At 36.4% G+C, this 57671-nt stretch carries 57 protein-coding genes (2 of these 57 cut by a window edge); 47 read left to right on the plus strand and 10 right to left on the minus strand.

Translation table 11 applies throughout. The annotated features are described in order from the left end of the window. Window positions 1-725: the 3' portion of a class I SAM-dependent methyltransferase gene (locus tag ACFO3O_RS07535; protein ID WP_379977979.1), read on the plus strand. 109 nt of this gene lie to the left of the window's left edge; the window shows 725 of its 834 coding nt (coding positions 110-834); the start codon falls outside the window, past its left edge; its stop codon occupies window positions 723-725. Between the two features lie 47 nt (window positions 726-772). Here ACFO3O_RS07535 and ACFO3O_RS07540 read toward each other — a convergent pair whose 3' ends face one another. Beyond that, window positions 773-1336: a lipocalin family protein gene (locus ACFO3O_RS07540; protein WP_379977980.1), complete on the minus strand. Its 564-nt coding sequence runs from the start codon at window positions 1334-1336 to the stop codon at window positions 773-775. A gap of 326 nt (window positions 1337-1662) precedes the next feature. On the opposite strand from ACFO3O_RS07540, the gene ACFO3O_RS07545 reads away from it, so the two are divergent. Continuing rightward, window positions 1663-2181: an OmpH/Skp family outer membrane protein gene (locus ACFO3O_RS07545; protein ID WP_379977981.1), complete on the plus strand. Its 519-nt coding sequence runs from the start codon at window positions 1663-1665 to the stop codon at window positions 2179-2181. Window positions 2182-2287: 106 nt separating this feature from the next. Here ACFO3O_RS07545 and ACFO3O_RS07550 read toward each other — a convergent pair whose 3' ends face one another. Next, on the minus strand, window positions 2288-2689 hold the full coding sequence (locus tag ACFO3O_RS07550) for a DoxX family protein (RefSeq protein WP_379977982.1): 402 nt from the start codon (window positions 2687-2689) through the stop codon (window positions 2288-2290). Window positions 2690-2757: 68 nt separating this feature from the next. Beyond that, window positions 2758-3906: a DNA polymerase III subunit gene (locus tag ACFO3O_RS07555; RefSeq protein WP_379977983.1), complete on the minus strand. Its 1149-nt coding sequence runs from the start codon at window positions 3904-3906 to the stop codon at window positions 2758-2760. A gap of 169 nt (window positions 3907-4075) precedes the next feature. On the opposite strand from ACFO3O_RS07555, the gene ACFO3O_RS07560 reads away from it, so the two are divergent. From ACFO3O_RS07560 to ACFO3O_RS07575, 4 genes are all read left to right on the plus strand, one after another. After that, a complete protein-coding gene (locus ACFO3O_RS07560; protein ID WP_379977984.1) occupies window positions 4076-5263 on the plus strand; it encodes a phosphoglycerate kinase in 1188 nt (395 codons plus the stop codon). Window positions 5264-5463: 200 nt separating this feature from the next. After that, window positions 5464-6576 carry an FG-GAP repeat domain-containing protein gene (locus ACFO3O_RS07565; protein ID WP_379977985.1) on the plus strand — a complete coding sequence of 371 codons (1113 nt, stop codon included), beginning with the start codon at window positions 5464-5466 and terminating at the stop codon, window positions 6574-6576. A 154-nt stretch (window positions 6577-6730) separates the two neighbouring features. Next, complete coding sequence (locus ACFO3O_RS07570; protein ID WP_379977986.1) at window positions 6731-8329, plus strand: lytic transglycosylase domain-containing protein; 1599 nt, start codon at window positions 6731-6733, stop codon at window positions 8327-8329. 24 nt (window positions 8330-8353) lie between these two features. Further along, window positions 8354-9331 carry a DUF4837 family protein gene (locus ACFO3O_RS07575; protein ID WP_379977987.1) on the plus strand — a complete coding sequence of 326 codons (978 nt, stop codon included), beginning with the start codon at window positions 8354-8356 and terminating at the stop codon, window positions 9329-9331. 79 nt (window positions 9332-9410) lie between these two features. Here the strand turns inward: ACFO3O_RS07575 and ACFO3O_RS07580 are convergent, their stop codons facing one another. After that, on the minus strand, window positions 9411-9608 hold the full coding sequence (locus tag ACFO3O_RS07580; protein ID WP_379977988.1) for a Sec-independent protein translocase subunit TatA/TatB: 198 nt from the start codon (window positions 9606-9608) through the stop codon (window positions 9411-9413). Window positions 9609-9704: 96 nt separating this feature from the next. Here ACFO3O_RS07580 and ACFO3O_RS07585 point away from each other — a divergent pair, with 96 nt between their 5' ends. The 18 genes from ACFO3O_RS07585 to ACFO3O_RS07670 all read left to right on the plus strand — a co-directional run bounded on the left by ACFO3O_RS07585 (window position 9705) and on the right by ACFO3O_RS07670 (window position 30802). Next, on the plus strand, window positions 9705-10571 hold the full coding sequence (locus ACFO3O_RS07585) for a M23 family metallopeptidase (protein ID WP_379977989.1): 867 nt from the start codon (window positions 9705-9707) through the stop codon (window positions 10569-10571). A gap of 1 nt (window position 10572) precedes the next feature. Further along, window positions 10573-12060: a GH3 auxin-responsive promoter family protein gene (locus ACFO3O_RS07590; protein ID WP_379977990.1), complete on the plus strand. Its 1488-nt coding sequence runs from the start codon at window positions 10573-10575 to the stop codon at window positions 12058-12060. A gap of 18 nt (window positions 12061-12078) precedes the next feature. Continuing rightward, the gene (locus ACFO3O_RS07595; protein ID WP_379977991.1) at window positions 12079-13767 is read left to right on the plus strand and encodes a DUF6909 family protein; all 1689 of its coding nucleotides are present in this window, start codon (window positions 12079-12081) and stop codon (window positions 13765-13767) included. Between the two features lie 20 nt (window positions 13768-13787). Further along, on the plus strand, window positions 13788-14798 hold the full coding sequence (locus ACFO3O_RS07600) for a YveK family protein (RefSeq protein ID WP_379977992.1): 1011 nt from the start codon (window positions 13788-13790) through the stop codon (window positions 14796-14798). Window positions 14799-14828: 30 nt separating this feature from the next. Further along, window positions 14829-15944, plus strand: a complete 1116-nt coding sequence (gene gmd, locus ACFO3O_RS07605; RefSeq protein ID WP_379977993.1) for a GDP-mannose 4,6-dehydratase — start codon at window positions 14829-14831, stop codon at window positions 15942-15944. A 3-nt stretch (window positions 15945-15947) separates the two neighbouring features. Beyond that, entirely contained in the window at window positions 15948-16991 is a 1044-nt protein-coding gene (locus tag ACFO3O_RS07610; RefSeq protein WP_379977994.1) for a GDP-L-fucose synthase family protein, read from the plus strand. Continuing rightward, the gene (locus ACFO3O_RS07615; protein WP_379977995.1) at window positions 16992-18314 is read left to right on the plus strand and encodes a flippase; all 1323 of its coding nucleotides are present in this window, start codon (window positions 16992-16994) and stop codon (window positions 18312-18314) included. Next, complete coding sequence (locus ACFO3O_RS07620; protein ID WP_379977996.1) at window positions 18296-19720, plus strand: hypothetical protein; 1425 nt, start codon at window positions 18296-18298, stop codon at window positions 19718-19720. The genes ACFO3O_RS07615 and ACFO3O_RS07620 overlap by 19 nt, the downstream gene beginning before the upstream one ends. A 74-nt stretch (window positions 19721-19794) precedes the next feature. Further along, on the plus strand, window positions 19795-21240 hold the full coding sequence (locus tag ACFO3O_RS07625) for an O-antigen polysaccharide polymerase Wzy (RefSeq protein WP_379977997.1): 1446 nt from the start codon (window positions 19795-19797) through the stop codon (window positions 21238-21240). Next, window positions 21210-22433 (plus strand): O-antigen ligase family protein, encoded by a 1224-nt coding sequence (locus ACFO3O_RS07630; protein WP_379977998.1) that lies wholly within the window; start codon window positions 21210-21212, stop codon window positions 22431-22433. The genes ACFO3O_RS07625 and ACFO3O_RS07630 overlap by 31 nt, the downstream gene beginning before the upstream one ends. After that, the gene (locus ACFO3O_RS07635; RefSeq protein ID WP_379977999.1) at window positions 22420-23499 is read left to right on the plus strand and encodes a glycosyltransferase family 4 protein; all 1080 of its coding nucleotides are present in this window, start codon (window positions 22420-22422) and stop codon (window positions 23497-23499) included. Before ACFO3O_RS07630 ends, ACFO3O_RS07635 begins: the two co-directional genes overlap by 14 nt. 7 nt (window positions 23500-23506) lie before the next feature. Next, entirely contained in the window at window positions 23507-24439 is a 933-nt protein-coding gene (locus tag ACFO3O_RS07640) for an SGNH/GDSL hydrolase family protein (RefSeq protein ID WP_379978000.1), read from the plus strand. Then, window positions 24436-24981 carry a putative colanic acid biosynthesis acetyltransferase gene (locus ACFO3O_RS07645; protein WP_379978001.1) on the plus strand — a complete coding sequence of 182 codons (546 nt, stop codon included), beginning with the start codon at window positions 24436-24438 and terminating at the stop codon, window positions 24979-24981. Before ACFO3O_RS07640 ends, ACFO3O_RS07645 begins: the two co-directional genes overlap by 4 nt. A gap of 41 nt (window positions 24982-25022) precedes the next feature. After that, a complete protein-coding gene (locus ACFO3O_RS07650) occupies window positions 25023-26246 on the plus strand; it encodes a WcaI family glycosyltransferase (RefSeq protein ID WP_379978002.1) in 1224 nt (407 codons plus the stop codon). Between the two features lie 125 nt (window positions 26247-26371). Continuing rightward, window positions 26372-27682 (plus strand): UDP-glucose dehydrogenase family protein, encoded by a 1311-nt coding sequence (locus ACFO3O_RS07655; protein ID WP_379978003.1) that lies wholly within the window; start codon window positions 26372-26374, stop codon window positions 27680-27682. Beyond that, complete coding sequence (locus ACFO3O_RS07660) at window positions 27682-28671, plus strand: UDP-glucuronic acid decarboxylase family protein (protein WP_379978080.1); 990 nt, start codon at window positions 27682-27684, stop codon at window positions 28669-28671. Before ACFO3O_RS07655 ends, ACFO3O_RS07660 begins: the two co-directional genes overlap by 1 nt. A 3-nt stretch (window positions 28672-28674) precedes the next feature. Then, the gene (locus tag ACFO3O_RS07665) at window positions 28675-30030 is read left to right on the plus strand and encodes an exopolysaccharide biosynthesis polyprenyl glycosylphosphotransferase (protein WP_379978004.1); all 1356 of its coding nucleotides are present in this window, start codon (window positions 28675-28677) and stop codon (window positions 30028-30030) included. Then, window positions 30014-30802, plus strand: coding sequence for a glycosyltransferase family 2 protein (locus tag ACFO3O_RS07670; RefSeq protein ID WP_379978005.1), 789 nt, complete (start codon window positions 30014-30016; stop codon window positions 30800-30802). The genes ACFO3O_RS07665 and ACFO3O_RS07670 overlap by 17 nt, the downstream gene beginning before the upstream one ends. Before the next feature lie 11 nt (window positions 30803-30813). Here ACFO3O_RS07670 and ACFO3O_RS07675 read toward each other — a convergent pair whose 3' ends face one another. Both ACFO3O_RS07675 and ACFO3O_RS07680 read right to left on the minus strand, forming a co-directional pair. Continuing rightward, window positions 30814-31485, minus strand: coding sequence for a DUF6090 family protein (locus ACFO3O_RS07675; RefSeq protein WP_379978006.1), 672 nt, complete (start codon window positions 31483-31485; stop codon window positions 30814-30816). Then, entirely contained in the window at window positions 31482-32789 is a 1308-nt protein-coding gene (locus ACFO3O_RS07680; RefSeq protein WP_379978007.1) for a phenylacetate--CoA ligase family protein, read from the minus strand. The genes ACFO3O_RS07675 and ACFO3O_RS07680 overlap by 4 nt, the downstream gene beginning before the upstream one ends. 153 nt (window positions 32790-32942) lie before the next feature. On the opposite strand from ACFO3O_RS07680, the gene purD reads away from it, so the two are divergent. Continuing rightward, on the plus strand, window positions 32943-34211 hold the full coding sequence (purD, locus tag ACFO3O_RS07685; protein ID WP_379978008.1) for a phosphoribosylamine--glycine ligase: 1269 nt from the start codon (window positions 32943-32945) through the stop codon (window positions 34209-34211). Here the strand turns inward: purD and ACFO3O_RS07690 are convergent. Further along, window positions 34206-34469 carry a DUF6341 family protein gene (locus ACFO3O_RS07690; protein ID WP_379978009.1) on the minus strand — a complete coding sequence of 88 codons (264 nt, stop codon included), beginning with the start codon at window positions 34467-34469 and terminating at the stop codon, window positions 34206-34208. The genes purD and ACFO3O_RS07690 overlap by 6 nt on opposite strands. Before the next feature lie 86 nt (window positions 34470-34555). Between ACFO3O_RS07690 and ACFO3O_RS07695 the strand changes: the two genes are divergently transcribed. From ACFO3O_RS07695 to ACFO3O_RS07715, 5 genes are all read left to right on the plus strand, one after another. Then, complete coding sequence (locus tag ACFO3O_RS07695; RefSeq protein ID WP_379978010.1) at window positions 34556-35482, plus strand: DUF6427 family protein; 927 nt, start codon at window positions 34556-34558, stop codon at window positions 35480-35482. A 255-nt stretch (window positions 35483-35737) separates the two neighbouring features. Continuing rightward, on the plus strand, window positions 35738-36349 hold the full coding sequence (locus ACFO3O_RS07700; protein WP_379978011.1) for a DUF4254 domain-containing protein: 612 nt from the start codon (window positions 35738-35740) through the stop codon (window positions 36347-36349). A gap of 13 nt (window positions 36350-36362) precedes the next feature. Then, the gene (locus tag ACFO3O_RS07705; protein ID WP_379978012.1) at window positions 36363-36887 is read left to right on the plus strand and encodes a PH domain-containing protein; all 525 of its coding nucleotides are present in this window, start codon (window positions 36363-36365) and stop codon (window positions 36885-36887) included. Window positions 36888-36900: 13 nt separating this feature from the next. Then, window positions 36901-37914, plus strand: a complete 1014-nt coding sequence (locus tag ACFO3O_RS07710; RefSeq protein ID WP_379978013.1) for a glycosyltransferase family 9 protein — start codon at window positions 36901-36903, stop codon at window positions 37912-37914. A 129-nt stretch (window positions 37915-38043) separates the two neighbouring features. Beyond that, window positions 38044-39009 (plus strand): NAD(P)H-dependent flavin oxidoreductase, encoded by a 966-nt coding sequence (locus tag ACFO3O_RS07715; protein ID WP_379978014.1) that lies wholly within the window; start codon window positions 38044-38046, stop codon window positions 39007-39009. A 244-nt stretch (window positions 39010-39253) separates the two neighbouring features. On the opposite strand, the gene ACFO3O_RS07720 is transcribed toward ACFO3O_RS07715, so the two are convergent. From ACFO3O_RS07720 to ACFO3O_RS07730, 3 genes are all read right to left on the minus strand, one after another. Further along, the gene (locus tag ACFO3O_RS07720) at window positions 39254-39916 is read right to left on the minus strand and encodes an ATP-binding cassette domain-containing protein (protein WP_379978015.1); all 663 of its coding nucleotides are present in this window, start codon (window positions 39914-39916) and stop codon (window positions 39254-39256) included. After that, window positions 39913-40206: a hypothetical protein gene (locus ACFO3O_RS07725; protein WP_379978016.1), complete on the minus strand. Its 294-nt coding sequence runs from the start codon at window positions 40204-40206 to the stop codon at window positions 39913-39915. The genes ACFO3O_RS07720 and ACFO3O_RS07725 overlap by 4 nt, the downstream gene beginning before the upstream one ends. Window positions 40207-40496: 290 nt before the next feature. Continuing rightward, complete coding sequence (locus tag ACFO3O_RS07730) at window positions 40497-41552, minus strand: 2Fe-2S iron-sulfur cluster-binding protein (RefSeq protein ID WP_379978081.1); 1056 nt, start codon at window positions 41550-41552, stop codon at window positions 40497-40499. 95 nt (window positions 41553-41647) lie between these two features. On the opposite strand from ACFO3O_RS07730, the gene ACFO3O_RS07735 reads away from it, so the two are divergent. From ACFO3O_RS07735 to ACFO3O_RS07815, 17 genes are all read left to right on the plus strand, one after another. Next, the gene (locus ACFO3O_RS07735) at window positions 41648-43117 is read left to right on the plus strand and encodes a DUF5687 family protein (protein WP_379978017.1); all 1470 of its coding nucleotides are present in this window, start codon (window positions 41648-41650) and stop codon (window positions 43115-43117) included. Window positions 43118-43121: 4 nt separating this feature from the next. Further along, complete coding sequence (locus ACFO3O_RS07740) at window positions 43122-43829, plus strand: ABC transporter ATP-binding protein (protein ID WP_379978018.1); 708 nt, start codon at window positions 43122-43124, stop codon at window positions 43827-43829. Window positions 43830-44054: 225 nt separating this feature from the next. Then, complete coding sequence (porW, locus tag ACFO3O_RS07745; protein WP_379978019.1) at window positions 44055-46661, plus strand: type IX secretion system periplasmic lipoprotein PorW/SprE; 2607 nt, start codon at window positions 44055-44057, stop codon at window positions 46659-46661. Window positions 46662-46681: 20 nt separating this feature from the next. Beyond that, window positions 46682-47089: a bactofilin family protein gene (locus ACFO3O_RS07750; RefSeq protein ID WP_379978020.1), complete on the plus strand. Its 408-nt coding sequence runs from the start codon at window positions 46682-46684 to the stop codon at window positions 47087-47089. Then, the gene (locus ACFO3O_RS07755) at window positions 47058-47276 is read left to right on the plus strand and encodes an AtpZ/AtpI family protein (RefSeq protein ID WP_379978021.1); all 219 of its coding nucleotides are present in this window, start codon (window positions 47058-47060) and stop codon (window positions 47274-47276) included. Before ACFO3O_RS07750 ends, ACFO3O_RS07755 begins: the two co-directional genes overlap by 32 nt. Next, a complete protein-coding gene (locus ACFO3O_RS07760; protein ID WP_379978022.1) occupies window positions 47273-47680 on the plus strand; it encodes a DUF6168 family protein in 408 nt (135 codons plus the stop codon). The genes ACFO3O_RS07755 and ACFO3O_RS07760 overlap by 4 nt, the downstream gene beginning before the upstream one ends. An 83-nt stretch (window positions 47681-47763) precedes the next feature. After that, window positions 47764-48885, plus strand: coding sequence for a F0F1 ATP synthase subunit A (gene atpB, locus ACFO3O_RS07765; protein WP_379978023.1), 1122 nt, complete (start codon window positions 47764-47766; stop codon window positions 48883-48885). 37 nt (window positions 48886-48922) lie between these two features. Continuing rightward, window positions 48923-49144: an ATP synthase F0 subunit C gene (gene atpE, locus ACFO3O_RS07770; protein ID WP_379978024.1), complete on the plus strand. Its 222-nt coding sequence runs from the start codon at window positions 48923-48925 to the stop codon at window positions 49142-49144. 82 nt (window positions 49145-49226) lie between these two features. Continuing rightward, a complete protein-coding gene (locus ACFO3O_RS07775) occupies window positions 49227-49727 on the plus strand; it encodes a F0F1 ATP synthase subunit B (RefSeq protein WP_379978025.1) in 501 nt (166 codons plus the stop codon). Between the two features lie 6 nt (window positions 49728-49733). Further along, entirely contained in the window at window positions 49734-50276 is a 543-nt protein-coding gene (atpH, locus tag ACFO3O_RS07780) for an ATP synthase F1 subunit delta (protein WP_379978026.1), read from the plus strand. Window positions 50277-50343: 67 nt separating this feature from the next. Next, window positions 50344-51921, plus strand: coding sequence for a F0F1 ATP synthase subunit alpha (gene atpA, locus ACFO3O_RS07785; RefSeq protein ID WP_379978027.1), 1578 nt, complete (start codon window positions 50344-50346; stop codon window positions 51919-51921). A gap of 145 nt (window positions 51922-52066) precedes the next feature. Next, window positions 52067-52402, plus strand: a complete 336-nt coding sequence (locus ACFO3O_RS07790; protein ID WP_379978028.1) for a four helix bundle protein — start codon at window positions 52067-52069, stop codon at window positions 52400-52402. Window positions 52403-52431: 29 nt separating this feature from the next. After that, the gene (gene atpG, locus ACFO3O_RS07795) at window positions 52432-53292 is read left to right on the plus strand and encodes an ATP synthase F1 subunit gamma (RefSeq protein ID WP_379978029.1); all 861 of its coding nucleotides are present in this window, start codon (window positions 52432-52434) and stop codon (window positions 53290-53292) included. Window positions 53293-54510: 1218 nt separating this feature from the next. After that, window positions 54511-55053: an outer membrane beta-barrel protein gene (locus ACFO3O_RS07800; RefSeq protein ID WP_379978030.1), complete on the plus strand. Its 543-nt coding sequence runs from the start codon at window positions 54511-54513 to the stop codon at window positions 55051-55053. A gap of 93 nt (window positions 55054-55146) precedes the next feature. Then, window positions 55147-56622: an oligosaccharide flippase family protein gene (locus ACFO3O_RS07805; RefSeq protein ID WP_379978031.1), complete on the plus strand. Its 1476-nt coding sequence runs from the start codon at window positions 55147-55149 to the stop codon at window positions 56620-56622. Further along, a complete protein-coding gene (dut, locus tag ACFO3O_RS07810; protein ID WP_379978032.1) occupies window positions 56622-57056 on the plus strand; it encodes a dUTP diphosphatase in 435 nt (144 codons plus the stop codon). The genes ACFO3O_RS07805 and dut overlap by 1 nt, the downstream gene beginning before the upstream one ends. A 13-nt stretch (window positions 57057-57069) precedes the next feature. Next, on the plus strand, window positions 57070-57671 hold the 5' portion of the coding sequence (locus tag ACFO3O_RS07815) for a tetratricopeptide repeat protein (protein WP_379978033.1). Its footprint extends 355 nt past the window's final position; 602 of the gene's 957 nt are visible here — the first part of the coding sequence; its start codon is at window positions 57070-57072; its stop codon lies off the right edge, out of view.

Here is a 57671-nt window from a genome sequence, read left to right on the forward strand (position 1 = left end):
AAGCATTACCTTCTTATTATGCTAGCGAAGATTACATTTCTCATACAGATGGCAAACGATCTCTTTTTGAAAAAATATATCAGGTGGTGAAGGGAATTACGCTTTCGCGAAAGCATAAACTACTTACCTCATATCTGCCTGCTAAAGGATCATTATTAGATATTGGTGCAGGTACCGGTGATTTTTTAGAATATGTGTCCAAAAAAGGATGGGACGTTTCTGGAGTAGAACCTAGTGAAAAAGCAAGAAATCTAGCTACACAAAAAAACATACAGCTTACTGAAGCATTGCCAGAAGAAAAAACGACGTATGATGCCATTACTATGTGGCACGTTCTGGAACACGTATATGATTTAAACGAACAATTAATTTGGCTAAAAAATAATCTAAGTAGGGAAGGAGTGCTTTTTATTGCAGTCCCTAATTTTGAATCTTACGATGCCTCTTTGTACAAAACAGATTGGGCCGCCTATGATGTGCCAAGACATTTATATCATTTTTCTAGAAAAGCGATTCAATTGCTTTTTGAAGAACAAGACATGAAAGTGATTGATGTGCATCCTATGAAGTTTGATGCTTTTTATGTGAGTTTGCTTTCAGAAAAATATAGATCAGGAAAGATGAATTTTCTCAAAGCCTTTTTATCAGGATGGCGCTCTAATCAAAAAGCAACCAAAACAGGAGCCTATTCTTCATTGATTTATGTGATCAAGCATAAAGCATAAAAAAAGCGACTTTGAGAAAAGTCGCTTTTTTTTATAGATAAAACTGTTTATTGTCTAGAGAAGACAATTTCACTATTAATTGTAATACTTACTGTGATACCTTCTTCCGTTACTTCTTCCGTTACATCTTGACCTAATCTCAATGTAGTCTCAGTCAATTCAAGAATGGTAAGTTCACTCATACCTGTAGTATCTCCCACAGGAATATCAAGGTCAATATCAATAATCTCTCCGTCAATAGAAAGAATATTTCCATTACGTTCCCAAGTACCTACTTGTTGAAGATTATCAACTGAAGTTGTTTCTGTTTCAGACATTCCGTTTACAGTAAAATCTAGAACAATATCATAAGAACCTTCAGCGGTATACTCATTAGGGTTTTCAGTAAATGTAAAATCGAGATCTAAATTTTGACCTACTCCTTCAAAAGAGGTATTTATCGTTTCTCCTAAAAAGTCAAAACTAGTTGTTCCTTCATAATCTAATGAAGTGACACTCCAAGTTCCCACAAGACTAGCAGAAGTATCGCTTCCACCATCATCATCAGTGCTACAACTTACAAAAGAAGTAACTACAAACAATACCATACATAATTTTACTAATTTACTCATATTCAGATTTTTATAATTAATTTTGCAAATTAAGTGATTTTTTGTTTAAAATAAAAGGAGGTTATTTATTTTTTACTAAAAATATCAAAAAGAATGACTAAACATTAAAAATAAGCTCTTTTAAGCCTCTTTTAGCTTTAAAAGCATACATAACCACTAATAATTTCTATTTCTCTCTTAAAAACAGCTTGACGAATTCATTTTTAATAAGTGTAATCTATTGAATGTATTTTTTAGTATAAGATTTTCCTATTTTGTAAGATTTTCAGTTTTTTATGCGTAAAGCAAGTCAAACTTTCTATTTTTGCCGCAAAACACAAACACCCATGAAAAAAATTGGAATCTTACTAGTAATAGCTTTTTTAGTTATCGGATGTCAAACTGAGAAAACTGCATTTGTGAATACCGAAGAGTTATTTAAAGAGTATGCAGAGATGAATGACGTAAGAGAACGCTTTACAAAAGAAAATGATGAAATTCTTAAGGACCTAGAACTTAAGTTTCAACCCCTTCAAATTAAGCAACAACAGTTTCTTAGTAATAGCGCTACTATGAGTCCTAAAAAACAACAAGAGCGGTATCAAGAATTAGCAGCAGAAGATCAAAAATTTCAGCAAGAACGTCAGGCTAGAATAGGAAAACTTCAGGCAGATAGTCAGGCAGCGATAGATAGTGTCATCACTAAAGTAAAAGACAAAGTAAAAGAATACGGAAAAACCAATGGGTATTCTTACATCTACGGAAGCAATGATGCTGGAAGTGTTATGTATGGTAAAGAGGAGCTAGATATTACCAGTAACGTGTTAGAATACTTAAACACAGCCTATAAAAGCGCTAAAGAATAATATACACATGTAAGTATGTAAAAAGGCGATGATAACTTCATCGCCTTTTTTTATGCTTAAAAGAATGTTGATTTTTTACAAGTAAAAAACCATATAAGGCACTGTTTTAATGGTTAGACAACAACCAAACCCCCCAAATCACTACAATAAAATACCCTACAATCGTAAAAGCTCCTGCATAATCTTTAGCAATACGCTGGCCAAATAAAAGCATCAATAAAGTGATGGCAGCAGTAATAGATCCATATAATGCCATGGTAGGAATATCATGTACCGCAAGTTGATAAATTCCCACCCCAGCAAGTACCGAAGCAAGGATATCAAAAACAATTAAAATGCCCACTAAAAGGGGTACCATACTTCCTAAGAAAGTATCCTTAAAATGACCGTTTAACCAGCTTATTTGACCCTTCCAATCGAACACTTTGTCTAGTCCAGATTGTAAAAAAGTAATGATGATGAATACTAGAATTAAAATTTCGGTGATATTGGATACTAAATAGTCCATAAAGATGATTTTAAGTTTCTAAATTTATTTTTAGTAATGTCTAAAAATAGTATAAGTGATTGATTAGATCATTGTTTACGATGGAGTAATCGTGTTAATTTAATGGAAAGATCCGATAAAATAATTCTGGCATTTCCGTTACGTTCTATGTGATAAGAGGCGTCTTGAAGCTCAGAAATGATATCCATAATGTTATTTCCATGCACAAATGGAGCAAATTTACTAAGGTCAAAACCAGTTTTTGGTTCTAGGTACACTAAGGCGTCTGTTTTGTAATTTAAAAGCATGGCTTGACGGAAAAATTGTACACAATACGACAGAAAGCTTTTCTGAGTTTCACGTCCTGTTTTTGCAATAGTTTCACTCCAATCTAATAAAGATATAACCGACTCTTTTCTGCCTTTAGCCATAAAAGCCGTACGTACCCAAGTAACAAACCATTCCTCAAATTGTACATCATCTCCATCTTTATGTAAGATATGTAAAGCTACATTATAATCTCCTTGTGCTTGATGCGCTATCTTTTGGGCTTCATTTGGATCACATTCTTGCCTTGAGACGAGTGCATTTGCCAAATGTGCCTCACTTATGGCAGGAAAATGAAGTACTTGACATCTTGATTTGATGGTGTCTATGATCTGATCTTCATTTTCTGTGATGAGGATAAACAAGGTTTTTGCAGGCGGTTCTTCTATCAGTTTTAGGAGTTTATTTGCAGCAGCAGTATTCATTTTTTCTGCCATCCAAATAATCATCACTTTATAGCCACCTTCATAGGCTTTTAGCGCTAAGGCTTTATTAATATCTATGGCCTCGTCAACGCCGATTTGACCTTGTTTTTTTTCAATATCAATATGTTTATGCCATTCAAAGAGGTCTCCATAGGGATTTTCCTTTACAAATGAGCGCCACTCTGTAGCAAAGTGACTTGATGTAGGATGGCTTTTAATAGCGGTATTGGTCGCCACAGGATATGCAAAATGCAAATCAGGATGTGCTAATTGCTCAAATTTAAGATTACAAGAAGCGTTTCCTTGGGTGTTTTCTCCCTGTGTATTGCCACACAATATATATTGTGCGTAAGCAATAGCCATAGGCAAAGTGCCTGAACCTGTTTTTCCTACAAAGAGTTGGGCGTGTGCAATACGACCTGCATCCACACTTGTGGTAAGGTGATTTTTAATAAAATCTTGACCGATAACGTTTTCGAAAAGCATAGTACGCCAAATATAAAAGAATTGTTACGTAAATAAACGCTCTAACTACTATATTTGCTAGGAAACTACCTTGAACCAAGCGCACGAGATAGTTTATTAAAAAATAATTTGATTTCGAGCCAAGCTTTGGAGCATTTATAGCTCGATGATCGAGTAAAATTAAAAAATAATGAAGACAGTAGATCACTTCAATTTTGAAAATAAGAAAGCATTAATCCGTGTAGATTTTAATGTACCATTAGATGACCAACTTCAAGTAACCGATCCGACAAGGATTGAAGCGGCAAAACCAACTATTTTAAAAATTCTGGAAGATGGGGGAGCTGCTATTTTGATGTCCCACTTAGGACGTCCCAAAGCACAGGAAGATGAATTTTCTATGAAACATATTTGTAGTAAAGTTTCAGAAATTATAGGTGTCGAAGTCATATTTGTACCCAATTGTGTAGGAGACGAAGCAGAAAAAGCGGCAGCTAACCTTGAAATGGGACAGATTTTACTACTAGAAAACCTAAGATATCATAAAGAGGAGACGGCTGGTGATGTAGCTTTCGCGAAAGCATTATCAACCCTAGGAGATATTTACGTAAATGATGCCTTTGGAACCGCACACAGAGCACATGCCTCTACAACCATCATTGCGCAGTTTTTTCCAGAAAATAAATGTTTTGGAAAATTACTTTCTAAAGAAATAGAGAGTTTAGATCGCGTGCTTAACAACAGCGAAAAACCAGTACTAGCTATTCTAGGAGGCGCCAAAGTATCTTCAAAAATTACAGTGATAGAAAACATTCTTGATAAAGTAGATGCACTCATCATAGGAGGTGGGATGGCATACACATTTATCAAAGCCCAAGGCGGAAAAATTGGAGATTCCATCTGTGAAGATGATAAAATGGAGCTTGCTTTAGACATCCTAAAAGCAGCTGAAGAAAAGAATGTTACCGTTCATCTTCCTATAGACGTACTCGCTGCCGATGATTTTTCTGAAAGTGCCAACACAAAAATGGTAGATATAACGCAAATTCCAGATGGATGGCAAGGACTAGATGCAGGACCGGGCTCTACACAGCTCTTTGATGCAGTGGTGCAAAGCGCGAAGACTATCTTATGGAACGGTCCTTTAGGTGTTTTTGAAATGGCACCTTTTGCTGGCGCTACAATTGCTTTGGGAAATAGTATCGCAGACGCGACCAAAAACGGCGCATTCTCTCTTGTAGGAGGAGGGGATAGTGTATCTGCAGTGAAGCAATTTGGATTTGAACATAAAGTAAGCTACGTCTCTACTGGAGGTGGGGCGATGCTTGAAATGCTAGAAGGAAAAACATTGCCTGGTATTGCTGCAATTTTAGAGTAATAAGTAGCGACACTTAGCATATATTACTTTATAGTAATAAAATAGAATTTTAAAAAAGCACAATGTAATCGTTGTGCTTTTTTATTGGGTAAATTCACTTCCTAAGAATTGCTTAATAAAAAAATCTTAATAATTAAATAGGGTAACAAAAATCAAAAGGAGAGAACAGGGATGTGTATTAAATAAAAAACACATATAAGATGAAAAAACAAATTATTCTGTTATCTGCATTGGTATTGATGTATTCTTGTCAAACAGAGGAGCCTATAAGTCAGGAAAATGCAATGTTAACAAGCTCAGCATTACCCTTAGATGAAGACATTCAAGATTCAAATAGTAAACGTCCTATCTGGAAGTTTAATTCATCTATGCAGGCAAGTTCAACGTTTGGAATAACTGATGGTTGGGGTAACTTTACTTTAAAACGAGTAGCAGACGTAAATGGGGATGGTAGAGCTGATATCATCGGATTTGGAATCAATGATACATTTGTAGCTTTAGGAAGTTCAAATGGTACTTTTGGTTCCCCGATTCTCGCAAGTACTACTTTTGCCTATAATGACTCTTGGGGCTTTAAAAGCAGACATGTAAGCGATGTAAATGGTGATGGTAGAGCAGATATTATAGGATTTGGTAATGATGCGACATTTGTCGCTCTTGGAAATTCTAATGGTACTTTTAGTACTCCTATTTTTGCTAACTCTAACTTTGGGTCGTCAGATGGATGGCAAATTTATCCAAAAACAGTTAAGGATGTTAATGGGGACGGTAGAGCAGACATTGTAGGTTTTGGGTCTGATGACACAGTTGTTGCTTTTGGACAAGCTAATGGAACATTTTCTACCCCATTTACAGCGAGCACTAATTACGGGAGTAACGATACTTGGCAAGGTAAGCGTAGAGAAATTGCAGATGTAAATAGTGATGGTAGGGGAGATATTGTTGCTTATGGAAATGGAGGTGTTTGGATATCTCTTGCTACTACAAATGGGACGTTTAGTACTTCTTTTATGGTTTTACCAGGCCATTTTCATGATCGTCACTTTGATTTTGAACCAGTACGTATAGCAGATATAAATGGCGATAATAATATGGATATCATTTCATTAGAAAGAGATTTTGTTTATTTATATTATGGGGAAGGAGATGGAAATTTTACTTCCCCAAGAGTAAGAGCGTACGACAGATTTACATATGATGCTGGTTGGTTATCTGAGCATATACGTTATGTATCTGACGTTAATGGAGATAACAAGGCAGATATTATAGGGTTTGGAGAGAATGCCACGATAGTTTCTTTGAGTATTGACTAGTTATATTTATTATAAAATTAAATAGAAAAAGCCACTTGAAAAGGTGGCTTTTTCTGTCTTTGCACACGAATAGAAGCGACACTTATGAATAAACACTTATATTTGAAGTACGCACTATTCATACGAATTTTGTAATACCCTCGTTGTAAAAACTATGAGATTACTACAGTTATATTGTCTTATGGGGTTTTTGTTGGTTTCCGCTTTCGCGAAAGCGCAAGACACCCTATCCTATTCGTCTTTTAAGAAAAAAAATAAAGAACAGATTACAACGCTTAAAAGAGACACGATTACTGTGATTGATTCGATCACGACTACGTCTTTTGTAAACGAAACCAATAAAAGAGAACTGAAAACGACTTCGCGAGATTCTATCGTGTTTAAGCTGGAAGATGAGCCTTTTGCGGCACGCTTGGACTCTTTATGGCGCAATGAACTAGCCAGAATGGACCTTTTCGATTCTATCAATAACATGGTGCATGAGTTGGATTATAAAGAAGAAGTCTATCTAGATTTACCTACAGACACCTTAAAAAAACGACTAGCGCGCATTAATGAAAGGACTCCTTTTAATGTAGATTATAATACTTCTTTGGAAAGCGTGATAAAAAACTATTTAAAACGCCACAAACCTAGCATGGAACGATTGATGGAAGTAAGTCAGTTTTACTTCCCTATGTTTGAAGAGACGTTAGATAAGTACGACATCCCACTAGAAATGAAATATTTAGCTATTGTAGAGTCGGCATTACGACCACGTGCTAAGTCTAGAGTAGGAGCAACCGGTTTATGGCAATTTATGTTTACCACGGGAAAAATGTATGGGCTGGATGTCAACTCCTATGTAGATGAACGTATGGATCCTATCATGGCGACAGAAGCGGCGTGCCAATACCTTTCAAAGTTATATGATCTTTTTGGTGATTGGGATCTAGCTTTAGCGTCTTATAATTCAGGACCGGGTAATGTTTCAAAAGCCATACGCCGTAGTGGAGGCTATAAAAATTATTGGAACATACGCGCTAATCTTCCACGTGAAACAGCTGGATATGTCCCTGCTTTTTTAGCGACTATGTATCTTTTTGAATATGCTGAAGAACATGGATATCAACCTAAAAAAGCACCTGTCAACTATTTTCAGACAGACACGGTTCACATAAAACAATTAATTACGCTGGAGCAGGTGGCAAAAATCACGGGAGAGCCGTTAGAGGTGATTCAGTTTTTGAATCCTTCATATAAGCTGGATATTATTCCGTTTGTAGAAAAGGAGACGTATTATTTGAGGCTTCCTTCAGAAAAGATAGGCACTTTTGTGCAGAATGAGGAGGAGATATACGCTTTCGCGAAAGCGGAAATAGATCAAAGAGAAAAACCATTACCTAAGTTCACAACGGCTAGTGACCAGATTAGATATCGCGTGCGAAGTGGCGATTATTTAGGAAAAATTGCCAATAGATATGGTGTGCGCGTGAGTCAGATTAAAAAATGGAATAATTTGAGGTCTAACAACCTGAGAGTAGGACAACGCTTGACCATTTATCCTCGAAAACCTGTCACTTCGTCAACGACAACTAGTACTCCCAAAACAGTCGTCACAAATGGGAAAAAGATATATACAGTAAAGGAAGGGGACTCTCTCTGGAAGATTGCTAATAAATTTCCTGGTGTAAGTGTCAAAAATATTGAGGTTTGGAACGATATTAGTAGTAATAAACTCAAACCAGGAATGAAACTTGTGGTTTCCAAATAATAACATTCTTAAAACGCACATATCATGAAAAAATTACTCATAGCCATCTTCTCTTTAGGAGTTCTTATTTCTTGTGAAAAAACGTCAAAAACACCCTCGCTAGAAGGTTCTATAGGAAATACAAATCACGTAAAAATCGTCATGGATAAAGAGCTGTGGCAAGGACGGGTAGGAGATACTTTACGAAATATTTTAACTACACCTGTAAATGGGCTTCCACGCGAAGAACCTCTATATACTCTAGATCAAATCACCCCAGATAAGTTTACAGGGTTTGTGTCAAAAAGCAGAATTTTTATTTCTACAAAACTAGGAGAACCGGCTCTTTTTTCTGTAGAAGAAGATATAACAGCAAGAAGACAAACGGGCGTGATGATTGCTGGTCAAACCGAAGATGAGATTATAGAAATCATCAAAACCAATAAAGACAGTATTATCAAAGCGTTTAGAGAACGCGAACTAGAAGCAACTCAAATGCGTATAAGTAAGTCTTTAGAAAAAACAGACTCTCTCAAATCTACTTTTGGTATTACGATGCGTTTTCAAACAGCGTATGATTATGTGAAGCGTGACGAAAACTTCTTTTGGATGATTAAGAATATAAAAAGAAGTGGTAATATGAATATTACGGTATATGAAGTGCCTTTAAACGTGATAGATAAAGACACATTTTCTGTCGCTCGTATTGTACGAATGAGAGATTCTGTTTCTGGAAAAAATATTTCCTTGAATCAAGGTCGTTTTCTAACCGAAAGTTCTTTTGCACCTCAGTTATTTGAAACAGAAATTGACGGTCATTTTGCTTGGGAAATGAAAGGAACGTGGGAAGTAAGAGATGGACGTCTTATGGTGGGTCCTTTTTTAAACTACGCAATACGTGATGAAAAGAATAATAGATATGTTGTTGTAGAAGGCTTTATATTTTCTCCATCATTAGATCAAAGAGATAATATGTTTGAGCTAGAAGCTATTTTACGCTCTACTCGATTTATAGATAATTAATAATAGGGAATCCTAACAATACAAATCGAAAAAACCCGATGCATTGCATCGGGTTTTTTGATATACAGCTGTATATAAATTATTTTTTTTCTTCTAGTTTAGAATCGCCATCTGTATCTTCATCTTTAGAGGCTTTCTTAAATTCTTTGATTCCGCCACCAAGGCCGCGCATCATTTCTGGTATTTTCTTACCTCCAAAAAGTAATAATATTGCCAAAACAATAAGACCTATCTGCCAAGGCCCAACCATACCTAAAAATATACCTAAAAAATTCATGTCTTTGATTTTAGAAATACAAAGATACTAAAGAAATATGATGAGGCGGTTGTATAGGGAGATTTTTAAGACTTTAGATAGTATATTTGTAAGCATATGTCACGTACTAAAGGCGAAAAAAAAGCGATTGCAAAAAAACTCCTGCATAAGTACAGGCTTGTTATCTTGAACGAAGATACGTTTGAAGAACGCGTATCTTTCAAGTTAACAAGGCTTAACGTATTTATTCTGGTTGGGATTTCGGCCATTGTTCTCATTGCATTGACCACCTTACTCATTGCATTTACCCCTCTACGCGAGTATATTCCAGGCTATTCTAGTACAAAACTTAAAAAACAAGCCTTTGATTTAAAGAGAAAAACAGATTCATTAGCGACAGTCATAGCCATTAATGATCAACAATATGCCTCTATAAAAAAGGTGCTAACAGGAGATTTAAAAACCATAGAATTTAATAAGGACTCCATACAAGATAAAGAAATAGAGGTAGCAGATATTACCATCCAACCTTCAAAAGAAGACTCCTTACTCAGAGCTACAGTAGAAGCACAGGATAAGTACAATCTTTTTGAAACGGCAACTCGATCGGCAGATTTTGCTCTTTTTCCACCTGTCAAAGGAATGATTACAGCTGGATTTGATAGTGATTCCAAACATTATGCGGTAGATGTGGTTACAGAAAAAGACGAGCCAGTAAAAGCCGCTGCCGATGGCACAGTTATTTTTGCTTCTTGGACAGCAGACACAGGACATGTCATCATTATAGAACACCAAAATGATCTTATTACCGCTTATAAACACAATGCTTCTCTATCAAAACAGCAAGGAGATCTTGTGAAAGCAGGGGAGGTCATCGCGATTGTAGGAAATACAGGCGAATTGACCACAGGGCCGCATTTACATTTTGAATTATGGAACAATGGATATCCAATAAATCCAATTAATTATATAGATTTTAAATAAGATGTCTCTCAAATCCTTTGCTGCAAAAATATTCGCATCGCGTATCCAGCGAAAAATAGACAAATGGTCTTCTAACCCTATTGCCACACAAGAAAAGGTGTTTAAATACCTAATAGACGCAGCTCAGTATACCGAATTTGGAAATGATCATCATTTTGATAAAATTCAGTCGCATGAAGACTTTGTACGTGAAGTTCCTGTAAGAGATTATGAGGAACTACGCCTCTATATAGATCGCGTTGTTGCTGGTGAGCCCGATATTGTATGGCCTGGAAAGCCGTTATATTTTGCAAAGACCTCAGGGACGACCTCTGGCGCAAAATATATTCCGCTTACCAAAGACAGTATGCGTACACATCCAGATACTGCCCGTAATGCTATTTTATGTTACATCGCAGAGACTGGAAACACAGGTTTTGTAGATGGTAAAATGATCTTTTTACAAGGAAGCCCTGAAGTAGAAGAAAAAAACGGCATCAAAGTCGGTAGACTTTCTGGTATTGTAGCGCACTACGTACCTAACTATCTCCAAAAAAACAGACTTCCTAGTTGGGAGACCAATTGTATTGACGATTGGGAAACAAAGGTGGACGCTATTGTGGAAGAAACCATTGACCAAGACATGACTATCATCAGTGGCATCCCTTCTTGGGTACAAATGTACTTTGAGAAGCTCATACAGAAGTCAAACAAGCCCGTAGGCGACCTTTTTAAGAACTTTAACCTCTTCATATACGGAGGGGTCAACTATGAGCCCTACCGCGCGAAATTTGAAAATTTAATAGGACGCCGAGTAGATAGTATCGAATTATATCCTGCCAGTGAAGGTTTTTTTGCCTTTCAAGACAAGCAAGGAGAAAAAGGCATGCTCCTACAGCTCGATAATGGCATTTTTTACGAGTTTATAAAAGCGGATTCTTTTTTTGAAGAAAACCCACAACGCATCACCTTAAAAGATGTGGAGGTGGGCGTAAATTATGTAATGATTATTTCTACGAGTGCTGGATTATGGGGCTATAATATAGGAGATACGGTGATTTTTACATCTACAAAACCGTATCGAATTCTCGTTTCAGGGAGGATTAAGCATTTTATTTCGGCTTTTGGAGAACATGTCATTGGAAAAGAAGTAGAACACGCCCTGCAAGAAGCGATACAAGGCACGACGATTCGTATTAATGAATTTACCGTGGCGCCCCAAATAACCCCTCAAGAAGGATTGCCGTACCACGAGTGGTTTATTGAATTTGAAAATGAGGCGGAGGATTTGTCCGCTTTCGCGAAAGCAATAGACACCTCTTTACAATCTCAAAACTCTTATTATTACGACCTTATCGCAGGAAATGTTTTACAACCGCTTAAAATCTCCAAAGTCACACCTGGCGGATTTAATGAGTATATGAAATCTATAGGAAAACTAGGAGGACAGAATAAAATCCCGCGACTTTCTAATGATCGTAAAATCGCAGATCGATTACCGATTATTTAAGTATCTTTGACCTTTAATATGAGTATATTAAAAAAACAAGGGCGTACAAGAGCACAAGAGAGTAGCAGCGCCATCGAACGCATGTACATTACCATGCGCCATCTTTTCAACCGAGGTTTCTATAAACCTATGGGAGTCTCTGGAGAAACACTCCGAGAAGCATTACTGATTTTACGACCTGAAATTTATGGCTCTATCGCTGAAGAAAAAGTAGAGCTAGACGGACTGTTGTATGTGATAGACAGACTTCCTGAAAGAATAGAAGAGTGTCGGTTTATTAATTTAACCAGTGATGAAGGCTATAAGAATAGCCTCTTTGAGCCTATTATTCCGCGTAAGCGTAGACGTAATTGTTACAGAATTGATGAAGAGCAAATGAATATTGAAATCACTAGAGGACGCTCTGAGATTTATGATATTCTGACACATCTCACGTTTTTATTTATAGAATCTCATAAAATCATGAATCGTGTTTTGATCAATGACAGAGGAGATTTGACAAGAGATTGGGAAAAATTAGAAAAAGCAGTACTCTCTGACGAGGAGTTTACACAAAAAGAAAGAGAAGTTGCTATTACCCACACCGCAAATATTCTGGGAAGAACATTTCAAGAGGTAAGTGAAGCGGCTCCTTTATTCAACACCAAAAATAATTCCAGACGTTTTTTAGAAATCATCTATTGGTTAGGCAAACTAGCCATTGCAGAGATGACAAAAGACAATAAACGAACGGTAACCTTTAGCCCTGTATTAAGAGAGCGTTTAGGACATCATATACACGGTGAAATATGGGCGCAAAACATTAAAAAGACGCTTAAAGAAAACGGCCTTATCCATAGACCTATTCATATCATTAGTGCCAATATGCACAGTGTGATGAATACCATATATGCCCCAGTAGCATTAAAAACAGAGCTTAAAAAAGGGTCAAAACTAGACGTTTACGAACTTTTAAGTGATGAGAAAAATGAAAAATTAAGAAACAAAGTAGAGAAGGCTGCTATTCAAAACGGAATGATTTACGTAGCCGATGAAAGCGGTACAAATATCAATGTACAAATTTTTGATATGTGTAAACTTGCTATCAAGGATAACCAATTTTGTGATCAAACCACGCAACCAAATGACCCTCCAGTCATCTTAGTAATGGATTATGCGTTTGGTGAGCAAGCGTATGAAACGATGGAGGAGTTGCTAAAACCCTTTAACGAACTGGATAACACTACGTATCTTGATGTGCGATCTGTGTCTATCATGGGGAAAGCAGGAATACTAGATGGAGGTAAAGGAGATATCATGATCCCTTCTGCGCATCTTTTTGAGGGTACAGCAGATAACTATCCATTTAAGAATGCCCTTAAAAAAGAAGATTTAGAAGGCAATGGGTTACGCGTTTTTGAAGGAGCTATGGTAACAGTGCTTGGAACCTCATTACAAAATCGAGATATTTTAAAATTCTTTTATGATAGTACCTGGAATGTGATAGGATTAGAAATGGAGGGGGCTCATTATCAAAAAGCCATACAAGCAGCGTCCAAGTTACGTGGAAATATTCAGGAAGATGTAGAAGTACTATATGCGTATTATGCATCGGATAATCCATTAGAAACAGGAAGTACACTTGCCTCTGGAGGATTAGGAACAACAGGGGTAAAACCTACATATTTAATTACAGAAAAGATATTACATCATATCTATAAATTATAACTACCAAAAACCAAAAGTACATGAGTGCACCGCAACCCGCATCCAATGTTGATCAGGAAATGGATCTGAAAGATATTTTCACGCTTTTTCAGCGAACATTTTACAAGTTTTTAGCACTTTGCTTTAAGGCAGTAGACTTCACATTCAAGTTTTGGTGGATCATCTTATTACTTATTATTGCAGGAGCCACACTTGGTTTTTTCTCCAAAGGGAAACCTACCTATAGATCTGAAGTTGTTGTGCAATCTAATTTTGATAGCCAAGCATATCTGTATAATGCTATCAAGCAGTTTGACGAAAATCTATCCGAAAAAGATAGTGTGTTTTTAAGAAGCGTAGACTTATCGATAGAAAACATACCTATAAAATCTGTAGAGATAAAACCTGTGATAGATGTAATGAGTCTTGTGGAAGAGTTGAAAATTTCTGATAGAACTTTTGGAACCATTATCAAAGAATTAGAAGTAAATGATGAGGAAGAGTTATTTGCATCAGATCGCTTTTACACAAATTACAAGTATCACAAATTGATCATTGATCTAAGAAGCGAAGAGGCAAAAACAGAAATAGCTAAGGTAATCGATTATGTAAATAATAAGCCGTTCATACAACGTATCAAAGAAGAGCGTATCCAAAATATAAAGGAACGTATAAAGCAAAATGAATCGATTATGGTTCAATCTGACGCATTGGTAGAAAGTTACACAAAGAGTGCAGACCTCTCTAGTCAGATTTCTAATGAAAAACTCTCCTTTTTTAATAACTCCAACACGCTTAACATAAATGGAGTTTTGACATTTAAAAACACTCTTGCTATAGAAACAGAACAGCTTAGAAATGATCTAGCTGAGTCTTTAGATGCCGTCGTAGTTATAAGTGACTTACAAACAGCAAAACAAGAATCTTTTAAAGACAGAAAAGAAATTATTTATCCTGTCCTATTTGTATTTATATTCTTATTTTTTGCAGGAGTTCGTTACACTTATTTTTCATTAAGAAGAGAAGTAGAGTCACAAAACTTATTGGATTAATTGAAGAGATTCTTTGTCAAAATAAACAGTATGACTAAAACAGCATTAATAACAGGAGTTACAGGACAAGATGGTGCGTATTTAAGCGAGTTTCTTCTTAAAAAAGGGTATATAGTTCACGGGATTAAAAGGAGATCTTCTCTATTTAATACAGATCGAATAGATCATTTATACCAAGACCCTCACGTAGATCATCGTAATTTCTTTTTGCATTATGGAGATCTTACAGACAGCTCTAACCTATTACGTATTATTCAGGAGGTACAACCTGATGAGATTTATAATTTAGGAGCGATGAGTCATGTTCAGGTTTCTTTTGAAATGCCAGAATATACCGCCAATGTAGATGGACTAGGCGCATTGAGAATACTAGAATCGGTACGTGCCTTAGGACTAGAAAAAAAGACAAAAATTTATCAAGCCTCTACTTCCGAACTTTATGGAAAAGTGCAAGAAGTACCACAAACGGAGAATACTCCTTTTTACCCAAGAAGTCCGTATGCAGTGGCCAAAATGTATGCCTATTGGGCAACAGTAAACTATCGCGAAGCATATGGTATGTTTGCGTGTAATGGAATTCTTTTTAATCATGAATCCCCTATCCGAGGAGAAACCTTTGTGACACGTAAAATTACACGAGCTACTTCTAGGATAGGATTAGGGTTGCAAGAAAAAATGTACCTCGGAAACCTAGATGCAAAGCGTGATTGGGGGCATGCAAAAGACTATGTAAAAATGATGTGGATGATCCTTCAGGCAGAGGAGGCTGAGGATTGGGTCATAGCAACAGGCACCACAACTCCCGTCAGAGAATTTATAAAAATGGCATTTCATTGCATTGGGGTCACCCTAGAATTTAAAGGAGAAGGCGTCGATGAAAAAGGAATTGTAATAGCTTCAGAAAACCCTGATTATCCTGTCAAAATAGGACAAGAAGTCGTGGCGGTAGATGAAAAATACTTTAGGCCTACCGAAGTTGATTTATTGATTGGAGATGCCACAAAAGCCTATGAAAAACTAGGGTGGAAACCAGCATATACCTTACAAGAACTGGTTCACGATATGATGAAAAGTGATATTAATTTGATGAAGAAAGACAGCTATCTTAAAGAAGGAGGATACACAACCTTAAACTACTTTGAATAGCCTATGAATAAGGATGCAAAAATATATATTGCGGGACATCGTGGGTTGGTAGGAAGTGCGATTAAAGGAGATTTAGAAAAAAAAGGATATACCAACCTTATCTATAAAACTCATAAAGAACTAGACTTAACCAATACCGCTGCCGTTACTGCTTTTTTTGAAAAAGAACAACCCGAATATGTGTTTTTAGCTGCAGCAAAAGTAGGAGGGATCGTCGCAAATAATACCTACAGAGCCGATTTTATATATACCAATTTGATGATTCAGAATAATGTGATTCATCAAAGCTATCTCAGCGGTGTTAAGAAGTTACTTTTTTTAGGGAGTACCTGTATTTACCCAAAACAAGCACCACAACCCATGCCGGAGGATAGTCTGCTTACAGGTCCGTTAGAATATACGAACGAGCCGTATGCCATTGCAAAGATCGCAGGTATAAAAATGTGTGAAAGCTATAATATACAGTACGGCACGAACTTTCTTTCGGTCATGCCTACCAATTTGTATGGGTATAATGACAATTTTGACCTAGAAAAATCCCATGTATTACCAGCGCTTATCCGGAAGATGCATTTGGCAAAGCTACTCTCTGAAGGAAAAAAAGAAGCAGTAATGCGGGATCTTGGGGTGTCCGCTTTCGCGAAAGCGGAAGAAACCCTAAAAAAATATGGAGTTTCAGGAACCTCGGTCGAAATATGGGGAACAGGAGCGCCTCGCAGAGAGTTTTTATGGAGTCAAGACATGGCAAATGCCTGTGTCTTCATTATGGAAAACACCAACTTTGCCGATGTAACACCTGAAGGTGACGTTAGAAATACACACATTAATATTGGGACAGGCGAAGATATTTCTATCAAAGAATTGGCACAGATCATCCAGAAAATAGTAGGCTTTACAGGACAACTTACCTTTAATACCTCAAAACCTGATGGTACCTTACGTAAACTGACCGATGTATCAAAGCTACATGGCTTGGGATGGAAACATAAAGTTCCATTAGAAGAAGGTGTAGCACGATTGTATGCATGGTACCTAGAAAAGCAATAAATGTTTAAAGTAAAGGAACTTTTTTCTAACCAAGGTGTAGGCAGGTATTTTACAAATACGGCATGGCTTCTTGCAGAAAAAGGATTGCGTATTATAGATGCTTTTTTTATTGGAATATGGCTGGCTCGTTATTTAGGTCCTGATGATTTTGGAATATTAAGCTATGCAGAATCATTTGTATATCTATTTGCTGCTTTTGCTACTTTAGGATTGGACCAAATTGTAGTTAGAGAGCTCGTAAAAGATAGTTCAAAAAGAGATGAGATATTAGGCACTACACTTGGATTAAGGCTTATAGGCTTTGTGGTGATGTTTGCAGGGATTGTTTTTGTTACACGCCTTCTAGATAATACAACTATTAAAAATACTATGGTCATGGTGATTGCGCTGACCATATTTTTTCAGAGTATTAGGGGCGTTGATTTTTACTTTCAAAGCAAAGTGCTTAGTAAGTACACCGTTATAAGTAATTTTGTAGCAGTTGGTGTGCTAAGTATTGTAAAAGTGATTCTTATCCTTTCTAAAGCGCCACTTATATATTTTGCATACGCCTTAGTGCTAGAATGGATTCTCATATCTATAGGATATATTATTTCTTATATGCATCATAAAAAGTCATTTTTAAAATGGCGTTTTAAGTGGTCTATTGCAAAGAGTTTATTGAAGAAAAGCTGGTTTTTAATTATAGGGTCTGTTGCTGCGGCACTCTATATGAAGATTGATCAAGTGATGATTGATGAAATACTTGATGAACGCTCTGTAGGGTTGTATAGTGTTGCTGTAAAAATGACGAGTATATGGATTTTTGTGACGGTGGCGATCACACAATCTGTTTTTCCATCGTTAGTGAGTATGCGTAAAAAAGATAAAACATTGTTTCTAAAAAGGCTACAGCAACTCTATGACGTTTTAATAAAAATTGCAGTGGTTGTCTCTATTCTTTATACGATTTTTGCGAGCTATTTTGTGCCACTTTTGTTCGGAAGTGAATATACAGAGAGTAGTCATATATTAGTACTTTATATCTGGTCTATCGTTTTTGTATTCTTAAGTAATGGTTCTTGGGGATATTATTTAAATGAAAATCTAGAAAAATTTTCTAGTATACGGCTCGTTACAGGAGCGATTGTCAACATATCGCTCAATGTATTTTTTATAGAATGGTACGGACTTATTGGTGCTGCCTATGCAACATTAATATCGTATGCTATTTCGGGATACTTTGTAAATGCGCTATTTAAAAAGACCAGAATAAATTTTTATTTACAAACCAGAGCGTTTTTAAATATCTTTAAATTAAACACGTGGATACATCCATTATGAGTGAAGAATTAAAAGTAAAAGATTTAACAACTATTGAGTTTTCTATAGATAAAGTATGCACTTTATATTTCTATGAAGATAGGGTACTACGAGGAGTGCATCCTGAGTATGTCGATCAAGTAAAAGAGATGTTTGACAGTGGGATGATGCAAGAGCTGGTAGACAAACAACTTTTTGTCAACACGTGGATTTCTGACACAAAGATTGAAGGATATGAACTCGTTATAGAACATGAACGTATCCCGTACTGGAACTATCCTTACGAATGGTCTTTTACGATGCTTCACAGAGCTGCAAATGTGGTTTTAGATGCCAATGAAGTTGTAAATAAGTATGGCTATGAACTTTTTGATGTACACGCATTTAATGTCGTGTATGATATGGCGAGGCCTATCTATGTTGATTTTGGAAGTATCTTAAAAAGAGATGATAAAAACGGTAAAAGCTGGTCTGGATACCTCAACTTTTATAATTCATTTTACATGCCTTTGTATTTATACAATAAAGGGTTTTCAGACCTTTCTAACAGCATCTTTTTATATAATGGCTTTTTTAGTGACCAAGACTTATTTCAGTTAAGGCATAAATACGCGAGCTTCTTTGGAAGAAAAATAGCGAATTTACTTTTTAAAGTTCATAACAATACGAGACGCCTTTCTGTGGCTAGGTACCGTCGCGTTATGGATAAGTATGGAGGACACAAGCATATTGACAAGCTACTTGCATTTAAAAAATTCTATCAAAATAAATTTACGACAAAAAAAGCACGTAGGTTAATTAACAGTGTTGATAAGAGTCGAATAGACTCGTATTGGAAAGATTATCACAATGATAAAAACCCGTCAAGTGATGCTCGGTTTTTACGCATCACAGAACTTATTAAAACCAAACTACAAGACGCTTCTTCCTTAATCGAACTGGCTTCGAATCAAGGGAAATTTGCAAATTATGTGTTAGAAAGTACACAGATTGAGAAGATCATTGCCACTGACTATGATAAAAATGCACTAGACCGTATCTTTATTAATAACGAAAATAGGAAAGATGTACTCCCTCTAGTATATGATTTTGTAAGGCCTAATAACAGGAGTAACACACTCAAAATAGACCAAAGAATCAGTGCAGATATCGTGATGGCACTCGCAGTGACACATCATTTGATTTTGACTCAGGATGTGAGCTTAGATCATATTTTTAAGGTGCTTGCGTCTCTTACAAATAAGTATATTATTGTAGAGTTTATGCCTTTAGGTCTTTATTTTGGAGACATGGATGCTATTCCAGCGTTCCCAGAGTATTATACATTAGAGTGGTTTAGGGATGCATTTTCTGAGAAGTTTGAGCATATATTAGATGAAGAAGTCGCCATTAATAGGCATTTATTCATCGGGAAGCTGAAAGAGTAAGCTTTCGCGAAAGCGAATACAGCATTCTCAATAAGCAATAATAGAAACGATTAAAGATTTTAAATAAAACCACTATGAGACTCAAGGTAGTATTGCTTTTTGTCTATACAATTATCACTGTTGCGTTATTTGTAACGTTTGACGGAGAGGTAGATGTGTGGTTTTCTTTTCTAGTGAGTGCTTTAATTCTTGCTGGGATTACCTTATATCACATATTTGCAGAACGCGTATACTCTCCTTTTGTGTCGGCATATATTGTGTTTACTTTTTTGTTTTTCATAGTAGCGCCTATGGTGCAAATCAACTCATTTGAAGGTGTGAACCCTGAGTTTAACAATAAATTCCCGTATGATAAGGATCTAGCGATATATACAAACATTTTAATTTCGATTTTTAATGTTGTTTTCTTTTTGAGTTATTTGTTTTTCAAGAAAAGTAAAGCAATAGCGCGTGTGCCAAAACTTAAAGAAAGTTCAAAACAGATGACGCCCATTTTAATCGCTGTGATTGCAATGGTTACGTTACTCGTGTTTTTTGCCAGCTACACCTTTGTCTCGGGTGAGTTAAGTCGGCCAGCTTGGATGAAATCAGGTTTTTCGGTATTTACTTTTTTGATCTGGAAAAAAGTGTTCTTTTTACTGCCATTTGCGGGAATTATTTTATGTTTTCAATATTTTAAGAAAGAGAAGAAAAAAGCAGTAAATCTTGTGACAATTTTTGCAATTTTCTTGTTCTTAGGACTACTATTACTTTGGTTCAAAAATCCGCTTGTTGAAAAAAGAAATGCCTTAGGACCTCTGTATATAAGTATGATATTTTTGTTCATTCCTAGATTATTTAATACCAATATCAAGACCTTATTCTTTCTTTTCTTTACGATGATTGTTGCATTTCCTTTATCTGCAATATTGACACATTCTGAAGCTTCTTTTCAAGAAATTTTAGAAAACCCTATGATTGTTTTTGATCATATGAAAGGAGGAGGGATTGCGTCTGCATTTAATACCTTAAACTATGATGCGTTTTCAAATATCATGGCCACCATGGATTATGTGAAAGAGTATGGTTTTTCTTTAGGGTATCAGTTATTAAGTGCCTTTTTGTTTTTTATACCTAGAGGGGTTTGGGAAGAGAAACCTATTTCTACAGGAGAACTTGTTGGGAATCATCTAATAGATACCTATGATTTTACCTATAGTAATTTGTCAAATCCATTGGTCTCTGAGGGGTTTATAAATTTTGGAGTTCTAGGAGTAATTATAGCACCTATTGCATTGGCGATTGTTATTGTAAAGGCTATTTCGTGGTTAAAAAGTGAAGATTATTTAAAAAAGATAATGGCTTTTTATTTAGCGATACATCTCATTTTTTTACTCAGAGGAGATTTTACCAACGGATATACATACTACGTAGGAGCACTCATAGGAGTTCTTGTAATCCCTAAATTTATAGAAGGACTTTTAGCGTTCTTTATTTATAAACAAAAAACATGGAAACAATCAAAAGCCTTAAAGGAATAAGTATCGTTAAGATTGCTATTGGTCTTCTTTTTGCTTTGGTGGTGTTGCCCTCCAATTTAAAGGCTATTGCCATTTTAATGTTTGGAGTTGCAGTGCTTATAAATGCTCTGCAGCGACCTTGGCATTTTGACACCCGTTTTTTTATTACAAATACGTTGATATTCCTAGTCATTTTAGGCACTTATTTTTACAGTGATAATACAGCGTATGGACAACGTAAACTTATGCAAATGGCATCCCTCATTGTATTTCCATTTGTATTTGCCATGCTCACAAAAGCAGAGAGTAAAGAGATTTTTAAAAGCCTTAAAACGTATTTATGGATCTATCTAATAGGTGTTTTCTTATTTAATGTAATTCCTTTTCTGTGGTTTTTTGGGACGCATTATTCTTTTCCAGAAATGATGGAGCATTTTGCAACAGTACTTAGAGTCAAGATGGGTAAGTTTAATATACACCCTATTTATATGTCTATGCATTGTAGCATTGCCATCCTATTCTCTTTTTATATACTCCGAGAGGTACGCTCTAAGGTTAAAATAGCAGCTATTATAGGGATTGATATCACATTAGTGCTATTCCTATTGCTGTATGCAAAAAAGGGACCTTTAATCGCTCTTATGATTGTGTTTTCTTTGTTTGTGGTTTTTCAACGAAAACAAAAACTACTGAAACCCTATTTATTGGCGATTACCACATTAATTTTCTTAACCATTGCGATTCCAAAAACCCGAAACAAATTTGTAGAACTCCTTAAAATAGAAAACATAGATAAGGGAGAAGTTACCTCAACAAACATTCGATATACAATTTATGAAACGGCTCAAAAATTAATCATAGCAGCGCCTATACTAGGGTACGGTATAGGAGACTATAATGATGTGTTAGTAGAAGAATATCGTCAGGAGGGAAATCAGTTGCTAGTAAAAGGTAAATACAATGCGCATAATCAATATTTTAGTTTACTTTTAATCGGGGGGATCATCGTACTACTTGCGTTTCTTTTTACAACAGGGATCAATCTTATCTATGCCATTCGTTACAATAATCAATTGCTGATTTTACTGCTTGTTTTTTACACGATTGTGATGTTTACAGAAAATATATTAGAACGGGAATCGGGGATTATATTCTTTGCCTTCTTTTTAAATTTCTTTGGCCTTAAAAGTCTATACGTTCATGATGAAGTCTAGATCTATACTTATGATTGGCCCTTTTCCAGAACCTACCACAGGCGTCTCTTTAGCAAATAAAGTGGTGTGCGATATTCTAAAAGAACAATCCAATACCAAGGTAGGGGTCATTAATACTTCTTATTCAAGATTTGATGAGGCGATAGGCAAATTCTCATTTCACAAGCTATTTTTTAACCTATCATTTTATCCAAAAGCCTATAAAATTCTCTCCTATAAGACTATTTACATAACGCCTGGACAAACCTTTTTTGGTGTTGTAAAATACACTGCTTTTATTTTGTTAAGTGCTCTTTTAAGAAAGGAGATTATTATTCATGTACATGGGAATCATCTAGGAAATGAATACAAAACGTTAACGGGGATCAAGAAAAAAATCTTTCATTACTTACTTTCTAAGACGACAAAAGGGATTGTCCTTTCCGCATCTCTCAAAGGGAATATGACGCCTTTCATCCCAGAAAACAAGGTATACGTACTCCCTAATTTTGCAGAAGACTATTTACTTAAAACAGCCACTAAGAAATCTTTTGAGAAGCTTCAAATTATTTATTTGAGTAATCTGATGGAAGAAAAAGGCATTTTTGACCTTCTAGATGCATTGGCACTACTTGAGGCAAATCATATCCCATATGAAGCGAAAATTGCTGGGGCGATAGACTATACGCAAAAAGAAGAAATAGAAAAGCGCTTCTCTCGTCTTACAAATGCCACCTATGTGGGAATTGTTAAAGGCAATGAAAAAAATAGTTTATTACATTGGGGAACTATTTTTGTACTCCCCACGTATTATAAAATGGAAGGACAGCCCATTTCTATCTTAGAAGCCATGGCAACTGGAAATGTGATTTTAACCACCAAGCATGCAGGCATTCCAGATGTAATACAAGACAAAATTCACGGACAATTTTTTGAAAAAAGAAACCCTCAGGATTTATATAAATCTCTAACATATTACGCTGAAAATAGAGAAGAGCTATCCAAAATAAGCCAATCTAATACAATATACTTTACCAAAAATTTCACTAGATTACAGTTTAAGAAAAGATTGCTAGACATTATATAACATCTATATGAGATTCTTGTTACTTTTTTGTGTGTTATTTTTTGTGAGTAGTTGTGATATACTCAGCGGACCTACTAAATTAGTGGGATGGGGAGATAGCATGATGAAAGGATCTGGAGGTGATGCTTCTATATTAGAAATCATATCTGACGAATTAGATATCGCACATAAAAATTTTGCAGTAGGAGGATTACAGTCCAATAGTATTGGGGTATTACAAGGAGGTATTCCTTTTAAAATTACGTTTGAAAATAATATTATAAAAACAGATCAAAGTAACGCACTAACGTATTATAATATAGCGCCCTTAAACTTTCAAACAGATCAGCAAAGGGAAGGGGCTATCGATAGTATTTCAGGAAGTATTGAAAGAGTGTCCAATATCAACGAACCTAAAAAAACACTGGGATATACCTTCACAACAGATGATTTAGAAGAAAACTTCTCTATACAAGACACGGTGGTATTTACATTTAGTAATGCTGTAAAATATAGAGATACTTGGACGATTATCTGGGCAGGTAGAAATGATAAAAAAGCAGGAGATGCCATCTATACAACCAGAGGTCATATTCAGGCAATGATCGATTATATGGGAGAAAATGCGAAGAATCATTATCTCGTTTTATCTATTTGTAATGGCATTGCAGACAAAGAAGCCAAAGGAAGTACTGCACATACCAATATTACACGATTGAATACCGTATTAGAAGAAGCGTTTGGAGACCATTTTGTCGATATACGTAGGTATATGATTGATCAAGCAATCTATGATATGGGAATGACGCCAACTCTTCAAGACCTTGAAGACATACAAAAAGACTGTATTCCGAGGATTTTTTTAAATGACAACGTACATTTTAATACCTTGGGCTATGAAGCTACAGGCAAATTTTTAGCAAACATCATTAAAGAGAAAGGGTGGATTACCGAAAAATGAAATATCAAAACCTAAATCAATATAGAACCCCTAAAGATTTTAGAGGAAAATCCAAACTCACGGTTCAACTTTGGTGGATGGTGCAAGCAACCTTATTCGCTTGGTCGCCTCAATTTTTATATGGATGGCGTCGTTTTTTAGTACGGTCATTTGGTGCCAACATAGGAAAAGGAGTCATCCTAAGACCCACTGCAAGAATTACGTATCCTTGGAAGCTCACGATTGGCGATTACAGCTGGATCGGAGATGAGGTGGTATTGTATACCCTTGGTGAAATTGAAATTGGCGCACACGCAGTCATCTCTCAGAAAGGCTACATCTGTACAGGCACGCATGATTATGAATCTCCAGATTTTAGAATCTATGCCCAAAAAATAACCATTGGAGCCAAATGCTGGCTTGCCACAGATACCTATGTCGCCCCAGGCGTAACCATTGGAGAAGGCACAGTTGTAGGCGCAAGGAGTAGTGTTTTTAAAGACCTGCCCTCAGGTAAAATATGCATAGGCAATCCTGCAAAACCTGTGCGAGATCGTGTGTAACTTCATAAAAAATACGTTCTTTGTAGCCTAACAAACTTTTCTTGAAAAAACGCACTCATATTACCCTCATTGGTCTTAATTTCTATCCAGAAAGCACCGCCATTGGATTATATTCTACCCAACTTGCGCAATATCTGGAAGATCAAGATATTCAATTGGATGTCATTACCGCATTTCCCTACTATCCACAATGGAAAATCGCTCCAGCGTATCAAGACAAACCTTCCTATCTCAAAGAAAAACTAGGCACTATAAACGTGTATAGATACAAGCAGTATGTACCTGCAAACCCTACTTTTTTTAAGCGAATTCTTCATATTCTCTCTTTTACTTGGGGATCTTTTCGGAACCTCTGGAACATTAAAAAATGTGACATCGTGATTTCTGTTGTCCCGTTTACAAGTGCGACCCTTTTGGGGTATATCCAACAAAGACGTTTTAAAGCAAAATCATGGATTCATATACAAGACTTTGAGTTTGATGCCGCTTTTCAATCAGGATTGACCAAGAGTGGTGAGCAAAAAGGAGGCATGGTGTATCGGTTCCTGATGTGGATTGAAAAATCGTTGTTTTCAAAAGCAGATAAAGTAAGTACCATCAGTCATACGATGATTGAAAAACTTAAGAAAAAAACAACCGCTCCTACGTATTTCTTGCCGAATTGGATTGATGAAAAGCAGATAGACCCCGCTTTCGCGAAAGCGCACCCATTCCTAATATCCTCAAAATTCAAAATACTATACTCTGGAAATATTGGAGACAAACAAGACTGGGACTTTTTCTTAAAATTTGCCGAAGCTATTGATGATAAACGCTTTGAAATCATCATCGTAGGAGACGGTTCAAAACGCACGTGGCTCGAAGAAGAAATAAAACCATATCAAAATATCACGCTGTATCCGCCTGTTCCTTATGAGGAATTATCTGATTTGTTATGCAGCGCAGACCTTCATATTCTTTTTCAAAAACCAGAAGTGGTAGATACGGTGATGCCTTCTAAAATATTAGGCATGATGGCAAGCGCAAAACCTTCCATTATTACAGGACATGCACAATCTGAAGTAGCCACCTCTATGATACAATCACAAGGCGGATATTACAGTTCCGAAAAAGAAGTACATACGGTCATAAGCCAGTTGGAAACCCTTGAAAACGCTCCTGAAGTATCCAAAGAAATGGGCATCAACGCAAGAGCATATGTTGTCTCAAATTTTGCAAAAAATCAAATTTTAGCTTCCTTTTTAAAGGAACTCTCGCAATTATAACCCCTCTGGTCATAAAATACAGTAAATACTTCCCTATTTTTGTCTTTTAACGGAGTTAAAAATGAAATAATCATCAACAAATTATTTTTTTATTTGTTTGACAGAAAATAAAACTTTTTAAGGAGATGAAAATAACCGTAGTAGGAACAGGCTATGTGGGTTTAGTTACTGGAACATGCCTTGCCGAAACAGGAAATGAAGTGGTCTGTGTAGATATAGACAAAAATAAAGTAGACCGAATGAAAAACGGAGAGGTGCCTATTTATGAGCCTCACCTTGATATACTCTTTGAACGTAATATTAAAGCAGGAAGACTTTCGTTTACTACGCAATTACAAGAGGGTCTTGATCACGGAGATATTATATTTTTAGCATTACCGACTCCAGAAGATGAAGACGGATCTGCCGATTTATCCTATGTCCTAGGCGTTGCCAATGATATTGGAGAAAAAATGAAAAGCTACAAGGTAGTCGTAGATAAAAGTACGGTCCCTGTAGGAACTGCCGAAAAAGTACAAGCGACTATTGCAGCAAAAACAACTGTTGATTTTGACGTGGTATCTAACCCAGAATTTTTGAGGGAAGGATTTGCGGTAGATGATTTTCTGAAACCGGAGCGAATTGTGGTAGGATCCTCATCAGAGAGAGCAACCGCACTTATGGAAAAACTCTATAAGCCTTTTGTAAGATCCGGAAACCCTATAATCATCATGGATGAAAAGTCGGCAGAACTTACTAAGTATGCTGCTAACTCATTCCTTGCGACAAAAATTACCTTCATGAACGAGATTGCTAACTATTGCGAACTCGTAGGTGCCGATGTAGATAAAGTACGTCGTGGAATGGGAACTGACTCACGAATCGGGAAACGATTTTTATTTCCTGGGATAGGCTACGGAGGGTCTTGTTTTCCTAAAGATGTAAAAGCACTTCATAAATCGGGAAAGGAATCTGGATACAATTTTCAAATCCTTGACGCCGTTATTGACGTAAACAATCATCAAAAAGTAAAATTAATTCCTAAAATCATGTCTCACTTTAATGGAGATCTATCAGGAAAAACAATCGCTATTTGGGGACTGGCATTTAAGCCAGAAACAGATGATATCAGAGAAGCACCATCCCTATATATGATTGATGCATTACTCGCTAAAGGAGCAAAAATTAAAACCTTTGATCCAGAAGCAATGGATAATGTAAAAGCAAAATACAAAGACCAAATTGAGTTTGCTACAAATATGTATGAAGCGACAGAAAATGCAGATGCATTGGTGATCAGTACAGAATGGAGTATTTTTAGAACTCCTAATTTTACAAAATTAAGAGACAATCTTAAAGAATCTATCATTTTTGATGGACGTAACCTGTATGATGTAGAAGATATGGAGAAAGAAGGATTTACATATATATCTATAGGTAGAAAAGAAGTATCATGATGCGCAAACGAGTTTTAATAACAGGAGCCGCAGGATTTTTAGGCTCTCACTTATGTGATCGATTTATAAAAGAAGGATTTCATGTGATGGGAATAGATAATCTTATTACAGGAAGTCTTGAAAATATCGAGCACTTATTTAAACTCGAGCAGTTCGAGTTTTACCACCACGACGTGACAAAATTTGTACACGTCCCTGGAAAACTTGATTACATATTACATTTTGCCTCACCCGCAAGCCCTATAGATTACCTTAAAATACCTATTCAGACACTTAAGGTAGGGTCTTTAGGAACCCACAACCTTTTAGGATTAGCCAAAGAGAAAAATGCACGCATCCTTATTGCATCCACATCAGAGGTCTATGGAGATCCATTAGTGCATCCACAATCTGAAGATTATTACGGTAACGTAAACACTATAGGCCCCAGAGGAGTCTATGATGAGGCAAAGCGTTTTCAAGAATCCATCACCATGGCATATCATCGTTTCCATGGATTAGAAACGCGTATTGTACGTATTTTTAATACCTATGGACCTAGAATGAGACTTAATGATGGGAGAGTGATACCCGCCTTTATGGGACAAGCATTACGAGGGGAAGATTTAACCATCTTTGGAGATGGCTTACAAACCCGTTCTTTTTGCTATGTAGATGATCAAATAGAAGGAATTTTTAGGTTATTAATGAGTGATTACCCCTTACCAGTGAATATTGGAAATGATGACGAAATCACAATCAAAGATTTTGCCGAAGAGATTATAAAACTAACAGGAACCGATCAGAAAATTATCTATAAAGAATTACCCATAGATGACCCCATGCAGCGTAAACCTGACATTAGCTTAGCAAAAAAACTGTTAGGTTGGGAAGCAAAAGTATCGCGTAGTGAAGGAATGAAACGCACCTATGATTATTTTAAAAGCCTTACCAAAGAGAAACTCCATAAAAGCGAGCATAAAGACTTCTCTAAGCACATAGTAAAATAACGAATGGCCTACAAAAAAGGAAGATACTCTGGCTTTATAAGACCCATTATGTATAGTATGGATCTCTTGATCATTATCATACTAGCCAAGGTATGTCTTAGTATGGACACACATCTATACCTCTTTATAGGCTTTATTGTATGTACCTGGATCGTTTCTTCCATAAAATCTAACTTTTACGAAGTATATAGATATACTCCTCTTACTAGAATCTTTTCGTTATTAGGTATTCAATTGATTTTATTTACCTTGCTGGTCTTTGCTTTTTTTGGTTTTTTTCAGGAAATCAAGAGCATGCCTAAAGAGATTGCTGTATATATCTTGTATGTTTTTATAGGGATTACAATCGTGAAATTAGGCGTTTTTTACCTCCTTAAAAAATATAGAACCATTTTAGGCGGTAACTTTAGACGTGTTGTTATTCTAGGAGTAAACTCAAAAACAAAACAATTAGAAAACTTCTTTAATGTAAATAAAGCCTACGGATATCAGGTGATCAAGAAGTTTGACATACAGCCTTCAGGAAAAGACTCATTAGAATCTTGTTTTTCATTTATCATAGAAAATAGCATTGATGAGATGTACTGCTCTATTTCAGAATTTAAGAATGAGCAAATACGAGAGATTTCAGAATTTGCAGACAATAACCTTAAAATTCTTAAGTTTATTCCTGATAATAAAGAGATTTTTACAAAAAAACTCAATTATCAATACTTAGGAATTACCCCCATACTATCATTACGAAATATCCCTATTGACACTCCACTTAACCAGTTTATAAAACGTACGTTTGATATCGTCATGTCTATTTTAGTGTTGGTCGGTTTACTTTCATGGCTTACACCTATTATGGCCGTTTTAATAAAACTAGACTCCAAAGGTCCTGTGTTTTTTAAGCAAAAACGTAATGGTCTTGACTACAAAGAGTTTTATTGCTATAAGTTTCGATCGATGCAACCCAATCCTACAGCAGATTTACATCAGGTAAGTAGGGATGATCATCGCATTACACGTTTAGGGCGCGCAATACGCTCTACCAGTATTGACGAGCTACCACAATTTATAAATGTTCTAAAAGGAGACATGTCAGTCGTAGGACCAAGACCACACATGGTAAGCCATACGCACATGTATGCAGAACGCATCGATAAGTTTATGGTACGTCATTTTATAAAACCAGGTATTACAGGGCTTGCCCAGGTAAGTGGCTATAGAGGAGAGGTAGAGACAGATCATGATATTATAAATCGAGTGAAATTTGATATTTTTTATGTAGAAAACTGGTCATTACTTCTCGATATAAAAATTATCATTCAAACGGTAGTAAAAGCATTAACAGGAGATGAAAAAGCCTACTAATCACCTCCCGCTTGTCTCTATTATCACCCCACTGTATAATGCAGAAAACTACATCACTGCAACACTAAAAAGTATTCAAAATCAGACCTATACGCATTGGGAGCATATTATTGTAAATGACGTATCTACAGATACTTCATTGCAAATTGTAGAGGACTTTGCAAAAAAAGATACACGTATAAAAGTGGTCACGCTTTCGCGAAATAGCGGTGCCGCCCATTCCCGAAACAAAGCCACAGAACTCGCCACAGGAGCGTATATCGCCTTTCTAGACGCAGACGACCTTTGGCATCCCGAAAAACTAGAAAAGCAGTTGCAGTTCATGCAAGAAAACGAGGCTGCTGTTTCCTACACAAGCTACGTACACATCGATGAAGCTGGGGAACCTCTTGGAAAACGCATCAAAGCGCTCCCTAAGCTAACCTACAAAAAACAACACCGTAATAATTATATAGGGAACCTAACGGGCATTTATAAAGCTTCGGAAATAGGTAAAATCATCGCGCCTAACATCCGAAAACGCCAAGACTGGGCTGTTTGGTTAGAAGCCATCAAAAAAAGCAACAGACCTGCCCTAGGACTTCAGGAAGATTTAGCTTTTTACAGAATCCGACAAGGATCCATAAGTTCTAATAAAGTAAACTTAGTCAAGTATAACTTTAAGTTTTATAAAGAATATTTAGGCTATTCTTGGGGTAAATCGGCGTTCTGCTTACTGCGATTTTTTTACGAGTACTTCTTTATAAGAACGAAGTGGATTGAGAACAAATAATATTCATACCCTTACTCTGCTATTCTTTGATCTATATAGGGAATCATATTTTTTACAGAAAGATTAAAGTTTTCCATGAGTTTAACAGCATTATTTCCCGTAAGTTGTCTATGCATGACCACTCTATTTTTAAAATCTTCACTTAAAAAATAAGTATAATAATCATCAGGGATATTTTTATTGAAAATATCAACAGCATGACTATCAAATGTTTTCATGTGAGCAGTATTATCCTGAACATCTTTTTTTATTTTTTCATCAATATCTTTAAAACTTGCTTCATACATATCGTGAAAACCTATGATAGTACGAATAATTGTATCTGTTGCGACAGCAAGATTATAACTTTCGTTTTTGAGTAAATTAATAGATCCATCACTCATTTTAAACGGAATATTGGTAAACGGAATTGAAGTACTAGATCTGTTTTTTTTAAGATATTCTTTTGATACGGTATCACTTACCAAAATTTTAGCAATACTATCCTGAGAGTTGTAGTATTTAATAGAATAATAGCAAGATAAACTATCTTTTATAAGATCTGTTTTTACCATTTCTAAGATGGTCTTTAATCTATTATTAGTTTTTCTATTTTCATTCCAATTATTTAAGCTGACGGCAATAAGGATTCCAATAACCACCAGAAAAACTTCGCCAATAGCATATTTTAAATACCTTTTCATAATTTTGATACAAACTGTTTCAATTTCCCTCGCTTACTACGATCCATTTTTTCTACTTTTTCAAACAGCACAGTAAGCCCTTCTTCTAAGTAAGCGTAGGTTGCTTTTTTGATCTTTTCTTCTTCAGATGCTGTAAGTGCTCGCTGAGCCGTATAAATTACTTTAAAGCTGTCCAAAGCCGTTTGTTCGATGACAAATTCAGAAACGTTTCCATCTTCTTCAATCACACTTTTGGTGACATAGTAAAAGGTGAGTCCAGGCACCACTTTTCCGCTAGGAAGGCGTGCAATATCATTCGTACGACCTATAAGCTTTTCTAGGATAGGTTTTTTGGGTGTACTCTTTCGCGAAAGCGTACCCACATCCCCAATATCGTACCGTATAAACGGATGTGCTTTGTTATACAGCGACGTAATCACGACACGACCCGATTCTCCGTGAGGAACTTGTTTGTTATGCTCATCTACAATCTCTACATACAACAATTCACTATCTACTTGAAACTGATTTTCAGTATTTTGAAACGCAATAAGTCCCAATTCAGAGGCGCCGTATTCATTAATTACAGGGATTCCAAAATGGGTTTCCATAAGCTTTTTGTCACTTTCAAAAAGCATTTCGCTGGTCACAATACAGACCTTAAGCGTTGGGCAAAGCTCTTTAAGAATAAGTTGGTGTCGTTTGAGATATTTGGCAAATAAGACAATGCTACTGGTATACCCGTTGAGGTATTCAAAAGAGGTACGCTCAAATTTTTGACGTATTTTTTCGAGTTGCGGTTCGCTTAAATCAAAAATAGGAAAGCGATACCTGTTCCCTAACCAGTCTTTAAGACGTTCTTTGCGATAGCCGACAAAATCTAACGGAATCCCATAAAACCGTGCTTGTTTGGACGTGTTTATATCCAAGTCAAACCACTCGTATCGATCTTGAAAACTTGCCCAAGAGCGCGCATGAGCTTCTTTGTCTTTGGCAAAGATAAACGGATGCCCAGAAGAACCAGAGGTTTTATTTATATATACATTTTTACGCGTATATTCAGTAGAAAGGCGATTTTGCAAGGGTTGTTGTAAATCTGCTTTAGTAAGCACAGGTAAGGCCTCCCAAGAAGGATTTTCTTGACGCGCAGTAAACTGTTTGTAAAAGGGGCTATACATTTTGTGATAAGTAACAATCGCTTGTTTTTGTCGCTCAATATAGTCAGGATATAGATGTTCAGGGATGGATTGAATGCGGGCTAATTCCGCTTTCGCGAAAGCAATATCAAACCCCTTCACTCTCAATGTCAAATCAAATAAATTCACACAGCACGTATTTGTGAGGCAATTTACAAACAAATTTATTCCCGCGAAGACGGGAATCTCATTCTTTCCCTCTGCATCAATATTTTTACAGTATTATCTTGTCGTAAAAGGGTAGACAAACTACTTTTGCACTTTGATAAAAACAATAACTCCATGAATATTTTAATCTTAGGATCTGGCGGAAGAGAGCACACATTTGCATATAAAATAGCACAAAGTGAGCAGTGCGAGACACTTTTTGTAGCCCCTGGAAATGCAGGAACAGCTCAAATAGCGACCAATGTTGCTATAGGTGTTACTGACTTTGATGCTATTAAAGATCTTGTTATTGATAAAAATATTAAAATGGTGGTCGTTGGTCCTGAAGATCCTTTGGTGCAAGGAATTTATGACTTTTTTAAGGCAGATGAGCAGTTACAAGACGTAGCGGTCATTGGCCCGTCTAAAGAAGGAGCTAGGCTAGAAGGAAGTAAAGAGCGGGCTAAAGAGTTTATGATGGCTCACGGTATTCCAACAGCGGCCTATGAAAGTTTTACCGCACAAACAGTAGAAAAAGGACATGCATTTCTTGAAACTTTACAGCCTCCATATGTGTTAAAAGCTGATGGACTGGCAGCAGGAAAAGGCGTATTGATTATTCAAGACTTAGAAGAAGCAAAACATGAACTTGCTAAGATGCTAGACGGGAAGTTTGGTGAGGCAAGTACTACCGTAGTGATTGAAGAATTTCTAGATGGGATCGAATTGAGTGTATTTGTACTGACCGATGGGAAGAATTATAAAATCCTTCCTACTGCCAAAGATTACAAACGCATAGGAGAGGGGGATACAGGATTGAACACAGGAGGAATGGGCGCCATAAGCCCTGTGCCTTTTGCAGACGACGCTTTTATGCAAAAAATAGAAGATCGTATTGTAAAACCCACCATTGATGGGCTTTCCAAAGAACATATCGAATACAAAGGATTTGTCTTTATCGGATTGATCAAAGTAGGGGATGAGCCTAAAGTGATTGAGTACAACGTACGTATGGGAGATCCAGAGACAGAAGTCGTTTTACCGCGTATCCACAGTGATCTTGTACAATTATTTGAGGCAGTATCTAATGGGACATTACATGACCAAGAACTGAAATTAGACAAAAGATCAGCAACCACAATAATGCTAGTTTCTGGAGGATATCCAGAAGCGTATGAAAAAGGGAAAGTGATTTCAGGATTAGAAACTATAGAAGATTCTATTGTATTTCATGCAGGAACTACCACTAAAGAGGAAGCTATTGTGACCAATGGAGGGCGCGTACTTGCGGTCACTTCCTTTGATGATAATTTTAAAGAAGCCATAAAAAAATCCTATCAAAATATAGATAAACTACATTTTGATAGGATGTATTATCGTACAGATATAGGTTTTGACCTATAATTTGTGTTCTAGTTCACTATCGCTTCCTAAGAAACCGTGAGAAATAGCATCGCGTCTTTCTTCACCTTCTTTATTATGATCTACAAGTTGTAGCATCCAATAGACAATGGCAGCACAACAAATAAGCATAAACAACCAGTTGATTCCGTTTGCTGCCCACCAGTTTGTAAGCTCTGTCTCCATAAGTGCATTAAATGGAGCAAATAGTGTTTCTTCTGCAAATTCTTGTATTCCTTCAAAAAATCCTTTCAAACTCATAAGTTCGTATGTTTACAATAATGGTATCTTAGCTATACGTAGAAGTACTACTTCATACGATAGCGCAAAAATAGAAAAAACCACCTATGCTCACAAGCTTTTTTAGCACATCAAAGCCAATACATACCGTTATTGTCTTATTATATATGTCTGTAAGCTATTTTTTAGCGAATAATACCTTATTTTCTGATGGTTTTTCTTGGATTGTGTTCCTACAATCTATAGGTGTATGGTTTTTGTTTATTCTCACTATGTTTATTCTCAATTTTGTATCCCAGAAAAACGAACTGACGAAGCGAAACTCCTATAGAATTCTATTATTTGCCATATTTTCATCTGCATTACCTGTAGCATTACAAAGTCCTAAAATTATGATAGCAGGTGTTTTTGTCATGCTAGCCTTACGACGTATCCTTAGCTTTCGATCAGGTCTTCATATGGAGCGTAAGTTGTTTGATGCAGGTTTTTGGTTATGTCTTGCCTGTATTACATATTTCTGGACAGGAACATTTTTTGTGCTGATCTTCGCAGGACTTTTATTTTACGGAGGCGCCACCTTACGCTATTGGTTTATTCCCTTACTGTCTGTTATTTGTGTCGCAGTATTGTGTACTTGTTATGTTATTTATATAGGTGAAGATCAATCTTTTGTATTAGATGTAGTAGACGATTTTTCTTTTGATTTTTCATCCTACACCTCTTTGCAGATACTCATTCCTATTGCTGTTTTTTTAACGCTTTTCTTATGGACAATTTTTAGATACATACAAGACTCAAAACGAGCGACTATTGCCCAGCGCCCTTTATATTTGTTGGTTATGTTTATGGCATTCATTGCCTTAGGGATTATCACAATAACAGAGGCCAAAACGGGAGCCGAATGGTATTTCTTCCTAATCCCTCTAGCGATTATGATAACTAACTATCTTGAAAATGCCCCAGGAAAATTCTTTAAAGAGTTTTTGTTATGGATCCTTGTTCTGTTGCCTTTTACTCATTATTTCTTGTCGTAAGGATGCCCTTTAAAGTGATAATTTGCAAACAAATGATCCTATGTTAGCAGGTTTTTAAGAACACAAGAATACTATTACAAAATATGATACCTTTGCATTCGGAAACAAAAAAAGCGTACGCGATTACAACATAAATGTCTAATTGTGATGCTAAACGTCCGAGTTGCTTTTAAATAGCAATGTAAAAAGAGATAACCAGAAAACACAAAGCAAAAGGCATCACAGAATAGTTACACATTTTAGAACAGCAAAATTATGTTTACAGATAAAGCAAACCGTATTTTTAGAGAAGCGATAGAAAATTACCATATTATCAATACGGTAGATCAAGCTTTTGAAAACACCTATGATAAATCTGAAGATCTGATCGGTCATCTTCTATATCGTAAATGTTGGATAGATACCGTACAATGGCATTATGAAGATATTATCCGTGATCCACAAATTGATCCTGTAGCGGCACTTACCCTAAAACGTAAAATAGACGCCTCTAACCAAGATCGTACAGATATGGTAGAGTATATTGATAGCTATTTTCTAGATAAATACAAAGGAGTGCAGGTAAAAGAAGATGCGACGATCAATACAGAAAGCCCCGCTTGGGGAATAGATCGTTTGTCTATTCTTGCCCTTAAAGTGTACCACATGCATGAAGAAGCGACTAGAGAAAATGCCACACAAGCACATCGAGATGCGTGTAAAGCAAAATTAGATGTACTTCTAGAACAACGCGCAGACCTTTCTACAGCCATAGATACATTATTAAAGGATATCGCTCACGGCGATAAGTATATGAAAGTATACAAGCAAATGAAAATGTACAATGACGACGAGCTCAATCCTGTCCTTCGTAATATAAAAAAGTAAGTATCAAGGATACGTGAATCCAACAATATTTAAACATAAGAAGTATAAAGATATTTGGATAGACTTTATAATTTTATGTGCTCTTTTGTTATTATACGCATACATTTTTATACAAATAAGTAGAAGTCTTTTTTATGATGTAAATATAGGATTATGGCTTTTTGTTATAGTTGTAAGCTTTATCATAATTACACATATTAGAATAATTAAAAATAAACTAGAGTATACTAAAGTTGATAAGAATAAAACAATAGTATTAGATAATGATACTCTGGAGGCACTAGTATATGCAAATGGAAATGTAGTAGAAATAAAAAAATCTAACATTTCCAAAGTTGCTTTATTTGATTCTTGGGAAATGGGAGTGATGCCTTATTTTTCTTATTTTGAAATACATTTAAAAGACACAAGAAAAATTATTATTACACATCGAACAGCAAGTATAAATGATTTTTCAAAGCTGTTGAAAGGAAAAAAAAGGACGACTCAAACATCATGGATTCCTTGTATTAAAAAGCGTCATAACGATTTTATTTAATTCATTTAAAGTAATGCAACCACCACAACACATCCTTGTTATTCGCCTTTCGGCTATGGGCGATGTGGCGATGTTGATTCCTGTGGTATACGCTTTCGCGAAAGCGAACCCAGAAACAAAAATTACCTTCCTTTCCAAACCATTCTTTAAGTCGATTGTTGACGCCCTACCCAACGTGCATTTTTTGGCTGCCGAAACAACGAGTCAGCATAAAGGCATTGTAGGAATTTGGAAACTGTCTCGCCAACTCAAAAAACAAGGCATTACACACGTCGCCGACATGCATCATGTGTTGCGATCAAAAATGCTTCGTCTTTTTTTAGGACTTCCCAGTGCTATAATTGACAAGGGAAGAGCCGAGAAAAAAGCATTAACCACTCCTAAAAATAAAGTGTTTAAGCCACTTAAAACGACTATACAACGCTATGTTGAGGTGTTTGAAAAACTAGGGTTTTCAGAGATTATCCCTCAAACACTTCCTAGGCCTGATGTAATCGAAGAGGTGCATCAGCTCATAAGAAAAACAACGCATCAACTGATAGGAATTGCGCCATTTGCCGCACACCAAGGAAAACAATACCCGTTGGATTTGATGAAAGAAGTGATTCAGAAATTAGAGCAACAGTCGGAAATCCATTTATTTTTATTTGGCGCTCCTAATGAAAAAGAACCTTTACAAACACTCGCAGAAGGTTGTAAAAACACAACGGTCGTTGCTGGTATGCTAAAATTCCCACAAGAAATAAACATGATCGCCCAACTAGATGTAATGCTCTCTATGGATAGTGGCAACGGACATCTTGCTGCTATGTTTGGTATTCCTACGGTGAGTTTGTGGGGAGTCACCCATCCGTATGCAGGATTTGCGCCTTTTCAACAAGAAAATCATTGCCTACTTTCTGATAGAACAAAATATCCTGCCGTCCCGACGTCTATTTATGGGAATAAAGTACCTGAAGGATATGAAGAGGTAATGCGAACCATTACACCCAAAATGATTGTTACAAAACTCATGAGTTTGCTTTAAAATAGTGGAGATTTCTAAAAAAAAGCGCTACTCTTTTAAAGTCTACTTAAATATTTGCTACTAGTCTGGAAGATTATTTACTATGCGCGCATACTATTTTTGTATCTTTGAGTTTCTAATGACACGATTATGATCCAGAAAACACCACTTACCGAACTTCTTAATATTAAACATCCTATTATCATGGCCCCCATGTTTTTGGTGTCTAATGTAGCTATGCTTAAAGCGGGAATGGAATCTGGAATTGCAGCCTGTGTCCCGGCACTTAACTATAGAACGATTGAGGAGTTGAAAGCAGCGATTATAGAACTCAAAGCTGCCAAAGTACCTGGAGGCGCCTTCGGAATCAATCTGATTGTCAATAAATCAAATCTTAAATATCCCGCACAATTAGAAGCAGCTTGTGAATTGGGGGTAGATTTTATCATTACTTCCTTAGGAAGCCCACGACAAGTGATTGAAGCAGCAAAACCCAAAGGCATTAAAGTTTTTTGTGATGTCGTAGATCTTGCCTATGCTAAAAAAGTAGAAGAAATGGGTTGTGATGCGTTGGTGGCTGTCAATAATGAAGCGGGTGGACACCGAGGAGATGCTACGCCAGAGGCATTGATCAAAGAATTGAATGAAAATTGCGCTATTCCTGTCATTACTGCAGGAGGGGTAAGTAATAAAGCAGATCTAGAGAGAGCCATGTCATATGGGGCGGTTGGTGCCAGTATTGGGAGTCCGTTTATAGCGAGTGAAGAAGCGCCTGTTTCTCAAGAATACAAACAAGCCTGTGTAGATTATGGAGCAAAGGATATTGTAATGACACAAAAAATATCAGGAACGCCATGTACAGTGATTAATACCCCTTACGTTCAAAAAATAGGCACCAAACAGACTTGGATAGAAAAGATACTGAATAAGAATAAAAAGCTTAAAAAGTGGGTGAAGATGATTCGTTTTGCCAAGGGGATGCGGGACACCACAAAAGCAGCCCAAGGAGCTACTTACAAAACCGTATGGGTAGCAGGACCGTCTATTGAGGAAACCACAGCCATTGAGCCTGTGAAGACGATTATACAAAGATTTATTAGTGAAACTCAATCTTGAGAAGTCTGTAAGACGCACTCAATATTGCAAGTTGAACTAATCCCGCTTTTGCTGAACTCGTTTCAGTATCTAGCGGGATCTTTACAATATTAAGTAAACTCAATCTTGAGAAGTCTGTAAGACGCACTCAATATTGCAAGTTGAACTAATCCCGCTTTTGCTGAACTCGTTTCAGTATCTAGCGCGATCTAAGCATACTATTTTTTAGTTTAATGTATTTTTCTGCGACTTATATAAAGGCAATTTACCTCAAATACCCCAACTGTTTCAAATCTTCTACATTTTCAGCGATTTCAGTTGTGCCTTCCACCAGCACTAAATTTCGATCCGAAATATCCAGAACATCGCTATAATAATGATCGGTGAGGAGGATTCCTTTTTTCGCTTTAAGCGAAAGCAAAAACTCCTTGATCACCTCTTTATACAAAGGCTCAATCATAGAGAAAGGTTCATCTAGCAATAAAAATGGATGCTCTAGATGCGCCACTAGTAGCAATTCCAAATAGCGAAGTTCGCCAAGGGATAACGTACCGACTTTGTGCGTGGCTACTTTTTCTATAAAAGGTGCTCTGAAAATAAGATCTTGATCATCGCCATCTTGATAAAATAATGGAATCACATCACGGACTTTCAAATGTTTGGGTAAAAAATGATCCTGTGGTAAATACCCGATCAGCTGATTTGGAATCACGTCTTTAGGACGTATATTTTTGTTGTCTATTCGTACGTCTATGGAGTCGGCTTTAAGGGTGCCAAATAGTATTTTTAATAAAGTAGACTTTCCAGAGCCGTTGCGACCAAACAAGCTTATGATTTCGCCTTGAGCGAGTGTAAGACACACATTTTTTAAGACCTCTTTTTTCCCAAATTTCTTGGAGGCATGTTGTATGTGGAGCACTTTTTTCATTGTACGATAGCGATAATGCCTATGAGAAGAATAGCAATAATAAGGTTAATGTACCACGTGCGCATGATGAGGTGTAATCGTGTAAAACCAAGATTATGATACATATAATATTGCGCTTTTTGGAAGTAATTAAAAGCCAATACGCCTAAACCCGTCCCAAAAACACCAAAAATCAATACACCATTAAATAAACGATCGATGATCGTGTCATACATCGCTGCGCTTGCAAACGAGGTAAGCAGCGTAATGGCTAGTGTATATAAAGTTACATCCCGATAATACGTCCACATGAGGCGAAAATTACAAATTCAGAATTTTAAAAATCTAAAAGAAATGGTAATTTAAAAAAAGATCGTTCACTTCGTTTACTTATAGAAAATAGATCGCTTGCGTTGCTCGCTGTTAGAATATAGACAATAAAAGGTCAGGCCTAGAAACTGGGAATTAGGATCGTTTCGCTTCTAGAATCAAGAATCAAGACTAAAAAAATAGAGTAACACTCTAAATTAGAGTATTACTCTATTTTTTAATTTTTCTAAGAGTGAGATATGCTCACGTTCTAACGACTACCGACTAAAAACTAGACGTCATCATAATCTACCACAATTTTCGCTGAGGTAGGATGTGCTTGACATGTGAGAATGAGTCCTTCGGCGACTTCACTATCGGTTAGGATTTGGTTTTTCTCCATAACGGCGGTTCCTTCTGTAACTCGAGCGATACAGCTACTGCACACGCCTCCTTGACAGGAATGAGGGGCATCTATATCTTGATCGAGTGTAGCGTCTAGGATAAGGGTGTCTTGAGACATAGTAAACTCAAATTCTTCGTCGTCTACAATAACTTTAATCTTGGACTGTCCGTCTAGGGCTTCTTCGATAACAGAGGCTTCTGTAGAAGCGGTAAAAAGTTCAAAATGGATCTTTGACGGGTCCGTACCGTTTGTTTTCAATACATTACTGACTTCTTTGATCATAGGTTCAGGACCACAGAGGTAAAACGCATCAAAGTTATGTGAAGCATATTTATTTTTAACCACAAAGTTGACGGTAGATTTCATAATACGTCCAAAATGGGCGCCGTCTTCTCGCGACTGACTGTAAATAAATTCAATAGAAAAGCGGTCTTTATATTGATCTCTTAGGGCGAGTAATTCGTCTCTAAAAATAGCTTCTTCAGGACGTTTGTTTCCGTAAACAAGGACAAAGCTGCTTTCGGTACTATCTTCGAGCGTGGTTTTGATCATGCTTATAATAGGCGTGATTCCTGACCCTGCAGCAAAGGCGAGATAGGCTTTTTTTGCTTTCGCGAAAGCGGAATCCAATAGAAACCTTCCTTCAGGAGGGGCTACGTCAAGAACATCGCCTTCCTTTAACTCATTATTGGCGTAGGTCGAAAAGGTACCGTTCTCTACTTCTTTGATGGCAACGCGTAATTCCCCACTTTGAGGAGTGCTACAAATGGAGTATGCACGACGTACTTCCTGACCATTGATGTCTGTTTTTAAGGTAATATATTGACCTGCCTGATAGTGAAAGGTGTCTTGAAGGTCAGTGGGAATCGAAAAACCAACAGAAATAGCTTGCGCGGTTTCTCTGATAATAGATTGTATTGTAAGTTTATGGAAATTTGACATCGTATATTTTTGAGCGCAAAAATACAAAGGATTACGATGACGTTGTAACATTTCACATTTTTTAAACACTAACAACCCGTAAACAATCAAGAGCAATGATTAAACAATTTTTAAATCTAGAATGGAAAGGCTTTTTTAGAAAAGCATCATTCCAAACGAATCTAGCGCTTAAAATCTTAATGATTTTTGGGGTACTATCGATGATTACATACTTAGCCTTAGCTGGTGCTTTTGTGTATTTTACACTTGAAAAAATGCACTACGAGCCTTTCTCTACGGTCAATAAATTTATAATTTATTACGTGGTGGGAGATCTCATCATACGGTATATGGGACAGAAAATGCCTGTCGTTAATATTAAACCATTGTTGCTACTCCCATTTAAAAAAACGAAAATTGTCAAATTTGCATTAGGTAAAACGGTGCTCTCTTTTTGGAACTGGATGCACGCCTTTTTCTTTATTCCTTTTTCTATCGTATTAATTGCACACGATTTTAATCCATTAGGTGTTTTAGCTTGGCATGTAGGGATGGCAGCATTTATTTATGCCAATAACTTTATTAATATTTTCTTGAATGATAAGTTATGGCTTGTGCTTGGTGTGGGAGCCATTTTTGCCATCTTTGGGTTTGCGCAATATTATGGCTATTTTGATATTACAACATTTACACAGCCTTTCTTTCAGGGGTTATATGAACAGCTATGGTTTGCGCTATTTCCAATAGTACTCTTGGGGATTGTAGCGAGTATTGCATTCAAGTATTTTTTAGCAAGATTATATTTAGATGCTGGTTTGGCTAAAAAAGTAAGTGAAGCCTCTGGAGGAGATCTAGGATGGGTAGATCGTTTTGGAAAACAGTCTACGTTTCTTAAAAATGATATCAGACTCATCTTAAGGAATAAACGTTCTAAAACAACGGTATTTATGAGTGTGATGTTTTTGTTTTATGGGTTATTGTTTTTTGGAGGATTAGTAGAAACGTACGAAGGACCTTTTTGGAGAATGTTTGCCGCCGTATTTGTTTCTGGGGGGTTCTTGTTTAGTTTTGGGCAGTTTGTGCCTAGTTGGGATAGTGCCTACTATCCGCTTATGATGACGCAAAACATTGCATATAAAGAATATTTACGATCTAAATGGTTACTCGTAGTCATTGCGACTGCAATATCTACCATATTGTGTATTCCATATGTTTATTTTGGATGGGAAGTACTCGCAGCTATTATTGTAGGAGCGATCTTTAATATGGGAGTGAATGCGCATTTGGTCTTATTGGGAGGTGCCTACATTAAAACACCTATAGATTTGCAGAGCGGTAAGAAGGCCTTTGGAGATAAGAGTTCCTTTAATCTTAAAACGCTTTTAGTGAGTTTACCTAAAATGCTTGGCCCCATGGCACTTTATGCCATCGGACACTTTACATTAGGTCCTGTGTCTGGATTTGCACTGGTTGCTATTGTGGGTCTCGCGGGATTTGCCTTGAGAGATAAAGTATTTGATCTTATTATTAAGATCTACAAAAAAGAAAAATATAAAACATTACAAGCCTACAAACAAACAACATAAGACTATGATTGAGATACACAACTTATCAAAAAGCTATAACGGAGTCACTGTTTTACATTTAGATCGTATAAGCATTCCTAAAGGACAAGCTTTTGGCCTTGTAGGAAATAATGGCGCTGGAAAAACCACCTTATTTAGTAGTTTATTAGACTTAATACAGCCCACCACGGGATATATTAAGAACGGTGGGTTTGAAGTTCACAAAAGTGAAGCGTGGAAATCGCACACAGCTTCTTTTATCGATGAGAGTTTTTTAATAGGGTACCTCACACCTGAAGAATATTTTTACTTTATAGGAGATTTACGTGGAGAAAATAAAGCCGATGTAGATACACTGCTTGCTGGATTTGAGGATTTTTTCAATGGTGAAATTATTGGGAAGCGTAAATATTTACGTGATTTATCAAAAGGAAATCAAAAAAAGGTGGGGATTGTAGCGACCTTAATAGGGAGCCCAGAAGTCATCATCTTAGATGAGCCTTTTGCAAATTTGGATCCTACCACCCAAATACGATTAAAAGGTATTATCAAAAAACTAGCCGCAGATAGAGATGTAACAGTTTTGGTATCTAGCCATGACTTACAGCATGTCACAGAGGTATGTGAGCGTATTGTCGTTCTAGAAAAAGGAGAACAAGTCAAAGATATTATGACTTCTCCAGAAACGCTGAAAGATCTTGAAAAGTACTTTTCTGGAGAAGAGGTTCAGTAATCTTTTTTCATAAATAAAAATTACAGAAAGGTGTAAACGCTATTTTCTTAGGGTAGAAATACATAAGAAAATAGCGTTTATTGTTTTTATAGAAAGCACTCTAGAAGGTCTGTTGCGCCAATTTTAAAGCGGTAAACTCTCGATTTTTTCAAAAAGAAGTGTATTTTTACGGGCTTCCATACTAAAAATGGTCATTTTCTGTTTTTATCAAAAAACAATGTGAGTTTGAAACTAGGTATAAAATATTGTTGTTGCTTTTTCTTTTCAGTTTTGTTCTTAACAAGCTGTTCACGTAAAAAAAATTCATTTGTAAGCCGTAATTTTCATGCGGTTACTACAGAATATAATACGTTATACAACGGAGAAATTGCCTTAGACGAAGGGCGAACGTCCTTGATCTCTACTTTTAATGATAACTATTGGGATATCCTTCCTGTAGAACGTATTGCTTTTAAAGAAGAGCTGTCTATTCGTCTTAACGATGATGAAGGAGATCCTAACTTTTTAAAGGCAGAGGAGAAAGCGATCAAAGCGATACAAAAACACTCCATGAAAATAGATGGAGAAGAATATAACCCTCAAGTAGATGAGGCTTTTATGTTATTAGGGAAAGCGCGTTATTTTGATCAGCGTTTTGTACCTGCTTTAGAAGCTTTTAATTACGTACTAGCGTACTACCCAAAAAGTAATAATATCGCACAGGCTAAGATTTGGAAACAGAAAGCAAACATACGCCTTGACAATAATGAAGTAGCTATCGAGAATCTACTCAAGATTTTCAAAATAGAAGATAAACTAAAAGATCAGGACAAAGCAGATGCGTATGCTATGTTGGCACAGGCCTATCTTAATCTAGAACATAAAGATACAGCGCTTGTCTATATGAAAGAAGCTACAAGGCTGACTAAAAAAAATGAAGAGCGCGGTCGGTATAATTACATCAAAGGACAACTTTATAATAATTTAGGACATGCCGATAGCGCAAACATGGCTTTCCAGAATGTGATAGATCTGAATAGAAAGATTCCTCGTAAGTATTTGATCAATGCCTATGTGGAGCAAGCACGTAATTTTGATTACGAAAAAGGAGATCAGGTTGCATTATTAGAACTTTTGGAGGATTTACAATACAACAGAGAGAACCGACCTTTTTTGGACAAAATTTATTACGCAAAAGCGGAGTTTTTCAAAAAAACGAATCAAATAGATTCAGCACTTGCCAATTACAATAAGTCTTTACGACAAGATTCCCCAGACAAGTATTTAAACTCTAGGGATTACTTAGAATTTGCTGAGTACAATTTTGATAATGCAAACTATCAAACAGCAGGTTCTTATTACGATAGTGTGTTGGGAGAATTAGATGATCGTACGAGAGAGTTTAGAACGATTCGAAAAAAGAGAGAAAATCTGACAGATGTCATCAAGTATGAAGAACTCTCACAACGCAACGATAGTATCCTGCGATTAACATCACTCTCTGAAGAGGAGCAGCGTTCATTTTTTGCAGCTTACATTGAAAAAGTTAAAGAACAAGAACGTCAAGATTCCATAAGTCGGGTAGAGGAAATTCGAAATAATGAATTTTTTACTAGTAACAACAAAGCTGGTGGTGGCACATCAGGCGGAAATCGATTAGGGAGTAATGCGCGTTCTGGAAATGAGCTAGGAGAGTTTTATTTTTACAATACAACGGCAGTTGCTTATGGTAGGCAGGCGTTTACAAAGCGATGGGGCAAACGATCTGCTATAGATGGATGGCGTGTCTCTGCGATACAAAATAATAGTCTTAATGCTGGTGGACTCCCTTCTCTAAGCGCCTCAGGAGACGAAACCACATCACTCTCTGTCGATGATTATTTGGCAAGAATTCCTAAAGGTGAAAAAGCGTTAGATAGTCTTAAAAAAGAACGTGATTTCGCTTATTTTCAACTAGGACTCATTTACAAAGAGAAGTTTAAAGAATATCCACTAGCCTCTAGCAGATTAGAAAAACTTCTTGAATTTGTACCTGAAGAGCAATTGATTTTACCAGCGAAATATAATCTGTATCAGATTTATACACAGATGGACGCTTTGTTCCCAAGCGAAGCACATGGCGCGAAAGCAACTAACTATAAGCAAGATATTACAACCAACTATCCAGATTCCAGATACGCAGCTATACTGAATAATCCAAATACAGCACTAGAACAGGATGCTTCCTCTCCAGAAGCTATTTACAATGGATTGTTTAGAGAATTTCAGAACCAACGTTTTGAATCTTTATTAACAAGTCTTGAAGAACGAATAGAACAATTTTATGGAGATCCTTTTCTGCCAAAATTTGAATTACTTAAAGCAACAGCTTTAGGCAGGTATAAAGGATATGATGCTTATAGAGAAGCCTTAAAATATGTAGCTCTTACGTATCCACGAAGTGAAGAAGGCAAGAGTGCACAACAATTACTTAATAGGGCTATTCCTAAAATGAAATTTAGAAGCTTTGCAGACGAGGCTACAGCTACTAATTGGAAAATGGTATATGTGTTTAATAACTCAGACATACAAGATGCGACTGCTTTAAAAGAACAATTAGACGCTGCCATAGAAACCTTGGGATACACCAACTATGCAACTTCTTTTGATGTGTATAATGATCGCCAATCTTTCATTGTAATTCATTACCTAAAAAGTAAATCCCAAGCCGAAGGGCTTACAGAACTACTGGCGATAAACAAAGATATTAAGAAGCCTGTGACGAAAGAAAATACCATTATAGCCTCAGAGAATTATAAACTCATACAACTTCATAAAAACCTCGAAGATTATATACTACAAAGCACAAAATAACCCTTAATACCCCCCTACATATGTTCTCAGATAATAAAAAAGGAAAAGGCATCGACCCTAGTAATCAGCAAAATAGAATAAGTCAAGGCACAAAGATTGTTGGAGATATTATCTCTCAAGGAGGTTTTAGGATTGATGGAGAAGTAGAAGGGAACATTAATACCCCTAATAAAGTCGTTATCGGTAAAACAGGTGTTGTAAAAGGCTCTTTAATCTGTAAAGATGCTGACATCGAAGGTTTTATAGAAGGCACCATACAAGTAAGTAGTTTACTATCTATAAAGTCCAGTGCGCGTATAGAAGGAGAGGTTACCGTAGAGAAGCTTGCTGTAGAGCCAGGAGCAACCTTCAATGCCTCTTGCGATATGAAAGGCAATTTAAAATCGATTGCAAAAGATGGTAAAAAACAAGGAGAAAAAAGCGCTTAAAAATTGGGCAGTTTTTTCTAGTATAGGGTTGCAAATGGGATTGACTATTTTTTTAGGAAATGTCCTTGGAGCCTGGTTAGATCAAAAATTTGAAACCTCTTTTCTTGAAGAAACTACCACCCTTATTGCTGTTTTTGCCTCTATGTTTCTTATTATTTATCGGGTAAATAGACTTAATAAAGAATGATAAAGCAAATAGGAGTGTATAGTATTTCTTTTATACTAATATCACTGATAGGTTATTATACACATATTTTTTTATTTCCCAATATCACTATTGAAAGTCCAATCCCATTAAGCAAAGTGTATGCTTTTTTTACTGGTTTTGCGTTAGCTGTTTGTGTACAACTTTTAGTGCTCTCAAAAATAGAGAAATTTAAAGATCAATTGGGATTTTTGTATTTGGTTAGTATTGTTTTAAAAATGATTCTATTTTTTGTTGTCTTCTATAAGCAGATTTTTACAGGGGGAGCTTTTACAAACACAGAAGGCATTAACCTTTTGATTCCCATTATTTTAACACTCTTCATAGAAATCTTTTTCATACGTAAAATATTGAAAAACATAGGTGCTTTAAAAAATGCCGAATAAGGTGTTTTTAGTCAAAAAATAATACCTATCTTTGCGCCGAATTTTAGACCTCATTATTCGGATCATAAAGGAATTATAAAGGAATGAAGGTAGTATCAAAAACAATTACATCTCTGAGTCTTATTTTATTGGTATCTCTTTCTGCTTTCGCGAAAGCGGATAAAAAAGATACTGAAAATAATCAAGGAGATCCTGTAAATACCCCTGACGAAATCAGTGAATATATCCAACATCACGTTAAGGATTCTCATGATTTTCACATGTTTTCATATTTTTCTGATGGAGAAGAGCACCACGTTGGTTTTCCACTTCCTGTAATATTGTGGGGAGAAAATGGATTAACTGCATTTATGTCTTCTGCTTTTCATCATGATGATGAAGGAAAAGAAGTAGTAGAAAGTGGAGGAAGCCGATTTGTAAGACTTCACAATAAGATTTATGAATTAAATCCTGGCGCAACAGAAGTTAAAATTGATGAAGAAACACATCACGCTACAAACGCTTCTGAGCCAATTGATCTATCGATCACAAAAAGTGTATTTGGTATTCTACTTATAGGTTTAATTATGTTCCTTCTTTTTGGAGGTTTAGCAAAGCAGTATAAAACTAAAAAAGTTCCGACAGGAGTGGGAAGAATTTTAGAACCACTTGTATTATACGTTCGTGATGAAATAGCAAAACCAAATATTGGTCCTAAGTACAGACAATTTACAGGATACTTAATGACCGTATTCTTTTTTATCTGGATATTGAACTTAATGGGATTAACTCCATTTGGTTTTAACGTAACAGGACAACTTGCTGTAACGGCAGCACTTGCTATAATTACATTAGTTGTATACTTATTTAGTAGTAACGGTCATTTCTGGAGTCACCAATTATGGATGCCAGGGGTACCTTATTTATTACGCCCACTACTCGCTATTATTGAGCTTGCAGGAACACTTATCATTAAGCCGTTCTCATTAATGGTACGTTTATTTGCAAACATTACAGCGGGGCATATTGTAGTGATGAGTCTTATTGCAATTGGAATTACCATGCAAGAGCAAATGACAGTTGTAGGATCTACACTTTTATCATTTGTATTATCATTATTTATTACCCTTATAGAAGTTCTTGTGGCGTTCCTACAAGCTTATATATTTACGATGCTCTCAGCTTTATTTATCGGAATGGCCGTAGAGGAGCCAGAGCATCACTAGAAATCGAATTTATTTTTTAACTATATATATTTAAATTATGTCTTTAGCAATTCTTCAAGAAGTAGCAGCCAATCCATTACCGCTAGTAGGTGCTGGTTTAATCGTGATCGGAGCCGGAATCGGTTTAGGTCAAATCGGTAGAGGTGCAATGGAAGGGATAGCTCGTCAACCAGAAGCATCTGGAAAAATCCAAACTGCGATGATTATTATCGCCGCACTTTTGGAAGGACTTGCATTCGCAGCGATTTTCCTCGGATAATCGTAAATGAATTTCATTTTCCTGCAACGGTTGGTTGCAGGAAAATGTTTTTAAATTATAGTTTTAAAGAACACAACATATTATGGATCAATTATTAGACAATTTTTCACTATACTTATTTGTTAAGCAGCTTTTACTTTTTCTTGTTCTTATATTTTTATTAGTAAAATTTGCGTGGAAACCCATTCTTACGGCCTTAAATGATCGTGAAGAAAGTATTCAAGGAGCTCTTGATGCAGCTGAGGATGCCAAAAAGGAAATGCAAAATCTTCAAGCAGATAATGAAAAATTAATCAAAGAAGCCCGTGCCGAACGCGAAGCGATGCTTAAAGATGCTCGTGAGATCAAAACAAAAATGATCGAAGATGCCAAAGGTGAAGCAAAAGCTGAAGCAGACAAAATGATCGCTCAAGCACAAGCAGCTATTGAGGCTGAGCGTAAATCAGCGATCGCAGATATTAAAAATCAAGTAGCATCTCTTTCTGTAGAAATTGCAGAAAAAGTTGTAAAGCACGAATTATCTGACAAGAAAAAGCAATTAGGTCTTGTAGACGAGATGCTAAGTCAAGCCACTTTAAACTAAACCAATATGGGTAGTACAAGAGCAGCCATACGATATGCAAAAGCAGTCCTTGATCTTTCTAAAGATTCAGGCACTACAGACGCTGTCCTTCAGGATATGAAAGATATTGCAGCAACCCTAACAGGAAGTAAAGATCTTCGTGTAGCATTGCAAAGCCCTGTGATCAAAGCAGAAGATAAAAGAGCTGTTTTAAAAGATGTATTTAAAGGATCTTCAAAGGCAACTACAGGTCTTATTGACATCTTAATTGATAATAATCGAGTTCACATATTATCAAATGTAGCTACGAGTTTTGTAGATCTATACAACAAAAGCCAAGGAGTACAAATGGCAACAGTTACAACAGCTATAGCGATATCTCCAGAGATTGAAGCAAAAGTACTGGCAAAAGTAACAGAGCTAACAGGAAGTACAGATGTACGATTAGATAATATTATTGATGAGAGTATCATCGGTGGTTTTATACTACGTACGGGGGATACACAATACAATGCAAGTATCGCAAGCCAGTTAGGTAGATTAAAAAGAGAATTTAGTAATAGTATATAATTAAATTTCACTCATGTGAAATGTATCCTGAGTCTAGACAAAGGGTCAACCAATAAATACATATAAAATGGCAGAAGTTAAACCAGCAGAAGTTTCAGCAATTTTAAAGAAGCAACTTTCAGGATTCGAAGCATCGGCTTCTCTTGACGAAGTAGGAACCGTATTAACCGTAGGTGATGGTATTGCCCGTGTGTATGGACTTGCTAACGCTCAATACGGAGAATTAGTAGAGTTTGAAAGCGGTCTTGAAGCTATCGTCTTAAACCTTGAAGAAGATAATGTAGGAGTTGTACTTCTAGGAGCTTCTACAGCGATTAAAGAAGGAGATACTGTAAAGCGTACACAGCGTATTGCTTCTATTAACGTAGGAGAAGGTATTGTAGGACGTGTTGTTAACACCCTAGGACTTCCTATAGATGGTAAAGGTCCTATCGAAGGAAAAACATACGAAATGCCATTGGAGCGTAAAGCACCAGGGGTTATCTTCCGTGAGCCGGTAACTGAGCCATTACAAACAGGTATTAAGTCTATTGATGCGATGATTCCTGTAGGTAGAGGACAACGTGAGTTGGTGATTGGTGACCGTCAAACTGGAAAATCTACGGTTTGTATTGACACCATCCTTAATCAAAAAGAATTTTACGATGCTGGTGAGCCAGTATATTGTATATATGTAGCGATCGGGCAAAAAGCTTCTACCGTAGCAAATATTGCTCAAGTATTAGATGACGCAGGAGCACTTGCGTATACAACCATCGTTGCAGCAAACGCATCAGATCCAGCAGCAATGCAGGTATATGCACCTTTTGCAGGAGCAGCGATTGGAGAGTATTTCCGTGATACAGGTCGTCCAGCGTTAATCATTTATGACGATTTATCTAAGCAAGCTGTTGCGTATCGTGAGGTATCTCTATTATTACGTCGTCCACCAGGACGTGAGGCGTATCCTGGAGATGTATTTTACCTTCACTCAAGATTATTAGAGCGTGCTGCAAAGGTTATTAATGATGATAACATTGCAAAAGACATGAATGATCTTCCTGATAGTTTAAAAGCTATCGTAAAAGGAGGAGGTTCATTGACGGCACTTCCTATCATTGAGACACAAGCGGGTGACGTATCTGCCTATATCCCAACCAACGTAATTTCGATTACAGATGGTCAGATCTTCTTAGATGGAGATTTATTTAACTCTGGTGTACGTCCAGCAATTAACGTAGGTATCTCGGTATCACGTGTAGGAGGTAACGCTCAGATTAAATCAATGAAGAAAGTATCTGGTACGTTAAAATTAGACCAAGCAGCTTTCCGTGAATTGGAAGCATTTGCTAAGTTTGGATCAGACCTTGATGCAGCGACATTAAATGTAATTGAAAAAGGAAAACGTAACGTAGAGATATTAAAGCAACCAGAAAACACTCCTTTTAAGGTAGAAGATCAGATTGCTATTATTTATGCAGGTTCTAAAAACTTATTACGTAGTGTACCTGTAAACAAGGTAAAAGAATTTGAAGCAGAATACTTAGAGTTTTTGAATGCAAAGCATAGAGGTATCCTAGATACACTAAAAGCAGGAAAACTTACAGATGAGGTGACAGATACATTAGTAGCTGTTGCAAAAGACTTATCTGCTAAGTATAATTAATCTCCGCGAAGGCAGAGAACTCGTGAAACTATAACAGGTTTTGTTTATGAGCTTTCGCGAAAGCGGAAAAAGTTATGAGTTCGGAGTTATAAGTTCAGAGTTTTGAACGGATACTAGTAGAGTGAATAACTTATATATTGAAATTATGGGTTTTAAGGATAGTCCTATAAGAATTAAAAGCTTTGCTTTTGCTTGTGAAATTGTTCACTATTGCGATACATTGAAAGAGAATCGGGATTTTGAATTAGCTTCTCAGTTACTTAAAAGTGGTACGAGTATAGGAGCAAATACCAGAGAAGCCCAGCGTGGAGTCAGTACGAAAGACTTCAAAAATAAATTTGGAATTGCTCTCAAAGAAGCAGACGAAACGATGTATTGGTTAGAAATACTCGAAGCAACTGATAGAGAAGTTCCAGCAGGAATGAAGAATAGATGTGAAGAGTTAATACGTATTTTGGTTTCAATTATCAAAAACTCATAACTCATAACTCATAAACTCTGAACTCAGAAATGGCAAACTTAAAGGAAATAAGAAATAGAATCTCCTCCGTATCTTCTACGATGCAGATTACGAGTGCCATGAAAATGGTATCTGCTGCAAAATTGAAGAAAGCGCAGGATGCCATCACAGCGATGCGCCCTTATTCAGATAAGCTCACAGAGCTTTTACAGAATTTAAGTGCAGGACTAGATGGAGATTCTGGAAGTAATTATGCAGATAATCGCGAGGTGAATAAAGTGCTTATTGTAGCCATTTCATCTAACCGTGGTCTTGCAGGTGCTTTTAACTCAAATATTATAAAAGAAGCAAAGCGATTAGCAGAAGTTACGTATGCTAATAAAGAAGTTAGTTTTATTACTATTGGTAAGAAAGCCAACGATATTATTAGAAAATCGCATACAGTGACTACTAATAATAATCAGATTTTTGATGAGCTTACTTTTGATAACGTATCAGCTATTGCAGAAGACTTAATGGAGCGTTTTGCCTCTGGTGAAGTAGATAAGATTGAAATTATCTACAATAAGTTCAAAAATGCCGCTACGCAAATCGTGACAACAGAGCAATTCTTACCTATTTTACCTATAGAAACAGAAAATGCGTCTAATGCAGATTATATTTTTGAGCCTTCAAAAGGAGAAATTGTGGAAGGTTTGATTCCTAAAGCACTAAAAACACAATTGTTTAAAGGAATACGCGATTCTGTAGCGAGTGAGCACGGAGCACGTATGACAGCGATGCACAAAGCAACAGATAACGCAACAGAGCTTAGAGATGCGCTTAAATTACAATATAACAAAGCACGTCAAGCGGCTATTACAAACGAAATCTTAGAGATCGTAGGAGGAGCTGAAGCACTTAATAATTAGTCCTTGTAAAGGCAGATATCTCTGACTAGAGAACCTTTAAAACACTTAGTTTACTATAATTAAATCCCAATCTTGAAAAAGATTGGGATTTTTCTGTTACTCCCCATATCTAGTGGTGTTTTCTATGTTTTTTCTTGTTATTCAGTGGTTTTAATTTGGAAACAATTATCGGGACTCACTGGTTTTGGGCGTATCGCCTATATATTTACAGCTCTTTCTTCACAAATATTTTGGTTTGAGTTATACCCCTCGAGATGTACAATTCCTCGGGGGGTATCTTTTTATTCCCGCCCTTCGGCTCCGCTCAGGATAAATTCCGGCGGGAATCTCATTATCATGAATCCAGAACTTTATTATCCTCTTTTGATAATGCTTAAGATAAACTCTGGCGATTATCTCATACTTATACAATCAGGATCTTTTTTTTGTTAAGATGTAAATCCCCAAATCGTAGTACAGGAATCTTTATGGTCTTTATTCGAGAGATCTTTTGAATAAAAGAGCGTTTGTTTGATAAGTGGTTTTATAACTATAGTAAACACAGATGCAGTGTTTGCTTGCTTTTACATAGAATGTACGTAAAGTATAGTTTTAGTTGTTTATAGGGCTTTAAAATGAGTTTTACTCATAGCACACACTTTTTTCTAAAGTCTTGTAGTATTGTATGCTTTCGCGAAAGCATATATAACACCTCTTGTATTCAAATATAAAGGAAACAATGATCGGTATTCACTGGTTTTATGAAGGTTGGGAATATATTTACATCACTTTCTTCACAAATATTTTGGTTTGAGTGATACCCTCGAGATCTACAATTCCTCGGGGGTATCTTTATTAGTGAAACGCTGTTTTGTAAAGTCTGAAAGACACATTCAAAATAGCTAGTTGAACTAATCCTGCTTTTTTCAGCGGGATCTATGGTTTAATGCCTCGACCCTTGGGTCGATTTTCAGGATCCAGGACTTGCCCTGGGGTTTAATACCTTTTATTAAAGCCCCTCTAGGATGCTCAAGATAAATTTCAACCTCAATCTTATCATAGTTCAGTGTGGAACTTCTTTCGCGAAAGCGCCCAACAAAAATAGATTCTGTAGAATAGATAGCGGCGTTGTATCGTGTTGTTTTATTTAAAATGTAACAAACGATCATAATCTATTCTTAATTAGAACATATTCACATTTCTCTCTGCTATATTTGAAACTCATCAATAAAGAATTAAATGAAAAATCACATCTTATTTTGCGCAATATTCTGCGTATTTTTTTATCAAAACGGATTTAGTCAATTGGAAAAAGGAGATCGATTATTCACAGTTACATTGGCTCCCTACCCCACAACGTCCAACGGAGAAAAAGATTTCGGTATGATCGTAAAAGCAGATGCTGAGTTTTTACTAACGAATCGTTTATCTTTTGTGACGAGTGGATTTTATTCTAACAATACAACATTTGACAATGTCAGTGGGATTTCATTTAATGCCTTTGGGATCGTTCCTTCTTTGCAATATTATGCTATGAATAAAGAAAAATGGTCTGTATATGGACTTGCGGGCTATGGTTTTGGTTTTACAGATAGGAATTTTAGAGGTTCTCAAAATAGTGCCATTACGGTGGTCACATTGGGTGCAGGAGTACACTATAAGCTGAAAAACAAATGGTATTTGAAGTTTCAACTCCCCTATTTTAAAGCGCAAAATATATCATTTGGTTTCACAGAAGTAGAAGGTATCGCTCCATTTATTGGGGTGAGTTACCTATTATAATGGCATCATAATATATTATGTATAGTTTTCTATATAATAGAAATACAACATCTATAATTTTGTTACTTTTAACGTGTTAAAACCCTTGCCTTTTTGAGCACACTTAAAAATCTTTTTAAGCACACATTTGTTTACGGTCTTGCAACAATATTGCCTAGACTTCTTACGGTGCTATTAACTCCGATTCTAACAACATATCTAGATACCGAAGTAGACTTTGGAGAAGTATCACTTTTGTTCACATATATGCTGTTGCTTAACGTAATTCTCACCTACGGGATGGAAACGTCCTTCTTTAGATTTTATAATGAAGAAGGAAATTCACAAAGAGCGCTTAGTACAGCATTATGGATTTTATGTATCTCTACACTTATATTTGTGCTTATTTCTTTTTTGGGTCTTAAACAGATAGCAACGACAACAAATATTGATGCAAAATATTGGCGTTGGGTGATTGGTGTTGTAGCCTTTGATACACTTATGGTGATTCCTTTTGCTTATATGAGAGTGCAAGGGAAAGCCCTAAAATATACATTTATTAAGTTAATTAATGTTGTTATTTCTGTAGGATCGGTTGCTTTATTTTTAATGGCAACTCAGAAAATGACTGCAACTTTCTCTTGGCTTTCTTCTGATAAAGTAGAATTGTATTTTATTGCTTTTTTTATGGCGAGTGGACTCACCCTCTTGCTAGTGAGTAAGCCTTATTTTAAGCGTATTTCATTTGATAGCAGATTATTAAAAAAAATGCTTTTCTATGGTTGGCCTATTTTGCTTGCAGGTATTGCGTTTGCTGTGAATGGTGCCTTTGACAAAGTACTTCTTCAGTGGATGTTGCCTCTTAGTGAAGATGCCGCAAAAGAGCAAGTAGGAATTTATACCGCTTGTTACAGATTGGCTGTTGGAATGACCCTATATGCTACAGCTTTTAGGTTAGGAGTAGAGCCTTTTTTCTTTAGTCAGGCCAAAGAGAAAAATGCTTCAGAACAGTATGCGATGATCACCAAAGCATTTGTAGTACTAGGCGCTGTTGCACTGGTCTTATATGTTGTATTAGTCGACATCATCAAACCTATTTTAGTAACAAAACCTTCCTATTGGGAGGCCATGGATGTGGTTCCTTTGATTTTATTCTCTTTTTTCTTTTTTGGAATTTATCAAACACTATCCGTTTGGTACAAAGTGACTGATAAAACAAGATATGGCGCTTACATTTCTATCTCAGGAGCGATCCTTACGATTGTTATTAATGTCGTATTTATTCCTTCCATGGGTTATATGGCGAGTGCTATTGCAACGTGTGTTACATATGCTTTTATGATGGTTTTGTCGTATGTAATAGGAAAAAAACACATGCCTATTCCGTATGATCTCAAAAATATCTGCTTGTATCTTATTTTGTCAGTAGGTTTTTCGGCTGTTTTCTTTTATATTTTGAGAGATTATTTTGGAATAGGAAGTCTACCACTTTATCTTGCAGGAATCACTATGACAGCTATTTTAATAGGTGTTATTTGGTATAAAGAACAAGCTTTGTTAGCAAGAATATTAAGAATAAGAAAGGAATAATGAACGTAAAAATTATCAATACATCAAGCCACGCCTTACCACATTATGAAACCATTGCTAGTGCAGGAATGGATTTGCGGGCACATATTTCAGATCCGATTACTATGGGTCCACTTGAACGGGCTATTGTTCCTACAGGGCTTTTTATAGAGCTTCCTGTGGGTGTAGAAGCACAAGTGCGTCCAAGAAGCGGGCTAGCCGCAAAAAAAGGCATTACAGTTCTTAATGCACCAGGGACGATTGATGCAGATTATAGAGGGGAAGTAGGCGTGATTTTAGTCAATCTTTCTAATGAACCGTTTACCATAGAAAATGGCGAGCGTATTGCACAAATGGTGATCGCTCGACATGAACAGGCTACATGGGAAGAAGTTACAGAACTTTCAAATACTGAAAGAGGTGCTGGAGGGTTTGGAAGTACGGGTACCAAATAAAAACATACATGCTATGAAAAAAATTCTTTTATTATTTTTTGTTTTTTCTAGTTCTTTAGGTTTTTCTCAAGAAGATCAAGTTGAGTTTAAAAAAATAACAGAAGGTGCATGTGATAGACTCTCAAATGTTTCCCTGAATCTTCCAAGAGAAGAACGATATGCGCTTATTAAACAAGAGATAACAGCGGCTATTTTAGAGCAACAAGTGTCTAATACGTTGCTTGGAGACGTGACAAAGGTATTGGACTCTCTCATACAGAATAAGGCTTTTGAAAAAACAGATACGTTAACACTTCCGGGAAAACGAAATGTGATTGTAGTAGATAAAGACTATGAAAAAATAGAAGAGTCTCTCCTTAGGAATTGTGAACGTATGAAATTACTTATGACCAATGACGAAGTAAGTTCTGAGGTTTCTGTGTCTGATAAGAAAAAAGCTCTAGAATTATATGATGAAGGTCAAGTCTTTTTTCAGAAAGGCGAGTATGATAATGCCATAAAAAGTTATAAAAAAGCACTTCGGAAGGATAAAAACTTTGCCTTTGCTTGGGATATGTTAGGATATAGTTACCGTAAAAACGAAAATTATGAAGAAGCCATAAAAGCATATGATAA

Source organism: Dokdonia ponticola (assembly GCF_042653865.1).
GTDB classification, from domain to species: domain Bacteria; phylum Bacteroidota; class Bacteroidia; order Flavobacteriales; family Flavobacteriaceae; genus Dokdonia; species Dokdonia ponticola.

Excerpts from the sequence above, each read along its gene's own strand:
- ACFO3O_RS07645 (WP_379978001.1), top strand. The coding sequence starts at position 24,436 with ATGAAATATCAAAACCTAAATCAATATAGAACCCCTAAAGATTTTAGA.
- ACFO3O_RS07635 (WP_379977999.1), top strand. The coding sequence starts at position 22,420 with ATGATGAAGTCTAGATCTATACTTATGATTGGCCCTTTTCCAGAACCT.
- atpG (WP_379978029.1), top strand. The coding sequence starts at position 52,432 with ATGGCAAACTTAAAGGAAATAAGAAATAGAATCTCCTCCGTATCTTCT.
- ACFO3O_RS07730 (WP_379978081.1), bottom strand. The coding sequence starts at position 41,552 with ATGTCAAATTTCCATAAACTTACAATACAATCTATTATCAGAGAAACC.
- ACFO3O_RS07740 (WP_379978018.1), top strand. The coding sequence starts at position 43,122 with ATGATTGAGATACACAACTTATCAAAAAGCTATAACGGAGTCACTGTT.
- ACFO3O_RS07625 (WP_379977997.1), top strand. The coding sequence starts at position 19,795 with ATGAGACTCAAGGTAGTATTGCTTTTTGTCTATACAATTATCACTGTT.
- ACFO3O_RS07800 (WP_379978030.1), top strand. The coding sequence starts at position 54,511 with ATGAAAAATCACATCTTATTTTGCGCAATATTCTGCGTATTTTTTTAT.
- ACFO3O_RS07750 (WP_379978020.1), top strand. The coding sequence starts at position 46,682 with ATGTTCTCAGATAATAAAAAAGGAAAAGGCATCGACCCTAGTAATCAG.
- ACFO3O_RS07735 (WP_379978017.1), top strand. The coding sequence starts at position 41,648 with ATGATTAAACAATTTTTAAATCTAGAATGGAAAGGCTTTTTTAGAAAA.
- atpH (WP_379978026.1), top strand. The coding sequence starts at position 49,734 with ATGGGTAGTACAAGAGCAGCCATACGATATGCAAAAGCAGTCCTTGAT.
- ACFO3O_RS07590 (WP_379977990.1), top strand. The coding sequence starts at position 10,573 with ATGTCTCTCAAATCCTTTGCTGCAAAAATATTCGCATCGCGTATCCAG.
- ACFO3O_RS07555 (WP_379977983.1), bottom strand. The coding sequence starts at position 3,906 with ATGCTTTTCGAAAACGTTATCGGTCAAGATTTTATTAAAAATCACCTT.
- ACFO3O_RS07720 (WP_379978015.1), bottom strand. The coding sequence starts at position 39,916 with ATGAAAAAAGTGCTCCACATACAACATGCCTCCAAGAAATTTGGGAAA.
- ACFO3O_RS07715 (WP_379978014.1), top strand. The coding sequence starts at position 38,044 with ATGATCCAGAAAACACCACTTACCGAACTTCTTAATATTAAACATCCT.
- ACFO3O_RS07710 (WP_379978013.1), top strand. The coding sequence starts at position 36,901 with ATGCAACCACCACAACACATCCTTGTTATTCGCCTTTCGGCTATGGGC.
- gmd (WP_379977993.1), top strand. The coding sequence starts at position 14,829 with ATGACTAAAACAGCATTAATAACAGGAGTTACAGGACAAGATGGTGCG.
- purD (WP_379978008.1), top strand. The coding sequence starts at position 32,943 with ATGAATATTTTAATCTTAGGATCTGGCGGAAGAGAGCACACATTTGCA.
- ACFO3O_RS07790 (WP_379978028.1), top strand. The coding sequence starts at position 52,067 with ATGGGTTTTAAGGATAGTCCTATAAGAATTAAAAGCTTTGCTTTTGCT.
- ACFO3O_RS07595 (WP_379977991.1), top strand. The coding sequence starts at position 12,079 with ATGAGTATATTAAAAAAACAAGGGCGTACAAGAGCACAAGAGAGTAGC.
- ACFO3O_RS07665 (WP_379978004.1), top strand. The coding sequence starts at position 28,675 with ATGGCCTACAAAAAAGGAAGATACTCTGGCTTTATAAGACCCATTATG.
- ACFO3O_RS07690 (WP_379978009.1), bottom strand. The coding sequence starts at position 34,469 with ATGAGTTTGAAAGGATTTTTTGAAGGAATACAAGAATTTGCAGAAGAA.
- ACFO3O_RS07760 (WP_379978022.1), top strand. The coding sequence starts at position 47,273 with ATGATAAAGCAAATAGGAGTGTATAGTATTTCTTTTATACTAATATCA.
- ACFO3O_RS07670 (WP_379978005.1), top strand. The coding sequence starts at position 30,014 with ATGAAAAAGCCTACTAATCACCTCCCGCTTGTCTCTATTATCACCCCA.
- atpA (WP_379978027.1), top strand. The coding sequence starts at position 50,344 with ATGGCAGAAGTTAAACCAGCAGAAGTTTCAGCAATTTTAAAGAAGCAA.
- ACFO3O_RS07660 (WP_379978080.1), top strand. The coding sequence starts at position 27,682 with ATGCGCAAACGAGTTTTAATAACAGGAGCCGCAGGATTTTTAGGCTCT.
- ACFO3O_RS07560 (WP_379977984.1), top strand. The coding sequence starts at position 4,076 with ATGAAGACAGTAGATCACTTCAATTTTGAAAATAAGAAAGCATTAATC.
- dut (WP_379978032.1), top strand. The coding sequence starts at position 56,622 with ATGAACGTAAAAATTATCAATACATCAAGCCACGCCTTACCACATTAT.
- ACFO3O_RS07540 (WP_379977980.1), bottom strand. The coding sequence starts at position 1,336 with ATGAGTAAATTAGTAAAATTATGTATGGTATTGTTTGTAGTTACTTCT.
- ACFO3O_RS07570 (WP_379977986.1), top strand. The coding sequence starts at position 6,731 with ATGAGATTACTACAGTTATATTGTCTTATGGGGTTTTTGTTGGTTTCC.
- ACFO3O_RS07700 (WP_379978011.1), top strand. The coding sequence starts at position 35,738 with ATGTTTACAGATAAAGCAAACCGTATTTTTAGAGAAGCGATAGAAAAT.
- ACFO3O_RS07550 (WP_379977982.1), bottom strand. The coding sequence starts at position 2,689 with ATGGACTATTTAGTATCCAATATCACCGAAATTTTAATTCTAGTATTC.
- ACFO3O_RS07565 (WP_379977985.1), top strand. The coding sequence starts at position 5,464 with ATGAAAAAACAAATTATTCTGTTATCTGCATTGGTATTGATGTATTCT.
- ACFO3O_RS07615 (WP_379977995.1), top strand. The coding sequence starts at position 16,992 with ATGTTTAAAGTAAAGGAACTTTTTTCTAACCAAGGTGTAGGCAGGTAT.
- ACFO3O_RS07655 (WP_379978003.1), top strand. The coding sequence starts at position 26,372 with ATGAAAATAACCGTAGTAGGAACAGGCTATGTGGGTTTAGTTACTGGA.
- ACFO3O_RS07575 (WP_379977987.1), top strand. The coding sequence starts at position 8,354 with ATGAAAAAATTACTCATAGCCATCTTCTCTTTAGGAGTTCTTATTTCT.
- ACFO3O_RS07580 (WP_379977988.1), bottom strand. The coding sequence starts at position 9,608 with ATGAATTTTTTAGGTATATTTTTAGGTATGGTTGGGCCTTGGCAGATA.
- ACFO3O_RS07640 (WP_379978000.1), top strand. The coding sequence starts at position 23,507 with ATGAGATTCTTGTTACTTTTTTGTGTGTTATTTTTTGTGAGTAGTTGT.
- ACFO3O_RS07610 (WP_379977994.1), top strand. The coding sequence starts at position 15,948 with ATGAATAAGGATGCAAAAATATATATTGCGGGACATCGTGGGTTGGTA.
- ACFO3O_RS07725 (WP_379978016.1), bottom strand. The coding sequence starts at position 40,206 with ATGTGGACGTATTATCGGGATGTAACTTTATATACACTAGCCATTACG.
- ACFO3O_RS07675 (WP_379978006.1), bottom strand. The coding sequence starts at position 31,485 with ATGAAAAGGTATTTAAAATATGCTATTGGCGAAGTTTTTCTGGTGGTT.
- ACFO3O_RS07600 (WP_379977992.1), top strand. The coding sequence starts at position 13,788 with ATGAGTGCACCGCAACCCGCATCCAATGTTGATCAGGAAATGGATCTG.
- atpB (WP_379978023.1), top strand. The coding sequence starts at position 47,764 with ATGAAGGTAGTATCAAAAACAATTACATCTCTGAGTCTTATTTTATTG.
- ACFO3O_RS07545 (WP_379977981.1), top strand. The coding sequence starts at position 1,663 with ATGAAAAAAATTGGAATCTTACTAGTAATAGCTTTTTTAGTTATCGGA.
- ACFO3O_RS07630 (WP_379977998.1), top strand. The coding sequence starts at position 21,210 with ATGGAAACAATCAAAAGCCTTAAAGGAATAAGTATCGTTAAGATTGCT.
- atpE (WP_379978024.1), top strand. The coding sequence starts at position 48,923 with ATGTCTTTAGCAATTCTTCAAGAAGTAGCAGCCAATCCATTACCGCTA.
- ACFO3O_RS07585 (WP_379977989.1), top strand. The coding sequence starts at position 9,705 with ATGTCACGTACTAAAGGCGAAAAAAAAGCGATTGCAAAAAAACTCCTG.
- ACFO3O_RS07755 (WP_379978021.1), top strand. The coding sequence starts at position 47,058 with ATGGTAAAAAACAAGGAGAAAAAAGCGCTTAAAAATTGGGCAGTTTTT.
- ACFO3O_RS07775 (WP_379978025.1), top strand. The coding sequence starts at position 49,227 with ATGGATCAATTATTAGACAATTTTTCACTATACTTATTTGTTAAGCAG.
- ACFO3O_RS07695 (WP_379978010.1), top strand. The coding sequence starts at position 34,556 with ATGCTCACAAGCTTTTTTAGCACATCAAAGCCAATACATACCGTTATT.